This is a genomic window from Saccharopolyspora shandongensis (genome assembly GCF_900106995.1).
Lineage (GTDB): Bacteria > Actinomycetota > Actinomycetes > Mycobacteriales > Pseudonocardiaceae > Saccharopolyspora > Saccharopolyspora shandongensis.
This window is the reverse complement of sequence record NZ_FNOK01000021.1, coordinates 1-57,332: the sequence shown is the minus strand read 5'-3', so window position 1 is coordinate 57,332 and position 57,332 is coordinate 1. Positions and strand designations below refer to the sequence as shown.

General features: G+C 67.9%; 53 protein-coding genes and 1 pseudogene (1 of these 54 running past the window's edge). 23 read left to right on the top strand and 31 right to left on the bottom strand.

Annotated elements, in window-relative coordinates:
* Together BLW84_RS22460 and BLW84_RS22455 are read left to right on the top strand one after the other, a co-directional pair.
* On the top strand, positions 1-21 hold the 3' portion of the coding sequence (locus BLW84_RS22460) for an MFS transporter (protein ID WP_218157421.1). It extends 1,263 nt beyond the left edge of the window; only the last 21 of its 1,284 coding nucleotides appear in the window; the start codon falls outside the window, past its left edge; its stop codon occupies positions 19-21.
* 37 nt (positions 22-58) lie between these two features.
* Entirely contained in the window at positions 59-895 is an 837-nt protein-coding gene (locus BLW84_RS22455; protein ID WP_177226635.1) for an MBL fold metallo-hydrolase, read from the top strand.
* Positions 896-971: 76 nt separating this feature from the next.
* On the opposite strand, the gene BLW84_RS49935 is transcribed toward BLW84_RS22455, so the two are convergent.
* Genes BLW84_RS49935 through BLW84_RS22430 form a run of 6 tightly spaced genes read right to left on the bottom strand, consistent with a single transcriptional unit; the run spans position 972 to position 6,017 of the window.
* Positions 972-1,100 (bottom strand): hypothetical protein, encoded by a 129-nt coding sequence (locus BLW84_RS49935; protein ID WP_281247433.1) that lies wholly within the window; start codon positions 1,098-1,100, stop codon positions 972-974.
* Between the two features lie 39 nt (positions 1,101-1,139).
* Positions 1,140-2,348, bottom strand: coding sequence for a cytochrome P450 (locus BLW84_RS22450; RefSeq protein ID WP_093268305.1), 1,209 nt, complete (start codon positions 2,346-2,348; stop codon positions 1,140-1,142).
* Positions 2,349-2,363: 15 nt separating this feature from the next.
* On the bottom strand, positions 2,364-3,338 hold the full coding sequence (locus BLW84_RS22445) for a PDR/VanB family oxidoreductase (protein ID WP_093268303.1): 975 nt from the start codon (positions 3,336-3,338) through the stop codon (positions 2,364-2,366).
* Positions 3,335-3,589 carry a hypothetical protein gene (locus BLW84_RS22440; RefSeq protein WP_093268300.1) on the bottom strand — a complete coding sequence of 85 codons (255 nt, stop codon included), beginning with the start codon at positions 3,587-3,589 and terminating at the stop codon, positions 3,335-3,337. Before BLW84_RS22440 ends, BLW84_RS22445 begins: the two co-directional genes overlap by 4 nt.
* Positions 3,586-4,641 carry an aromatic ring-hydroxylating oxygenase subunit alpha gene (locus BLW84_RS22435; RefSeq protein WP_093268298.1) on the bottom strand — a complete coding sequence of 352 codons (1,056 nt, stop codon included), beginning with the start codon at positions 4,639-4,641 and terminating at the stop codon, positions 3,586-3,588. Before BLW84_RS22435 ends, BLW84_RS22440 begins: the two co-directional genes overlap by 4 nt.
* A 26-nt stretch (positions 4,642-4,667) precedes the next feature.
* Positions 4,668-6,017, bottom strand: a complete 1,350-nt coding sequence (locus tag BLW84_RS22430; RefSeq protein ID WP_093268295.1) for an MFS transporter — start codon at positions 6,015-6,017, stop codon at positions 4,668-4,670.
* 472 nt (positions 6,018-6,489) lie between these two features.
* Here BLW84_RS22430 and BLW84_RS22425 point away from each other — a divergent pair, with 472 nt between their 5' ends.
* Complete coding sequence (locus BLW84_RS22425; protein WP_093268292.1) at positions 6,490-7,257, top strand: IclR family transcriptional regulator; 768 nt, start codon at positions 6,490-6,492, stop codon at positions 7,255-7,257.
* A 176-nt stretch (positions 7,258-7,433) separates the two neighbouring features.
* Here BLW84_RS22425 and BLW84_RS22420 read toward each other — a convergent pair whose 3' ends face one another.
* From BLW84_RS22420 to BLW84_RS22410, 3 genes are all read right to left on the bottom strand, one after another.
* A complete protein-coding gene (locus BLW84_RS22420; protein WP_218157420.1) occupies positions 7,434-7,931 on the bottom strand; it encodes a GerMN domain-containing protein in 498 nt (165 codons plus the stop codon).
* Positions 7,928-9,367, bottom strand: a complete 1,440-nt coding sequence (locus tag BLW84_RS22415) for an ATP-binding protein (protein WP_342743169.1) — start codon at positions 9,365-9,367, stop codon at positions 7,928-7,930. The genes BLW84_RS22420 and BLW84_RS22415 overlap by 4 nt, the downstream gene beginning before the upstream one ends.
* Before the next feature lie 65 nt (positions 9,368-9,432).
* Entirely contained in the window at positions 9,433-10,119 is a 687-nt protein-coding gene (locus BLW84_RS22410) for a response regulator transcription factor (RefSeq protein ID WP_093268503.1), read from the bottom strand.
* Between the two features lie 103 nt (positions 10,120-10,222).
* On the opposite strand from BLW84_RS22410, the gene BLW84_RS22405 reads away from it, so the two are divergent.
* From BLW84_RS22405 to BLW84_RS22385, 5 genes are all read left to right on the top strand, one after another.
* The gene (locus BLW84_RS22405; protein WP_218157419.1) at positions 10,223-10,873 is read left to right on the top strand and encodes a hypothetical protein; all 651 of its coding nucleotides are present in this window, start codon (positions 10,223-10,225) and stop codon (positions 10,871-10,873) included.
* Between the two features lie 35 nt (positions 10,874-10,908).
* Positions 10,909-11,955, top strand: a complete 1,047-nt coding sequence (locus BLW84_RS22400; RefSeq protein WP_093268287.1) for a peptidoglycan-binding protein — start codon at positions 10,909-10,911, stop codon at positions 11,953-11,955.
* Positions 11,952-12,674: an ABC transporter ATP-binding protein gene (locus tag BLW84_RS22395; protein ID WP_093268285.1), complete on the top strand. Its 723-nt coding sequence runs from the start codon at positions 11,952-11,954 to the stop codon at positions 12,672-12,674. Before BLW84_RS22400 ends, BLW84_RS22395 begins: the two co-directional genes overlap by 4 nt.
* Entirely contained in the window at positions 12,671-13,864 is a 1,194-nt protein-coding gene (locus BLW84_RS22390) for an ABC transporter permease (RefSeq protein ID WP_093268282.1), read from the top strand. The genes BLW84_RS22395 and BLW84_RS22390 overlap by 4 nt, the downstream gene beginning before the upstream one ends.
* A 360-nt stretch (positions 13,865-14,224) precedes the next feature.
* Positions 14,225-15,043: an SAM-dependent methyltransferase gene (locus tag BLW84_RS22385; protein WP_093268278.1), complete on the top strand. Its 819-nt coding sequence runs from the start codon at positions 14,225-14,227 to the stop codon at positions 15,041-15,043.
* Between the two features lie 287 nt (positions 15,044-15,330).
* On the opposite strand, the gene BLW84_RS22380 is transcribed toward BLW84_RS22385, so the two are convergent.
* Both BLW84_RS22380 and BLW84_RS22375 read right to left on the bottom strand, forming a co-directional pair.
* Positions 15,331-16,569 carry a lipopolysaccharide biosynthesis protein gene (locus tag BLW84_RS22380; protein ID WP_093268275.1) on the bottom strand — a complete coding sequence of 413 codons (1,239 nt, stop codon included), beginning with the start codon at positions 16,567-16,569 and terminating at the stop codon, positions 15,331-15,333.
* Entirely contained in the window at positions 16,566-18,068 is a 1,503-nt protein-coding gene (locus tag BLW84_RS22375; RefSeq protein ID WP_093268273.1) for a polysaccharide biosynthesis tyrosine autokinase, read from the bottom strand. The genes BLW84_RS22380 and BLW84_RS22375 overlap by 4 nt, the downstream gene beginning before the upstream one ends.
* A 312-nt stretch (positions 18,069-18,380) precedes the next feature.
* Between BLW84_RS22375 and BLW84_RS22370 the strand changes: the two genes are divergently transcribed.
* The 3 genes from BLW84_RS22370 to BLW84_RS22360 are packed head-to-tail and all read left to right on the top strand — an operon-like array spanning position 18,381 to position 21,354.
* Complete coding sequence (locus tag BLW84_RS22370; protein WP_093268270.1) at positions 18,381-19,145, top strand: CDP-alcohol phosphatidyltransferase family protein; 765 nt, start codon at positions 18,381-18,383, stop codon at positions 19,143-19,145.
* A gap of 5 nt (positions 19,146-19,150) precedes the next feature.
* The gene (locus BLW84_RS22365) at positions 19,151-19,603 is read left to right on the top strand and encodes an FAD synthase family protein (protein ID WP_093268501.1); all 453 of its coding nucleotides are present in this window, start codon (positions 19,151-19,153) and stop codon (positions 19,601-19,603) included.
* Positions 19,600-21,354 carry a right-handed parallel beta-helix repeat-containing protein gene (locus tag BLW84_RS22360; RefSeq protein WP_093268268.1) on the top strand — a complete coding sequence of 585 codons (1,755 nt, stop codon included), beginning with the start codon at positions 19,600-19,602 and terminating at the stop codon, positions 21,352-21,354. Before BLW84_RS22365 ends, BLW84_RS22360 begins: the two co-directional genes overlap by 4 nt.
* Positions 21,355-21,395: 41 nt before the next feature.
* On the opposite strand, the gene BLW84_RS22355 is transcribed toward BLW84_RS22360, so the two are convergent.
* Entirely contained in the window at positions 21,396-23,054 is a 1,659-nt protein-coding gene (locus BLW84_RS22355) for a PQQ-binding-like beta-propeller repeat protein (RefSeq protein ID WP_093268265.1), read from the bottom strand.
* Positions 23,051-24,229: a DUF1972 domain-containing protein gene (locus BLW84_RS22350; RefSeq protein ID WP_245761309.1), complete on the bottom strand. Its 1,179-nt coding sequence runs from the start codon at positions 24,227-24,229 to the stop codon at positions 23,051-23,053. Before BLW84_RS22350 ends, BLW84_RS22355 begins: the two co-directional genes overlap by 4 nt.
* Before the next feature lie 210 nt (positions 24,230-24,439).
* On the opposite strand from BLW84_RS22350, the gene BLW84_RS22345 reads away from it, so the two are divergent.
* Together BLW84_RS22345 and BLW84_RS22340 are read left to right on the top strand one after the other, a co-directional pair.
* Positions 24,440-25,765 (top strand): O-antigen ligase family protein, encoded by a 1,326-nt coding sequence (locus tag BLW84_RS22345; protein ID WP_245761308.1) that lies wholly within the window; start codon positions 24,440-24,442, stop codon positions 25,763-25,765.
* Complete coding sequence (locus tag BLW84_RS22340; protein WP_245761307.1) at positions 25,744-26,886, top strand: glycosyltransferase; 1,143 nt, start codon at positions 25,744-25,746, stop codon at positions 26,884-26,886. Before BLW84_RS22345 ends, BLW84_RS22340 begins: the two co-directional genes overlap by 22 nt.
* Positions 26,887-26,901: 15 nt before the next feature.
* On the opposite strand, the gene BLW84_RS22335 is transcribed toward BLW84_RS22340, so the two are convergent.
* A complete protein-coding gene (locus tag BLW84_RS22335; protein ID WP_093268257.1) occupies positions 26,902-28,416 on the bottom strand; it encodes a sugar transferase in 1,515 nt (504 codons plus the stop codon).
* A gap of 548 nt (positions 28,417-28,964) precedes the next feature.
* Here BLW84_RS22335 and BLW84_RS47615 point away from each other — a divergent pair.
* Positions 28,965-29,138 carry a hypothetical protein gene (locus BLW84_RS47615; protein ID WP_177226633.1) on the top strand — a complete coding sequence of 58 codons (174 nt, stop codon included), beginning with the start codon at positions 28,965-28,967 and terminating at the stop codon, positions 29,136-29,138.
* Positions 29,139-29,538: 400 nt separating this feature from the next.
* Here BLW84_RS47615 and BLW84_RS22330 read toward each other — a convergent pair whose 3' ends face one another.
* The 13 genes from BLW84_RS22330 to BLW84_RS22270 form a co-directional block, all read right to left on the bottom strand.
* The gene (locus tag BLW84_RS22330; protein WP_245761306.1) at positions 29,539-30,744 is read right to left on the bottom strand and encodes a cytochrome P450; all 1,206 of its coding nucleotides are present in this window, start codon (positions 30,742-30,744) and stop codon (positions 29,539-29,541) included.
* Positions 30,745-30,754: 10 nt separating this feature from the next.
* Positions 30,755-31,693, bottom strand: coding sequence for a PDR/VanB family oxidoreductase (locus tag BLW84_RS22325; RefSeq protein WP_093268497.1), 939 nt, complete (start codon positions 31,691-31,693; stop codon positions 30,755-30,757).
* A gap of 210 nt (positions 31,694-31,903) precedes the next feature.
* Positions 31,904-33,133, bottom strand: a complete 1,230-nt coding sequence (locus BLW84_RS22320) for an acyl-CoA dehydrogenase family protein (protein WP_093268251.1) — start codon at positions 33,131-33,133, stop codon at positions 31,904-31,906.
* On the bottom strand, positions 33,134-34,204 hold the full coding sequence (locus tag BLW84_RS22315; protein WP_093268494.1) for a phosphotransferase family protein: 1,071 nt from the start codon (positions 34,202-34,204) through the stop codon (positions 33,134-33,136). It abuts the gene before it with no gap.
* Between the two features lie 10 nt (positions 34,205-34,214).
* On the bottom strand, positions 34,215-35,309 hold the full coding sequence (locus tag BLW84_RS22310; protein WP_093268248.1) for an ABC transporter substrate-binding protein: 1,095 nt from the start codon (positions 35,307-35,309) through the stop codon (positions 34,215-34,217).
* A gap of 660 nt (positions 35,310-35,969) precedes the next feature.
* The gene (locus tag BLW84_RS22305) at positions 35,970-36,191 is read right to left on the bottom strand and encodes a biotin/lipoyl-binding carrier protein (RefSeq protein ID WP_093268244.1); all 222 of its coding nucleotides are present in this window, start codon (positions 36,189-36,191) and stop codon (positions 35,970-35,972) included.
* Between the two features lies 1 nt (position 36,192).
* Positions 36,193-37,569 (bottom strand): acetyl-CoA carboxylase biotin carboxylase subunit, encoded by a 1,377-nt coding sequence (locus tag BLW84_RS22300; RefSeq protein WP_093268242.1) that lies wholly within the window; start codon positions 37,567-37,569, stop codon positions 36,193-36,195.
* Between the two features lie 10 nt (positions 37,570-37,579).
* Positions 37,580-39,142: an acyl-CoA carboxylase subunit beta gene (locus tag BLW84_RS22295; protein ID WP_093268239.1), complete on the bottom strand. Its 1,563-nt coding sequence runs from the start codon at positions 39,140-39,142 to the stop codon at positions 37,580-37,582.
* 2 nt (positions 39,143-39,144) lie between these two features.
* The gene (locus BLW84_RS22290) at positions 39,145-41,355 is read right to left on the bottom strand and encodes an acetate--CoA ligase family protein (RefSeq protein ID WP_143061056.1); all 2,211 of its coding nucleotides are present in this window, start codon (positions 41,353-41,355) and stop codon (positions 39,145-39,147) included.
* A 120-nt stretch (positions 41,356-41,475) separates the two neighbouring features.
* Positions 41,476-42,432, bottom strand: a complete 957-nt coding sequence (locus BLW84_RS22285; RefSeq protein WP_093268234.1) for a LysR family transcriptional regulator — start codon at positions 42,430-42,432, stop codon at positions 41,476-41,478.
* 81 nt (positions 42,433-42,513) lie between these two features.
* Positions 42,514-42,702, bottom strand: coding sequence for a hypothetical protein (locus BLW84_RS22280; RefSeq protein WP_093268231.1), 189 nt, complete (start codon positions 42,700-42,702; stop codon positions 42,514-42,516).
* A gap of 256 nt (positions 42,703-42,958) precedes the next feature.
* A complete protein-coding gene (locus BLW84_RS22275) occupies positions 42,959-43,873 on the bottom strand; it encodes an ABC transporter permease (protein WP_093268227.1) in 915 nt (304 codons plus the stop codon).
* A complete protein-coding gene (locus BLW84_RS22270) occupies positions 43,870-44,697 on the bottom strand; it encodes an SDR family NAD(P)-dependent oxidoreductase (RefSeq protein WP_093268224.1) in 828 nt (275 codons plus the stop codon). Before BLW84_RS22270 ends, BLW84_RS22275 begins: the two co-directional genes overlap by 4 nt.
* A gap of 938 nt (positions 44,698-45,635) precedes the next feature.
* Here BLW84_RS22270 and BLW84_RS22255 point away from each other — a divergent pair.
* From BLW84_RS22255 to BLW84_RS22235, 5 genes are read left to right on the top strand one after another with little or no spacing between them, the layout of a single operon-like run.
* Positions 45,636-46,487 carry an ABC transporter ATP-binding protein gene (locus tag BLW84_RS22255; protein ID WP_177226634.1) on the top strand — a complete coding sequence of 284 codons (852 nt, stop codon included), beginning with the start codon at positions 45,636-45,638 and terminating at the stop codon, positions 46,485-46,487.
* Positions 46,480-46,770: an alpha/beta fold hydrolase gene (locus BLW84_RS22250; protein ID WP_143061055.1), complete on the top strand. Its 291-nt coding sequence runs from the start codon at positions 46,480-46,482 to the stop codon at positions 46,768-46,770. Before BLW84_RS22255 ends, BLW84_RS22250 begins: the two co-directional genes overlap by 8 nt.
* A 4-nt stretch (positions 46,771-46,774) precedes the next feature.
* Complete coding sequence (locus tag BLW84_RS22245) at positions 46,775-48,679, top strand: flavin-containing monooxygenase (protein WP_093268214.1); 1,905 nt, start codon at positions 46,775-46,777, stop codon at positions 48,677-48,679.
* Positions 48,680-48,729: 50 nt separating this feature from the next.
* Entirely contained in the window at positions 48,730-49,572 is an 843-nt protein-coding gene (locus BLW84_RS22240; protein WP_093268212.1) for an alpha/beta fold hydrolase, read from the top strand.
* A complete protein-coding gene (locus BLW84_RS22235; protein ID WP_093268209.1) occupies positions 49,572-50,312 on the top strand; it encodes an SDR family NAD(P)-dependent oxidoreductase in 741 nt (246 codons plus the stop codon). Before BLW84_RS22240 ends, BLW84_RS22235 begins: the two co-directional genes overlap by 1 nt.
* 146 nt (positions 50,313-50,458) lie before the next feature.
* On the opposite strand, the pseudogene tnpA reads toward BLW84_RS22235, so the two are convergent.
* A pseudogene (tnpA, locus tag BLW84_RS49230) lies at positions 50,459-50,745 on the bottom strand (IS200/IS605 family transposase).
* A gap of 78 nt (positions 50,746-50,823) precedes the next feature.
* Here tnpA and BLW84_RS22225 point away from each other — a divergent pair.
* Entirely contained in the window at positions 50,824-51,426 is a 603-nt protein-coding gene (locus tag BLW84_RS22225) for an RNA-guided endonuclease TnpB family protein (protein WP_245761305.1), read from the top strand.
* Positions 51,427-51,431: 5 nt separating this feature from the next.
* Here BLW84_RS22225 and BLW84_RS22220 read toward each other — a convergent pair whose 3' ends face one another.
* The 3 genes from BLW84_RS22220 to BLW84_RS22210 all read right to left on the bottom strand — a co-directional run bounded on the left by BLW84_RS22220 (position 51,432) and on the right by BLW84_RS22210 (position 52,933).
* A complete protein-coding gene (locus BLW84_RS22220; RefSeq protein WP_143061054.1) occupies positions 51,432-52,139 on the bottom strand; it encodes an NIPSNAP family protein in 708 nt (235 codons plus the stop codon).
* On the bottom strand, positions 52,120-52,518 hold the full coding sequence (locus BLW84_RS22215) for a GlcG/HbpS family heme-binding protein (RefSeq protein ID WP_093268204.1): 399 nt from the start codon (positions 52,516-52,518) through the stop codon (positions 52,120-52,122). Before BLW84_RS22215 ends, BLW84_RS22220 begins: the two co-directional genes overlap by 20 nt.
* Positions 52,519-52,612: 94 nt before the next feature.
* The gene (locus BLW84_RS22210) at positions 52,613-52,933 is read right to left on the bottom strand and encodes a DUF4286 family protein (RefSeq protein WP_143061053.1); all 321 of its coding nucleotides are present in this window, start codon (positions 52,931-52,933) and stop codon (positions 52,613-52,615) included.
* Positions 52,934-53,063: 130 nt separating this feature from the next.
* Here BLW84_RS22210 and BLW84_RS22205 point away from each other — a divergent pair, with 130 nt between their 5' ends.
* From BLW84_RS22205 to BLW84_RS22195, 3 genes are all read left to right on the top strand, one after another.
* Positions 53,064-55,178: an amidase gene (locus BLW84_RS22205; protein WP_093268199.1), complete on the top strand. Its 2,115-nt coding sequence runs from the start codon at positions 53,064-53,066 to the stop codon at positions 55,176-55,178.
* Positions 55,179-55,258: 80 nt separating this feature from the next.
* Complete coding sequence (locus BLW84_RS22200) at positions 55,259-56,512, top strand: MFS transporter (protein WP_245761304.1); 1,254 nt, start codon at positions 55,259-55,261, stop codon at positions 56,510-56,512.
* Between the two features lie 244 nt (positions 56,513-56,756).
* On the top strand, positions 56,757-57,332 hold a 576-nt coding region (locus tag BLW84_RS22195; RefSeq protein ID WP_143061052.1), incomplete at its 3' end, for an alcohol dehydrogenase catalytic domain-containing protein.

The window sequence follows — 57,332 nt, the reverse complement described above, 5'->3', positions numbered from 1 at the left end:
GCTCCGACCGAGGTGCACTGAACCACGTCGTCGAACAACCGTTTTGGAAAGAGAGAAGATGGAACTCGTCATCCTGGGCAGCTCCGGCGGACCGCAGCCGAACCGCGAACGATCCGCTCCCGCGACGGCGATCGTGCGCGGCGACGACATCCACGTGATCGACTGCGGAAACGGCGTCGCGCGGCAGCTGGTGGCGGCGGGCCTCCGCCTGCGGAACCTTCGATCCGTGCTCGTGACGCACCACCACGTCGATCACAACGCCGATCTCGGGGCCCTGCTCCACCTGGCGTGGACCGCGGGCCTGGTCAGCCCCGTGGACGTGTGCGGACCGCCGCCGCTGGCGCGAATGATCGAACTGATCCTGGAGGCCGGCAGGCCCGACATCGAGCATCGCGAGCTACTCGGCAGGCCGAAGCTCGCCGGGCTGTTGCGCCTCCGCGAAGTGGCGGAACCCGGGGTCGTCATCACCACGCCGGCGATGACCATCACCGCCGGCACGGCGCTGCATCCGCCGATGCCCGCCTTCGCCTACCGGGTCGACGCCGACGACTCCTCGGTGGTCGTGTCCGGCGACACCGCTGCCTCCGAGCAGGTCGCCGAACTCGCCAGGGGCGCCGACGTCCTCGTGCACGAGGTGTACTCGCCGAACCACCTCGACCGGCTGCTCGCGGGCACGAACGCCGGGGTCGCCGAGTTGCAGCGGCACTTCGCCCGCGCGCACACCGACGCCGAAAGCGCCGGGAAGATCGCGAAGCAGGCGGGCGTGCGCACCCTCGTCCTCTGGCACCTCATCCCGTACGACCTCGACGAGGACGAATGGATCAGGCAGGCGAGCCGCCACTTCGACGGCGAGATCATCGTCGCCCGGGACCTGATGCGGATTCCCGTCCAGTAGGGCGCCACAGCCGACGCTGGTGCGGGCTCCTGCCAACCTTCGGGGATTTGGCAGGAGTCCGTGGCGGGTCCGGGTTTCACTGCTGCGGCGCCGCCCGGACCAGCACCGTGCCGTGCGCTGGAACGTCAGCCGAGATCTCTCCGTTCCTCGTGGAGTCCGCGTGCTTCCACAACTGGGCCACCACTGCGCGGACTTCCCGCGCCACTCTTTCCTCTTTCGACTGCGATAGGCAGGGCGATGTTGATCAGGCGGCGCGGACCCGGACGGGCACACTGCTCCAGCCCTTGAGCGTGTTGTTCAGCTTGGGAATCGGGGCGCCGGCCGGTTCGAGTCCTTCGATGCGCTGGGCGAGCGCGGTGAGCACGAGTTCGACTTCCAGCCGGGCGATGGGCTGGCCGACGCATTGGTGGATGCCCATGCCGAAGGCGACATGTCCGGCCGCTTTGCGGGTGACGTCCATCCGGTCGGCGCTCGGCCCCCACTTGCGCGGGTCGCGGTTCGCCGCACCCAGGAACAACAGGACCTTTTCCCCTTCGGGTATGCGGATGCCCGACACCTCGACCTCGCGGGTCGTGGTGCGGAAGAAGGTTTGAACCGGGGACTCGTAACGCAGTGCCTCGTCGAAGGCGAAGCGCGCCAGCGCCGGCTTCTCGCGCAACCGAGCCCATTGACCGGGGTTGGCCGCAAGCGCCTGCACGGTGTTGCCGATGCCGTAGACGGTGGTGTCGACACCGGCGGACAACAGGGATCGCACGAGCATGGGTGCCTGCTCGGCGGAAATCTCGCCGCGGTCGGCGGCATCCCACAGACGCGCTCCAAGGCCACCTGGAGCAAGCGCATCTCGCTGGCAGCTGGCCCAGATCCATTCCTGAACGGGTGCAGCCTTGGCCAGAGCCTGTTCGAGGAGATCGTTGCGGGGGCCGAAGGCGTTGAACGCCAGCCCGCCGTAGGGCAACAGGTGCTCCCGGCCCTCGGCCGGCAGCCCGACCGCGTCCGGGAAGACCTTGAGCGGATAGCGCTCAGCGAGATCCGTGACAGCGTCGAAGTGCCCCCGGGCGACCAATTCGTCGGCGAGCGCCTCGGCTTCGGCTCGGAACGTGTCGCGGAAACCGCGCACGGTGCTCGCAGAAATCACTTTGCCCATGGTCTGGCGTGCGACGGTGTGATCGGGCGGGTCGGCTTCGAGCAGCAGGCTGGGCACCCGCCAGGGCTTCTCCGCGTGGAAATCGCTGAGCCCGGCACCGCGGCTGGAGCAGAAGGTCTCGTGGTCGGTCAGTGCGGAATAGACCTCGTGATGGCGGGCCATCGCCCACACCCGGTAGCGGTCGAGATAAACCACGGGGCCGGCGTCACGCAGGCGCTCGTGCATCGGGTACGGATCGCCGAGATTGCGCGCTGAGAAAGGATCGACGTCGAGGACGGCGACGGCGCTGTTCGGGACGGTGGTGGACATCGGTGTCTCCGTCGGTCAGAGGTCGAGGACTAGACGCGGGGAGCACGACCGGGACACGCAGATCATCATGGTGTCCGCTGCCGCCTTCTCCTCGTCGGTGAGCACGGAATCGCGGTGGTCCGGTATCCCGTCGAGCACGGTGGTCTCGCAGGTGCCGCAGGTGCCCTCCTGACAGGACGAGAGCACGGTGACGCCGGACTCCTCGACGACCTCAAGAATGGATCGGTCGGCAGGAACGTTCAGGACTGCGCCGGTCTGGGTGAGCTCGACTTCGAAGGCTTCCCGCGGACCGTCGGTCGCGCCGGCTTTCGGGGTGAATCGCTCGACGCGCAAGGCACCGGCGGGCCAGCTGGTGCAATGCTGCTCGACGGCCGCCAACAAGGCCTCCGGCCCACAGCAGTAGATCGCGGTGCCGGCGGCGTCCTGTCCCGGATCGGCGAGCAGACTCGGTAGGTCGAGCAGTCCGCGTTCATCTTGCGGGTGGACCTCGACGTGGCCGGGATACCGGGTTTCGAGGTCGTTTCGGAATGCCATCGAATTCCGCGTCCGTCCACCGTAGACCAGGCGCCAGTCCCGCCCCGCCGCCGCGACCTCGGCGATCATCGGCAGGATCGGTGTGATGCCGATGCCGCCGGCGATGAACAAGTAGCGCTTGGCGTCCACGAGAGGGAAGTTGTTGCGGGGCCCGCGGACGTGGACCAGTCGCCCCTCGGACAGCTCGTCGTGGACGTGCTGCGAGCCTCCCCGTCCGGCTTCCTCCCGGAGGACGGCGACCTGCAGGGTGGACAGATCCCGCGGGTCCCCGCACAGCGAGTACTGGCGGATCAGGTCCTCGGTGAGCACGAGGTCCACATGCGCGCCCGGTTCCCAGGAGGGCAACGACTTCCCGTCGGGATGGCACAGGGTGAGCCGGACGACGCCGTCGGCGATGGTTTCCCTTCGTTCGAGCACGAGGTCCAGTTCGTGCTCGTCATGTGGGGTGGTCTTCATCGGATGTTCTCTTCCTGATCTCCCGCTGGAACCAGGACCGGTTCACCTGCGGGAAGTTCTGGTCCGGGTTCGGCAGGGTGGTGCCCGGCGGGGTGTGCCAGCAGCCATTCCCAGAGCTGCACCGGGTCCTCGAACTCGCGCTCGGCGGCGCAGTGGCAGACGGCACGCAACCGATCAGTGCCCAGCACCCAGTGGATGCGGTATACGCGGTCGCCGGAGAGCATGGTTCGGTTGGCGGGGATCTGGCTCATGAGATCGCGGCAGACGTGGGCTGCTGCGCGAGCTGGCGCTGGAGCAAACGACGCGCCGCAAGCCCACCGGTGTCGATGTTGATCGACAACTCCTGGTAGCCCGCGGGTTCCGCCGAGACGACCCCCTCCAGCACGTTGAGGGCCTCCACATCCTGCAGCACGACGGTGCGGTTGTTCTCGGCGAGGAACTTCGAGACCTCCTCATCGCCGAGTGCGAAGTCCCGGGCCACCGACCAGAAATCGTGCGTGGAGTGCTCGGTCTCCGGCGTGATCGCGTAGACCACCTCGACGTGGAAAGCATCGGGGTCGCTCCCGTCGGGATTCGGAACGGACCCCACCGGCGCGATCCGGCTGTGCAGCTTGTACAGGCACGGTGGGGTGTACTCGATGTCCTGCCAGCGCGAGATGCGGCCCTGCAAACCAGTGGACTTGGCGTAGAAGGGCGGGCATTCGGCGTCGTCCATGTGCCGGGAGACGTAGACGATGCCGGCGTCGTCGTCGACCTCAGTGGTGATCGGCGTCTCGGCGACCTCCGGCGTGCCGATGTATCCGCCGTGCAGGTAGGTCTCGTGGGAGAGGTCGAGCAGGTTGTCCACCAAGAGGGAGAACCGAGCCTGCAGCGGTTCCATCCCGGCCACGGTGGTGTATGCCGGCGAGGCCAAATACGGCGCCCGCGGAATGCTCGACACATCGGCCTTCGCCGCATCCCCGATGAACACCCACACGAACGAGTCCTGTTCGACGAGCGGGTACGGCAGCAGCCGAGCGGTCCGCGGAATCCGGCTCTGCCCGGGCACGAAGACGCATTTGCCGTCGGCTCCGTAGGTGAATCCGTGATAGCCGCAGACCACCTGGTCGTCCACGAGCCGGGACGGTGCCTGCGACAAGGGGAATCGACGATGCACGCACCGATCGGGCACAGCGGTCACCTGTCCACTCCTGGTGCGCCAGAACAGGATCGGTTCGCCGCAAATGGTGCGGGAGAACAAATCCTGACCGATCTCAGAGCTGTAGGCGGCTACGTACCACTGATTCCGCGGAATGCTCGACATGATCAGCTCCTCTTCGAAGGGGAATCTCAGTTCGTGCTCTGCGCACTGGTCGCGGGCGCGGGCTTGGGTTCGGCCGCAACAGCCGGGCGGAGCAGCAGGAGGAGAACGGCGGTGGCGGCGAAAACCACACCGACGGTCAGGTACAGGCTCTGCGGCGTCCAACCGACGTCGAGCAACGCTCCGGCGACCGCAGGCGCGGCGATGGCACCGATACGACCGATCCCGATCGCGGTGCCCACTCCGGTAGCACGGATGCCGGAGTCGTAGATGATGGGCGTGAGGGCGTAAAGACCGGCGACGCAGCCGTTGACCGCCACACCGATAGCGGCACCGAGGACCAACGCGGCGGCAAGAGACGACGTGGCCGCGATGAACACATCCAGCATGACCGCTGTCGACAGCACGTAGGCGATCAACACCGAGCGCAATGCGAAGCGCGCGGCCAGCAACCCGAGCAACGTGGCACCGAAGATTCCGCCGAGGTTGAGCAGGGTGCCTCCCGTGACGCCCTGCGCGGTGGACAGCCCGGCCTTGGTCAGCAACGTCGGCGTCCAGCTGGTGACGAAGTAGAACCCTGCCATGACCAGGAAGAACGCCGCCCACAACAGAAAGCTGGCGCGTCGCAGATCGGGCGACAGCAGCTTCCGGAACCCGGCACCGACACCGGCCTGAACAACGGGCGCCGCCGGCAGGTGGTCGAGCGTCGGCAGGCCGAGCTTGCGGGTCAACCGGTTGACCTTGTCAAGTGCACGTGCGGGACGGCGGGCGAGCAGGAAGTCCAGCGACTCCGGCAACAAGGCGAACACCACCGGAATCCCGGCAGCCGTGGCCACTCCCCCGAACAGGAACACCGCTCGCCAGCCGAATTCGGCCAGCAGCACGACCGAAACGAGACCTCCCAACGTCGCGCCGAGCGCATAGCCCGTCGAGTTCAGGCTGACCACCAGTCCGCGCCAGCGACGGGACGCGTATTCGCTGGCGATGACGTTGCTGCTGGCCAGGATTCCACCGATCCCGACGCCGGTTGCGATCCGCAGCGCACCGAGCTGGGTCGCCGACTGGCTCACCGAGGACAGCAGCAAGCCGGCGCTCGCAATCGCCAGGCACAGCAGGATCATCGGGCGTCGGCCAATGCGGTCGGCCCAGGGCGCGAGCAACATCGATCCGGCGGCCATGCCGACCAGTCCTGCCGACAGCAGCAAACCCAACTGGGCGCCGCTGAGATCCCACTCGGCCATGACGGACTTGCCCGTGAAGGACATGACGAGCACATCGAACCCGTCGAGCATGTTGAGCAGCACGCAGACCGAAACGGCCGCCCACTGGAAGCGGTTCATCGGGCCTTCGTCGAGGCTTTTCCGCAGGGAGCCGGTCATCGGATCGGACTCCGGAAGCCGTGCAGAGGCAAAAGTCGCATGGCAGCACTCCGTTGTTGACTGCGTCGTGGTCGTCGACTCCCGCCGCACCGGTCGGGCGCGGAGACCTGGTAGTCGCTCATGGACTTGCGATCCGGTACCGGAAAGCATCTTCGGGAGCAGCGCCCGAACCAACGCTCTTTCCATAAGATGAAAAACCGAATGTGAGCTGGACCGCGTCCCTGCGACAACGGCAGAAGGCTTGCTTGCCCGAGCGTGGTCGACTCCTACGCGGCTGCTCCAGGACCGATCAAACCTGGTGATCGGGTATGCACTGCCTGGTCACGGGGTGCCCGGCGGCGCTCTACCCCTGGTACCGTCCACTGGAACCTGCGCTAGCGGATTTTCACCGGGCTACCTCGCTGGCTTGTCCTTGCAGCTCAACCCGGTCGCGGCCGAAGGTGTTCGTGTCATCTGATGGAGGACGAGTGACATGGCACGTCGAGGTCGCCCCACCGGCTCCACCGGCCCGGTCGTGGGCCGTGCCCTGCGGCTGCTGGATGCGTTCAGCGCGCAGCGTCCTGAGCTGTCCCTCAGCGAGATCGCTCGGCGGGCGGAGGTGCCGGTGGCCACCGCGCACCGGCTCATGCACGAGCTCTGCGGGTGGGGTGCCGTCGAACGCGGCGAGGACGGGCTGTACCGCATCGGGCTGCGGCTGTGGGAGCTCGGCTCGCTCGCCCCGCGTGGTCAGGGCCTGCGCGAACTCGCACTGCCCTTTCTTGAAGATCTTTCACAAATCTCGCGGGAGAACGTACAGCTGGCCATCAGGGAGGGCAGCGAGGTCATCTTCATCGAGCGGATCGCGGGCTCCGGCGCGGTGCCCGTGCTGACCCGGGTGGGCGGACGGTTCGCACTCACCGCGACCGGTGTCGGCTTGGTCCTGCTCGCGCACGCCCCCGCAGACGTGCAGGACGAGGTCATCAACGGGTCGATCGAGCGCTACACCAGCCACACGGTCACCGACCCCGCCGAGTTGCGCCGGATGCTCGCCGACGTTCGGACGAATGGATTCTCCATCAGTGACGGGCAAATTTCACTCGACACATTGTCGGTCGGTGCCCCCATCTACGGCGGACACGAGCAGGTGGTCGCCGCGGTGTCCCTGGTCGTCCGCAACGGCGGCACGTCACCGCACGCCCTGGTCCCGCTAGTGCGTACGAGTGCTCGCGCGATCTCCCGGGCGCTGAGCAGCCCGGCCTGAAACCGGCAGTGCAACGACGCATTCCAACACGACCACCGGAGAGCTCGTCCAAAATGGCCGCTGATCGGCAGATCAGCCGCCGAACTCCTCCGGCATGACTCCGTCCGCGCCCTGGTGCTGCGCTTGGCCGGACTGCGCATCCTGCCGAAGGGTGTCCCGTCGGGAGGCATGTGGGTTCAACCGGTGAGGAACTGGGGGCATCGGTACGGCCCCACCGTGCGGTTGGGGCCGACGAGGGTGACCTGGACTTCGTCGGGACGGGTCCCGTGCAGGAGGGATTCGGCACGGGCCAGGGTGCAGACCACTTGCCCGGTGAAAATTCCCGGGGAGGTTTCGACTGGCGTGTCGGGCAGTTCGACGGTGACCTGGCCTCGGTCGGAGGTCGCGTGGAGTTTCTGGTCGTCCCGCAAGAGGGTCGACAGCCCACTGTGCAGCTCGGTCTCGTTGGGGCCGCCAAGGAGCAGTTTGATGGCCACCTGGAGATCGTTGATCTCCACACCTGGGCGCGCTACGCCGCGCAGCCCGGAGTCGGAGGCGAAGTACACGCGCATGCCCTGGGGAAGGCCGGTGGCCGGTTCGCCGGCACCGAGTACGTCGGTGGGCTGGACGCCACAGCCGGCGAGTGCTGCGACGAGGGAGGCGACGGCAACCAGGACTGCGCGACTGCGGATCACGGTGTTCCTTCCACGTGGCGGGGCAGGCGCAGGGTGAACACGGCGCCGCCTTCGAGACGGTTGTCAGCGTGGATCGTTCCGCCGTGGAGGCGGGCGTTCTCCTGGGCGATGGCCATGCCCAGGCCGCTGCCTTCGGATCGGGTGCGTGCGGTGTCGGCTTTGTAGAAGCGGTCGAACACGTGCCGGATGACCTCCGGGTCGAGCCCCGGTCCGTGGTCGGTGACCTCGATGGTGATCTCCGCGTCGGATGCGCGCAGCGTGACGGTGACGGGGGGCGCACCGTGGCGCAGGGCGTTGCCGACCAGGTTGGCCACGATCACGTCCAGGCGACGGCGGTCGAGCAGGGCGCGGACGCTCTCGTCGGGTAGGTCGGTGTGGACGTCGTCATGCCAGCCGCGGACGGTGAGGGTGGCACGGATGGTGTCGCCGACGTCGATCTCATTGCGGTTGGGGTGGATGGCTTTGGCGTCGAACCGGGAGATTTCGATGAGGTCGTCGACGAGTCGTGCCAGCTTGGCGGTTTCCGCGCTGACGGTGCGCATCGCCGTCGCGCTGTCCGGCGGGAGCTGGTCGGCTTCTTCGTCGAGCACGGTGGACACGATGGTCATCGCGGTGAGTGGCGTGCGCAGCTCGTGGGAGACGTCCGCGGCGAACCTGCGTGCCATGGCCTCCTGCTCGCGTAGGTCGGTGACGCTGGTCTGCAGGGCTTGGGCGGTGGCGTTGAAGGTGTGCGCCAGGTCGGCCAGTTCGTCGCGGCCGGTCGGCTGGGCTCGGGCACCGAGTTCTCCGGCGGCGAGCCTGCGGGTGGCGTCGCCCAGGTTCCGCACCGGGCGCAGGACGGTGCGTGCGGCAAGCAGAGCCAGGACGGCGGCGAGGATGATGATGGGGATCGTGCCGTTGCGGACCGTGCGCAGCAGGTCGCTGACGTCGCGTTCCTCGTCCTCGAGGGACACGATGGCGTAGGCCTCGAGTCCGGACGGGCGGTGGGATTCCTCGAAGGTGACCGGAGTGCCGAGCACCAGCCAGGGTCGCCCGTCCTTCGTGATGCGTTGGACGTTGAGTCGGTCCCCCGTCCGGACAGCGGCTCGCATGGTGGGCGTGATGCGCGATTCGTCCGCCCCGGGACGCGACGATGCGGTGAGGCCCTGGTAGCCGACGATGACGTCGGCATCGCGGAGACCGGCCTGGGACACGTCATCGGCGAAGCGCTTGAGCGTCTGCCGGCTGGGGGGAACGTCGAATTCCCGCGCGAGGCCGCTGACGCGCTGCCGGAATTCCTGTTCGAGCGCGGTTTGGGTGCGGGTCACGATGAAGTTCCGCGACTCGTGGTAGGCCAGGGCGGTGGCCGTGACCGCGCTCAGCGCTGCGACCAGTACGAAAGCGGCTATCAGCCGGGTGCGCAGGCTTCCGAGCAGCGGCATTGCCCGGTTTGCCACCTGGACTGCCTGCCTGGAGCGGATGCGTGCACGTGGGCGGAGTCCTCGACCGGAATCGAACCGGCTCATGGCCGTCCGAAGCGGTAGCCGAACCCGCGCAGGGTCTGGATGTAGCGGGGTTGTGCGGGGATGTCCTCGATCTTGGTGCGCAGCCGTCTGACGCAGGCGTCGACCAGCCGGGAGTCGCCCAGGAAGCCGTGCTGCCACACCAACTCGAGGAGCTGTTCGCGACTGAGGACCCGGCCGGATGCACCGGAGAGCTCCAGCAACAGCCGCAGTTCGGTGGGCGGCAGCACGATCGGCGTGCCGTGCTTGGTGACGGTCAGCGCGGCCCGGTCGATCACCAGGCCGTCGAGCTCGGTGGTGTCGGTGCGGGCCGGTTCGACGCGACGGAGCACGGCGCGGATGCGAGCCTCCAGCACGCGGGCGGTGATCGGTTTCACGACGTAGTCGTCGGCGCCCGCCTCGAGGCCGCTGACGATGTCGAGGTCGTCGCCGCGGGCGGTGAGCATGATGATCGGTGTCGCACCCAGGGCCCGGGTGCGGCGGCACACCTCGAAGCCGTCCATACCCGGCAGCATCAGGTCGAGCACCACGATCTCGATCTGGTTTCCGACGGGCCGTGAGCTCAGCAGGGCCAGTCCTTCCTCACCGGTGCCGACCGCGTGCACGTGGTGGTTGTGCCGGCGCAGGACTAGCTCGATGCCGTTTCGCACGGAGTGGTCGTCTTCGATGAGCAGGACGTGCGGCATGACGCCCATTATGGGCACGACGACCTGCGTCCTCCGATCTTTGTTACGTGCTCATCACACTGCCATGGGGGTGCCATCACATCGGGGCGCGAGGGTGAATCCCATGACCCGACTCGACCGCGCGAGCCGCAAGCCCCCCGGCCTGCGTGCCGCGACCCTGATCACCGCTGCCCTTGCCGTGCTTCTGACCGCATGCGGCGGGCAGGACCAGCCCGGCGACGGAATCGCCTCGGCCGGCGACCCGCCGCCCGCTTCCCCGGCAGCGGGGCAGCCGGCCCCGGCTGGCCAGCAGGGCGGCAAGAGCGCCTTCTTCGACGCGCAGCTCAAGTACGTGCAGTGCATGCGAAGGAGCGGTATCGAGGACTGGCCGGATCCCAAGCTGAGCGGCTATTCCGACTGGTCGAAGATCCAGATCATCCAGGCAAGGCTGCAGTCCGGGCCGAACGCCCGGCAGGGCCAGGAGAAGCTCACTGAAGCCATGAGGACCTGCATGCCGGAGATGCAGGCGGCGGATGCGCTTGAACCCCAGCGGGACGCCCAGCAGGAGTACGAGTCGATGTTGGAGCACGCCAAGTGCATGCGCAACAACGGCGTGTCCGCCTTCACCAATCCCACGATGCAGGGCGGCCAGGTCATACCCGGTGGCGACGCGAATCCCACCGGCATGTCGATCGATCAGGACTCGCCCGCCTACAAGCAGGCTCGCGAGGCGTGCAAGGACAAGCTGCTCGACGGTCTGGACGGCATGCAGTGAATCGACGCACGGCAATCAGGAGCGCCGCCGTTGCGATGGCAGCAGCGGCGGTGGGGGGCAGCACGCTGGTGCTGGCCGGTTGCGGGAACCAGGGGGCCAATGTGGACAGAGCATCTGCGCTGCCCCCTTCCACCACCGAGATCACCCGGACCGACCTGGTCGAGAGCAAGACCGTGGACGGTCACTGGGACTTCGCCTCGCGCCGCGCGGTGAAGGCGGCGGTGGACGGCACCGTGACCACGGCCGCCACCGCGGGCAAGACGGTGGAGCGCGGTCAGGCGCTCTACAGCTTGAACGCCAGGCCGGTCGTGCTGCTCTACGGCACGACGCCGGTCTTCCGCGACATGAAGCTCGGCGACAAAGGGCCGGATGTCCGGCAGCTCCACCAGAACCTGCGGGCTCTGGGCTACGGCCGCGGGCTCAAGGCCACCCAGGAGTTCGACGGCGCCACCGAGGCCGCGGTGAAGTCCTGGCAGAAGGACCTCGGCATCATCGATCCCAACGGCGTGGTCGGCCAGGGCGATGTCGTCTTCCAGCCGGAGGCGGTCCGGGTGGTGTCCGCGGACGCACCGCTCGCCGAGCGGGTCGGCCCGGACAAGCCGGTGCTCACGGTGGCATCGCCGCAACCGATCATCCTGGCCGGCCTCGATCAGTCCGATCAGGACCTGGCCAGAACGGGGACCAAGGTCGAGGTCACCCTGCCGGAAGGCACGACCGTCCACGGCGAGGTCTCCAAAACCATCCAGCCCGACGCCACCTCTGATCCCGGCAGCGGCGGGACAAGCGGCAGTTCCACGCAGTCGGGCCTCAAGGTGGAGATCACCCTGGCCGAGTCGGTGCAGAACGCAGGCGCCCAGGGCACGGCGAGCGTGCGGTTCATCCAGGAAAGCCGCCAAGGCGTGCTGACGGTCCCGGTGGAGGCGATCGTGGCGCTGTGGGAAGGCGGGTACGGACTTCAGGTCGTGACCGGCGACCAGGTTCGGGTCGTCCGGGTCGAGCCCGGCATGACCGCCGACGGGCGTATCGAGGTGACCGGTCCAGGCTTGGCCGAAGGTATGAAGGTCGGGGTGGCCACGACGTGAACAAACCGGCACCGGCCGTCATCGAGCTGCGGGAAGCCACCAAGACCTACCCCGGCGGCGTGCATGCGCTTCGCAGCGTGAACATGCGGGTGTGCCAAGGCGAACTGGTGGCGATAGTCGGTCCATCCGGATCCGGTAAGTCGACGCTGCTCAACCTGATCGGCACTCTGGACAGGGCGTCGAGTGGCCAGGTCGAGGTCGCGGGGTACGACGTGGGCGCGTTGTCCGACACCGAGCTCTCAGCGCTGCGCGCCCGGCACATCGGGTTCGTCTTCCAGCATTTCCACCTCGCCCCGGGACGCGATGCGGTGACCAACGTGGCCGACGGACTGCTCTACGCGGGCGTCCCACGCAGGCAGCGTCGCGACCGCGCCCGCACCGCTCTGGAACGGGTAGGGCTGGGACACCGGCTCGGCCACGAGCCGAACCAGCTCTCCGGCGGGGAGAAGCAACGGGTGGCGATCGCCCGCGCCCTGGTCGGCTCCCCGGACCTGCTGTTGGCCGACGAGCCCACCGGCGCACTGGACACCGCATCCGGTGAGGTGGTCATGGAGCTGCTGCGCGAGCTTCACCGGGCAGGCACGACCGTCGCCGTGATCACCCACGACAACGACATCGCCGATGCGATGCCACGACAGATCCGGTTCCGAGACGGTGAGATCGTCTCCGATGCGTGCACGGGCACCGGGGTTGTCGCGCGCCAGGAGGTAAGCCGATGAGCGGGAGGCTTACCGCCGCACGCATGTCGCCTGCCGACATCCTGCGGACCGGCGCGACCGGATTGCGAGCCCGGCGCACCCGGGTTGTGCTTTCCGCCCTGGGCATCGCGATCGGTATCGCGACGATGGTGGCCGTCATCGGCCTGTCCACGTCCAGCCGGGCGGATCTCATGTCGCAACTGGATCGGCTGGGCACCAACCTGCTCACCGCCGAGGCAGGCAAGGACTTGGACGGCAATCCGGTCAAACTGCCCAAGAACGTGGTCGCCATGGTGAATCGGGTCGGGCCTGTCGAGAAGGCCACCGCGACCGCCGAAGTCGATGCGCGGGTACGCCGCAGCGACGTGGTCCCCAAGGAGATGCCCGCGGGCGTGACCGTGCAAGCGGCTCGCTTGGACCTGCTGGATGCCTTGAACGCTCAGGTCGACAGTGGAACCTGGTTCACGCCGGCCAGTGAGAACCTGCCCGCAGCAGTACTCGGGCACATCGCCGCCGAACGCCTGGGGGTGACCGTTCCCGGCGAGAGAATCCTCCTCAACGACACCTGGTTCGTCGTCATCGGCGTACTCGCCCCGGTTGAACTCGTGCCGCAGCTGGACCGGGTAGCCATGACCGGGTTCCCCGCCGCCGAGCGATACCTCGGCTTCGACGGGCACCCCACCACCGTCTTCGAACGATCCTCGGACGAATCAGTGGAAGCCGTCCGCGGTGTCCTCGCCCGCACCGTCAACCCCGGCGCCCCGGAATCGGTCAACGTCAGCCGGCCCTCCGACGCACTCGCCGCTCGCGCAGCCACCGACAAGGGACTGACCACGCTCATGCTGGGACTGGGCGCCGTGGCACTGCTCGTCGGCGGTGTCGGCATCGCCAACACGATGATCATCTCCGTCCTGGAACGCCGCCAGGAGATCGGCCTGCGCCGCGCCCTCGGCGCGACCAAAGGCCACATCCGGATGCAGTTCCTCACCGAATCCCTGCTGCTGTCCGTGCTCGGCGGCGCGACCGGTGCGGCATTGGGAGCGATCGCAACCGCCATCTTCGCCGCCGCACAGGGATGGACCGCGGTCGTCCCGGCATGGGCACTGGGCGGCGGCATCGGGGCAACACTGGCCATCGGCGTCATCGCCGGTCTCTACCCCGCCATCCGCGCCTCACGACTGCATCCCACGGTCGCCCTCAACACCACATGAACCGAAGTAGAGGAGTCCACGATGTTGCTCCGGGAGAAGCGACTTCGCCGAGCTGCCCGGCCGAGGTCGGCCTCGTTCACCGTGGACCTCCTGCGGTGTCGGGGAAGTTCCGAGGTTGTACCGGACCGCGGCGCAGTCGAACGCCGAGAGTCCCGTGTCCAGCTAGTGTTCTGAGCCGTTGATTCGTAGGCACTCCGCGGAAGAGGAGGAGCGTCCTTCGCATTGCCTGATCGCAGGCTGCGACGAGTGCAAGTCGCGCCGGTACAGTTGCTACTCGGGCAAGCACACCGCTCTATCGGATCCGTGGACGAAAATGTTGATCGCTGAAAGCATAGAGGTGCTGCGATCGGGAGGAACACAATGAGCGATGGGATTCGGCACGCCAGCGTCGACCTGCGGACCGACCGGGCGCACGGCGCGCGGATCTACGACTACATCCTAGGTGGCAAGGACAACTACGCCGTCGACCGGGCTGCCGCGGAGGCCACCAAGCAGGTCTGGCCCGCGCTTCCAGTGCACATGCGCGCCAACCGCGAATTCATGCACCGCGCCGGCCGCTACCTGGCCGCCGAGTGCGGCATCGACCAGTTCCTGGACATCGGTACCGGCATTCCCACCTCACCGAACTTGCATGAGGTCGTGCAGGAGGTGCGGCCGGAGGCCCGCGTCGTCTACACCGACAACGACCCCATCGTGCTCGTGCACGCCCGCGCGCTGATGTCCAGCACCAAGCAGGGCTGCACTGCTTACGTGGACGCCGACCTACGCGACCCGGACACGATCCTGGCCTCCCCGGAGTTCCGCGAGACCTTGGACCCCAGCCGGCCGATCGGGCTGATGCTCATCGCGGTCGTGCACTTCATCGAAGACGACGACGAGGCACTGGACGTCGTGCGGCGGATCATCGACGTGCTGCCCTCCGGCAGCTACGTGGCCGCCACGATCGCCACCGACGACTTCGCCCCGGAGATGCTGGCGGAGGTCCGCCGGACCTACCACGAGCACGGCGAGACCCTGCGCTGGCGCTCCCAGGCCCAGGCCGCCCGATTCTTCGACGGCCTCGAACTGGTCGAGCCCGGGATCGTCCAGATGCACAAGTGGCGCCCGGACTCCGACGTCGACCTCGCCGTCCCGGAGGCCGACATCGCCATGTACGGCGCCATCGCCCGCAAGCCCTGAGCCAAGCCCGCTGTGCCTGGATTGATCGATCGACACTCGTCCACGTGCTGGAACGATCAGCGGTTGGCGCGGCTCGCGCCACCGGCACACGGGCCCTTTTAGCGCAACCAGGTTCCGGCGGCAGCTGCCACCGGAACTTGTACGGGTGGACAGACGCAGGCGTTCGTGGCCTCCACCTCTTACTACGACGCCTCGAACGCGCCGCGGAACAACTTGCCAACGGCTACGCCCGACTCGTCGGCGGTGGACCGGTCGGCGTGCGGTCCAGCACCACCGCCGAAGTTCGGTCAGGCGGTTCGTGCTTCGCGTCGTGAGCGGATCGCCAGGCGTCGCACGTGCCATGCCGAGTAGATTCCTCCGCATGCCATGAGCCACGGGACGGCGATCACCGAGCCCGACAGGACTGTTACGACCGCGACCAGCACGATGCCCAGCGCCGAATCCGCAAGCCGGACAAAGAAGATGTGGCGCGACATGCGCCGGGCGACCACCTCGGTGACGTGGGGCAGTCCCGCTGCCCAGACCATCAAGTACGCGACCCACCCGAGCACCAGCAGGGGGTCCACGGCTTGACCGGTCAGCAAGGTGCCCAGGGGGTTGGCGAGCAACGTCAGCGCGACGCCGCCGACTCCGGTGCCGGTGATCAGCAGCCACGTCGCGCGGTGGACGAGCCGCTGCGCGGCGACGGCGTCCTGCCTCGTCTTGGCGACGAAGTTCGACAGCAGGAAACTGCCCGCGCCGTTGATCACGACCTGCAGCGGTGCGACGACGAGGCGACCGGCTTCGAGCATTCCCACCGCGGCCGTGGACACCAGCAGCGCGACCAGGGCGCGTGAACCGAGGAGTGCGGCCGGACGCAACGCGGCCTGCAAGGACCTCCAGGCGGCGAACGACATCACCGCGGGCAGACCGGCGGTTCCGGCCCGCAGCCGCCGCAATTCCGCTGCGGGCAGCTGCACAACGCCCACGCACACCGCTGCGGCCGCTCCGACGGCCATCGACAGGAACAGCGCCGGCAGCGAGACCCCGGCCACCGCTGCTGGTGCGATCGCGAGCACCGTCCCGGTGACGTGCACGATGTCGTTGCCCACGAGGCGCCAGAACTGCAATCTGGCCATGAGCAACCGCCGCACCGTTTCCGCGGCCAGTCGCAGCACTACCATCATCCCGAAGGCCAGCGCGGTAGCTGGTTCGCCGTCGCGCAGCAGCAGCGCCGTGCCGATTGCCGCGGCGAAGCACAGCATCCAGCCCGCGAGGGCGCTGGTGACGATGCTGGCCCGGGTGCGGGGTTCGTGGCGGTCGAGGACCGCTAGCGAGTCACCCACCCAGCCCGTGTACAACGCGATCGCCGTCACCAGCAACGCCTGCAGCAGCACGAAGGATCCGAACTCGGCGAGCCCCAGCGTGCGGGCGGCCAGCACCTGCAGCACCAGGCTCGTGCCCGCGGTGATGCCCTGCGACAAAACCGGGGCGGCCGCCTTCGCGACGAGGCCCCGTTTCGGCGCACGCGCGCCGGTCGCGGTCATCGGGATGGTTGCGGGGCCGCAGATTCCGCAGCGCGCCCGGCCGGGGCCGTCCCGGCGAACGTCAGCACGTACCCGGTGATCGTTCCGCCGAACAGCTGCAGCTGCTCGCGCAACCTGCGCAGCGAACCGAGATCGCCGTCTCGCCGCACCGTCACCACCACCCCGTCCGACGCGCTGATCAGCGACGTGGTCTCCGGCTGGGAGATCAGCGGGGGCAGGTCCACCAGCACCAGGTCGTAGCGCGACCGCATCTCCGCGATCACCTGCTGCAGCAGTCCGGAACGCAGCTGCTCCCGGGAGTAGGGCTGTCCGTGCCCCGCGGGCACCACGCTGAACCCGACCCCGTTGCCCAGGTGCACCGGGTGCGCCGACTGGGCCAGCGACGCGGTCCCGGTGGCGATCGAGGTCAGCCCCGGCCAGTCGGCCAGCCCCAGGATCTGCGACAAGTCGCGGGAGCGGAACGCGGCGTCGACCACCAGCACCTGCAGGCCGTCCCGGGCGGCGGCGCCGGCGATCTGCAGCGTGGTCGTCGTCGCTCCCTCGCCGCCGGACGGGCCCGTGACGAGTACGACTCCCCTGCCCACCGTCGACCGCAGACCGGAGGCCACCAGCTGGTAGGAACGCAACGGCGGGACGCCCGGCCTGCGCAGCGCCAGGACGGCTTGTGCGGGCAGCGTCTCGATCTCGCCGAGCACCGGTTCGTCGACGACGCGGGTGAGGTCGTCGGCATCGCGCACCCGGTGATCTCGATCGGCGCGGAACCAGGCCAGCGCGGCCGCGAGCATCAGGCCGACGGCCGTGCCGATGGCGAAATCGCGCAGGACCCCGCGCCAAGGGCTCGTGCCGTCCGGCGACGCGACATCCACGAACGACACCCCGTCGGCGAACTGGGCCGCCACCACCCGGATCCGGGTGATCTGCTTGTCCAGATCGCTGAGCGTCGAGCCGGCGGCCGAGCCGATGGGGCTGCCTGGCGAGACCGCGCCCGCATCGGCCACGATCGCCGCGCGTTGCGCGTTCAGTGTCTCCAACGCCTTGTCCGTGGTGGCGACCACCTCTGCCCTGGACCGGTCCTGGTAGGCGGCGATGACGGCGTTGGCGATCAGCACGGAACGCTCGAAGCCCGTCCCGTCGACGTTGATCTCGATGGACTCACCGCTCGAGGAGGCGTCCGCGGTGATGGCGGCGCGCAGCTGCAGCACGGTCTCGTCGCCGCCGAGCCGGGCACGCGCGTCGTCGAGCACTTCGTCGGAGGTGACGAACAAGGCCCGCTGCTTCACGTATCGGAGGAAGCTCGACTCGCTGGCCATCTCGATCCCGAGCACGCCGGACTGATCGGGTGCCTTGAGCACGATGCGCGCGTGGGCGCTGCGGCCGTCGCCCGCCACCAGCGGGACCAACAGGCTCATCAGCACCGCTGCTGCCACAATTCCCAACGAGATCCAGCGATACCGCCACAGCGCACCGAAGATCGTCGGTGCCGGGTGGGCGTCGTCCATCGACCGTCATTCCGCTCTGTGTGCCAAATGGGGGATTCCTCTGGGCAGGCCGGCCCACCGGTAACGCACCGGGCCCCTGCGGCGAATACCGCGTGGGCGAAGTGCGCGGAAACCGCTGGGAAATTCGCCCGATGAGGCAAATCGACCGCCCGATGAGGCAAATCGACCGGTCGGGCCACCACAGAGGAGAACTACCGATATTTTTCAGTATTCAGACGATGGTGATCGCCTGTCAAGTTCCACCGCTCGGCGGCACCGCCGTTGGCCCAACCAGTGATTTCCGCACGTGTTGTGCAGGAGCGAAAGGCTTCGATGACCACCACCGACATGCCGAAATCCGGCTTCGCGGCGGCGTTGCGCCGATTGCCGTCCGCGCAGAAGTCGGCCAAGGGAGCACCGGCCTACTCGCGGTTCGTCAACCGCAAGGCGGGTGGTTATCTCGCAGCGGCCGCCTTCCTGCTCAAGGCGACCCCGAACCAGGTAACCGCCGTCAGCGCGCTGTTCACCTTCGCCGGCATCACCGCCGTTGCCACCGCCGCACCGTCGTGGCCGCTGGGCATCGCGGTGGGCCTGGCGCTGGTCGTCGGGTACGCGCTGGACTCGGCCGATGGGCAGCTCGCCCGGTTGCGGGGCACCAGCAGCATCGCGGGCGAGTGGCTGGACCACGTGATCGACAGTGCGAAGATCGCCACCCTGCACCTGGCCGTGCTCGTCTGCGCGTTCCGGTTCTTCGACCTCCCAAGCGGTTTCCTGCTGGTCCCGCTCGGTTATGCCGCCGTCGAGACCGTCATGTTCTTCGCGATGATCCTCAACGACCAGCTGCGCCGCGGCCGGCACTCCGGTTCCGGCGCACCGGCCCCCGCCGGCGGACGACCTCCGGTCCTGCGGTCGTTGCTGGTCCTGCCGACCGACTACGGGGTGTTGTGCCTGGCTTTTCTGCTGCTGGGATCCCCGATGGCGTTCTCCGCGGTCTACGGCGCGCTCTTCCTGCTCAACACCGCCTTCCTCGCCGCGGCGCTGCCGAAGTGGTTCGGCGACATGGCGCGCCTCGACCGCACGGCTGCGGAACAGGTGTAGTGACGATGCCCACCATCGGGTACGCGCCCGGCGCCTTCGACATGTTCCACATCGGACACCTCAACATCCTGCAGCGGGCCAGCGAGGAATGCGACCACCTGGTGGCGGGTGTGGTGACCGATGACGTCCTGCTGAAGGTGAAGGGCCGCAAGCCGGTCATCCCCTTCGAAGAGCGGTTGGAGATCGTGCGCAACATCCGGTGCGTCGCCGAGGCCATCACCGACCAGTACGAGGACAAGTTCCGCATGTGGGAACGCCTCCGGTTCGACGTGCTGTTCAAGGGCAGCGATTGGCGCGGAACGGCACGCGCCGACGCGTTGGAGCGCAAGCTGTCCGCCGTCGGGGCGCGGATCCGCTACTTCAGCTACACCACCCACACGTCCAGCACCTTGCTGCGGCGACGAATCTCGCTGCCCTCCCCCAGCGTGCTCGGCGAACTGGAGCCCGGACCGACATGAACCGCCCGCGTCGCCGCGACCGGCTCGTGCCCGCAATCGCCGTCGTGACCGCGCTGCTGGCGTCCTGCACCGCGACCGGCAACGACACAACCGCAGCGCATCCCGTCGATGCGACGATCACCACGACGGACTACCCGGTGCCCGCCGGCGCGCTCTTCGTCGCCACCAACGGGAAGGACTCCGCGCAGGGCGACCAGGCGCGACCGCTGCGCAGTCTCGGCGAGGCAGTGCGCCGCGCACAGCCCGGCGCCACGATCGTCCTGCGAGAAGGGACTTACCGGGAGACGGTCGGCATCATCGGCAAGAAGTTGTCCATCCAGCCGTATCCACGCGAGCGCGTCTGGCTCAAGGGCAGCCAGGTGGTCGCGCAGTGGTCCCGCGACGGCGATGTGTGGCGGCACGCGGGCTGGAACGCGCCGCTGTGCCGGAGCTGCTTCCTGCCCGAGATCATCGACCCGGCGCATCCGCTGGCCGGGCTTCCGGACATGGTTTTCGTCGACGGCAGGCCACTGCGGCAGGTGGGCGAGCGGAGCTCGGTCACCGACGGCACGTTCTACGTCGACGTCGCGCGCGAGGAGCTGGTGATCGGCGAGGACCCGGCCGGTCGGTTCGTCGAGGCGACCGAGTTCGACTGGCTGCTGCAGTTCGACGGCGCGGCGGCCGCGGGCAGTTCGATTCGCGGAATCGGGATCGCGCACTACGGCTCGAACCAGAAGTACGGTCAGCGCGGCGCGATGGTCGTGGTGAACGCGCCGTCGGTGGTGCTGGAGAACAACACCTTCGCCGCCTCCGCCTCCAGCGGCGCCGCGGTCTTCCAACCCGGTGCGAACGTGATCGGCAACCAGTTCCACGACAACGGTCTGGTCGGCTTGATGGCCAACCGGGCCGACGGGCTCCGACTGGTCTCGAACACCTTCGCCCGCAACAACAACGAGCGCTTCGCCTTGACCGGCGAGGCCATCGGAGCGGCGGGTGCGAAGGTGACGCGCACGAAGCGGGCGTGGGTGTCCGATAACACGTTCGCGGACAACATCGGCACCGGGTGGTGGTGCGACCTGGGGTGCACCGATGCCGTAGTGGTCCGCAACATCGCGCGGGGCAATGCCGTGAACGGCCTGTACTACGAGGTTTCAGCGAGAGCGCTGATCGCGTCGAACGTCGTGGTTTCCAACGGCGGGCGCGGCATCAAGGTCTCCAGTTCCGACCACGTCCGGCTCGTGCACAACACGCTCGTCGACAACCGGATCGAGATCGGGCTGTACAACGACAAGCGGTCTGCGAGTTCGGACCCCTACAGCGCGGAACTGGGCCTGGCCTGGATCACGTCCAACACCGAGCTGGTGAACAACCTCCTGATCAGGCAGCACGACACCGAGCCGTTCATCGAGTCCGCCGACTACAAACCGCACCCGAAACCAGCGTCACCGTTCATCTCCACCAGCGACGGCAACGCCTTCCTGCGGGCAGCGGGCGCGGCCCCACTGGGCACTTGGTCGCTCGGTTCGGGTGAGGTAGTCACGATCCACTCGCTGCCGCGGTTGCGGGAACGGACGGGACTCGACCTGCACAGCCTGGCGGTAGCACCGCCGCCAGCCCCGTTCCGCGATCCGGACCGGGGCGATTACTCGCTTCGCCCCTCCACGCCAGGTGTCCGCGCCGGTCAGGCCCTGCCGCCGGATGTCGCCCAGATCCTCGGCATCCCACCGCTGGACCACCCCGACATCGGCGTGCTCACCGGCCCCCGCGGGTGAGCGCGGGGACGCCTGCTCCGACGTCCCCGCGTCTTCTCGGATCAGCCGATGCTGCTGTGCGGGGTGCTCAGCACCGCGCCGTCGGCGTCGACCGCCCTGATCCAGTATTCGACCCTGCCCTGGGGCGCTTGGTCGTCGGTGAAGCTCATCGTCGTCACCGACCACGGCCAAGCGCTGCTGGTGGTGGTGTAGATCGGGTTCGCGGTGCCGGCGCGCATCACCTCGTAGCGGATCTCCCGGTTCTGCGCGTCCCAAGTTCCCGTCCACCTGATGGAGATTCCGGCGAACAGGTGCCGGTTGAGCTCCGGGGCCGGGAAGGGCACCTGCGGCCCGTTGTTGACGGCGCCGGGCACGCCCCGGGCGGCGAACCGGGTCAGCGACTGCTGTGCGCTGCCGTTGACCATCGTGAACTCACCGCCGACCACCACGTAGCGACCGTCGGCGTCCACCGCCCACGGTCCGTTCAACCACGGGCTGCTGGCGGGGCCGCCGTTGGTGTTCGGCAGCCACGGCAGCAACTCCGGAATCGGATCGCCGAAGCGCACGTGGTTGACGTTGCGCTGGGCCGTTGCGGTGGCGGTCGTCGTTTCGGCGAGCAGCCGGTGGTAGTCGATCGGCCCGTTCTCGGGGACGGCGTTGATGGCCGCGCAGTTGTGGGTGTGCGAGGCGCTGTAGAGCACGCCCCCTGCTACCGCGACGCTTTGGGTGTCGCCGTAGCAGCCGTCCAACCAGCGCGGCTTGCCGGTGGCGATGTCGATGGCGCCTCTGCCCTCGAGCCGGGGATTGCCACCGCGCCAGTTGTAGGAGCCGAGGTAGACCGTCCCCGTGCCGTCGGTGGCCAGGTCCGTGATCGTGTCATCGAGCGAGGGCGTGACCCATTCCCACGGCGCGAGGGCGCCGCTGGCCGCGTCGACCGCGGTGAGTCCGTGCCGGTAGGTGCCGTTGACGTTGTCGAAGGCTCCCCCGATCACCGTGCGCCCCTGGGCCGGGGCGGCCAGGACCGCGAAGACCTCCCGGTCCGCGGTAGGAGCCCAGGGCAGCAGCGCGCCACTGCCGGTGGACACCGCGGCGAGCCGGGTGCGCGGCACGCCGTCGACGGCGTTGAAGCCGCCGCCGAGGTAGACGGTGTCGGCGGTGATCGACAGGCCGCGGACCCGGCCGGCCACGCGGGGCTTGAAGTTCGGGTCCAGCGCGCCGGTCGCGGCGTCGAAGGCCGCCACGCGCGAGCGCCACTGGCCGTCGACCTTGTCGAAGTCGCCGCCGACGTAGACCTTCTTGCCGTCCGGGGAGACCTCGATCCGGAACACGGTGTCGCAGATCCAACGCCCTGCGTCGGCGGGCTTGCAGAACGGCCCCGGGTCCGCGCCGGCGAACGCGGTGCCGCTGACCACCGGTGCCCACGGCAGGAGTTCGCCGGTGGTCACGTCGAAGGCCAGCAGGTTGTTGCGGGTGACCTCGCCTGGTCCCCCCGGCGCCACGCCGGCCGGGCGCGCCTTGCTGAACCTCCCACCGGCGATGGCGGTGTTGCCCGCGATGGCTACCGCGAAGACCACACCGTCGGTCTGCGGTGTCGGCAGCGCCCCGGCGGTGACCGGCTGCGGCAACTCCGCGGCGATCGCTGCCGGCCCCGGCACCACTGCCGCCGACAACGCGGCGACGGCCACTGCGGCGACGCACGACAGCTTCCGCGCGCGATTCATCGGACCTCCTTGGTTTCCGGCATGGACACGGCCGCTGCGACGGCAGCCCGCGCGCCGGGCAGCCCGCGCGGCGTGGGTGTGCGCCTGTCCACGAGCAGGACTCGGGCGGCCAGTTCTTCGTACTTCTGCGCTACCCCGTCCCACGTGTAGCGGTCGAGCGAGGCCACCTGCTCTTGTCCGCGCAGCAAGGTGCCCGCTGGGTCGGCTTCCGCCGCGTCGCACAACGCCGCGAGATCGCCAGGATCGCGGAAGTAGCGGCCGAACGAGCCGAGGACTTCGCGGTTGAAACGCACGTCGAAGGCGGAAGTCGGGGCTGCTGCGCCCATCGCGCGCAGCAGCGAGGGGTTGGTGCCGCCGACGGAATGACCGTGGATGTAGGTCAAGGCGTTGCCGTAGAGCTGGTCCAGCAGTCGCTGGTCCCACACCGCGCCGAGCAGCCGCACGCGGGGATCGCCCTTCACCGCTCGCGCGATTCTCGCGGTGTACTCGTCGGCGTAGGGCGCCGATCCCACCACGACCAGCGGGTGGCGGGCGTTGCTGCGGAGGTAGCCCTCGACCGCCACGTGCACGTGGTTCTCCGGCTCGAACCTGGCCACGACCAGGTGGTAGCGGCGGGGGCTCAGCCCGAGTTCGGTGATGCCGTCGGTCCCGACCTCGGTGAGAACCGGTGCCCCGTAAGGGATGTAGTCGGTCTCGGTGTTGAAGCGGTCGCGGTAGTAGTCCTGGATTCCCCGGGCGTCGGCGATCAGCGCGTCGGACCACCGGACGGCGAGCGCTTCGGCGCGACGGTAGTAGGCCGAACCCGCTGGTCCCCACTTGGCCCGCTTCCACTCCAGGCCGTCGACGTGGGTGATCGTGGGAATCCCGCGGAACCTCAGCAGGGGCAGCAGTGGCGCGTTGGCGGCGTTGAACACCACCGCGACCTCCGGCGGCCGCACCACTGCGTGCAACGCCGAAAGGGCCGTGTGGCTCAGCGTTTCCAGTGTCTTGCGGCGCAGCGCGGGAAGATGCACGAGGCGCATGCCGAGGTGGTGCTCGGGGCGGTGGCCGCGCCCGCCGAGATTGCGGCAGTACACCGTGACCTCGTGTCCGCGCCGGGCGAGTCGTCTCCCCACCTCCTCGACGCACGTCTCGAAGCCGCCGTAACGCGCGGGCACGCCGCGGGTTCCGATCATCGAAATCCGCATCTTTCGCTCTACCGTTTCGTCGGGGGGGCAGCCACCGGGTCACGACGGGCAGCCCAGGAGCCGCACAGCTGTTCTCGCGCGGCTCACTCTATTGGGTGTCCAGCTTGTAATATGTCGATGGCGGGAAGTCGTTACACCGATTCCGCAACCCGCCTTCGGCGCATTCACGCCCGAACCCACCTGATCCGAGGACCGGCCGTGAGCTGGAATGCCCTTCGACGCCGCTATGGCGTCGCGCGTCGCCGGACCTACGACGCCGAGCGCTGGCCCGTCGGGTGCGTGCTCGCACTGATCGTGGCCAGCGAATACAAGTTCCGCGTTCGCGCCGACGACCAGTCGGTGTCCGGCTCGCCGGACCTGTTCGTGCTGGCCGAAATCGCCGCTTACGCGGCCGTGGCGGGTTTCCTGTTCCTGCGCTTCCGCCCCACGTCCCAGCTGCGGCGCGCCGACTGGATCACCTGTTCGGCCTATGCCTACGCGGCGGTCCTGGTGCTTTCCGCGTTGTACTCGCCGTACCGCGAACTGGCCATCGTGCGGGCCTGCCAGGTCGTGGTCGTGCTGGCGCTGAGCCGTTCGATCGCCCGCCATTGCGCCCGAGACGCGTTGCACCGCATCGCCCACGCCTTCGCAGTCCTGGTCAGCGCCTCGGTCGTCTTCGGCGTGGTAGTGCCGTTCCCCCGGCTTCCGACGCAGCCCGACAGGTTCACTTGGCTGTACCTGCATCCGGTGGACGCGGGCCAGTTCCTCGCGCTCGCGGTGGTGATCCTGGTGGCGTACGCCTTCGGCCACCGGTTGGCCCGGCCTGGCCCGCACTGGCCGCTGCCCGCCTACCTCGTGCTGCTGGCGATCTGCGCCGCCGGGTTGATCGGGAGCAACACGCGGGGGGCCGCGTTCGGGGCGATCGTGGGTTGCCTGGCGATCGCGGGATTGCGGTGGCGCGGCCGCCGGCGGCTGGAGATCGCGGTGGCGCTGGCGCTGGTCCTGATCACCGCGTGGCTCGCCGCGGGGCCGCTGATCGAAGCTTTCTTCGTCCGCGGCGAGTCCGCCGAACGGCTCGCGTCTTTGAATTCGCGGACGGATCTGTGGGCTTACGCGTTGGAAGCGTTCCTCCAACGCCCGCTCTACGGCCACGGTCTCACCGCCTCGCAGGGCTTGTTCCTCGACGAGATCGGGTTGGGCGGCGGGCACAACGGGTTGGTGAACGTGCTCGTCGACGCCGGACTGCTCGGCGCGGTGGTGTGGCTCGTGCTGCTCGGCTGCATCGTCACCGCCGCGGTCGCGCTGCGGAACCTCCGGCCCGAACCACGGCTGGATCGCATCCTGGTCCTCGCGGTGTTGTCGGGCTTGCTCGCCAACTCGATGTTCACCGAAGGGCTCGGTGCTCCGGCCAACGTCGCATGCGTCTGGCTATTCCTGCTGGCCGCGTGGACGAGCATGGCGAGTACGCGGAACTCGCCCCCGATGCTGCCATCCCACATCCCGATCGAAGAGGTGGAGCGACGTTGGTCCGACGAACCGCGCTGATGGTCCATCCCGGTGCCGAGCTGTACGGATCCGACCGCATATTCCTGGAATCGGTCATCGCGTTGACCGAGGCGGGCTGGCGGGTGGTGGTCGCGCTGCCGGAGCGCGGGCCGCTCGCCGACCGCCTGCGCGACCAGGGCGCGGACGTGGTCCTGTGCCCGACCCCGGTGCTGCGGAAGGCGGCGTTGCGCCCCGCCGGGTTCCTGCGGCTGCTGCTGGAAGGCCTGCGAGCGGTGGCACCGACTTTGCGCTTGCTGCGGAGGACCCGCCCCGACGTCGTGTACGTCAACACCGTGACCGTGCCGTTGTGGCTCCTGCTCGCCCGCTCGACCCGGCGATCGGTGATCGCCCACGTGCACGAGGCTGAAGACAGCGCACCACGCCTGATCAGGACCGCGCTCGCCGCTCCCCTGCTGTGCGCTGCCTCGGTCGTCGTGAACAGCGAGGCCACCGCTCGCGTGATCACGCGACCGCTGCCCTGGCTGCGTCGCCGGATCCGCTTGGTCTACAACGGTGTTGCCGGTCCGGTGCATGCCGCCGTCCGTCGCGGTGAGCGACCCGATCCGGTCCGGATCGTGCTGGTCGGTCGACTTTCCCCGCGCAAGGGCACCGACGTCGCGGTGCGCTCGATCGCCCGCTTGCGCGCCGATGGCCACGACGTCGTCCTCGAATTGCTGGGGTCCGCGTTCACCGGCTACGAGTGGTACGAGCGGCAGCTGGAGGACTTCGTACGGCGTCACGGCCTGGCCGGGGTGGTCGCCATCCGCGGTTTCCGCGCGGACGTGTGGGATGCCTACCGGGACGCCGACATCGCGCTGGTCCCGTCGCGGTTCGAGCCTTTCGGCAACACCGCTGTGGAGGCGCAGCTGGCCGGCACCCCGGTGATCGTGACCGATGTGCAGGGCTTGCCCGAGACCGTCGCGCAGGGGCGCTACGGTCGCGTCGTGCCCGCCGACGACCCCGGCGCGCTCGCCGAAGCGATCAGCGATGCGCTTGCTGATTGGCGAAGAACTCTCGACACCGCAGCGCAGGCTCGCGAGCACGCCCAGGAGGTGTTCTCACCGCAGCGCTACCGCGACGACATCGTCGCGATCGCAACCGACGTCGCCCGCTGCCGCTGACGGAGCCAACGGCCGTCAGTACGCGCCCTGCTTGGTCAGCACCGCGCGCACGGTCTTCCAGAGGATCACGGCGTCCATCGCCAGCGACCAGTTCTCCACGTACCGCAGGTCGAGCCGGACGCTTTCGGCCCACGACAGGTCGCTGCGACCACTGACCTGCCAGAGCCCGGTGAGCCCCGGCTTGACCAGCAAGCGGCGCCCCACCTCGTAGTCGTAGGTCTCGGTCTCCTCCGGCAGTGGCGGCCTCGGGCCGACCAACGACATGTGCCCGGTGAGCACGTTGAACAGCTGCGGCAGCTCGTCGAGCGAGTACCGGCGCAGCAGTCCACCGACCTTGGTCACCCTCGGGTCGCGGCGCAGTTTGAACAACGGCCCTTCCGCATCGTTGGCCGGGCGCAACGCGATTCGCATCGCGTCCGCGCTCACCACCATGGTGCGGAACTTCAGCATCGTGAACGTGGTGCCGCCGCGTCCGGTTCGGCGCTGCCGGTAGATCACCGGTCCACCATCGGACACCTTGATGGCGAGGGCGATCACCAGCAGCACAGGCCAGATCATGCACAGCAGGAGAAGCGCGCTGACCCAGTCGGCGAGCGCCTTCACGACGCGGCGACCACCGGTGAAGGCGGGTTCGCTGACCTTCAGCATCGGCATCCCCAGCACCGACGACACGTGCAGCCGGGGACCGGCCACCTCCATCAGCACCGGGGCAACGACCATCTCGGCGGAGGTGTCCTCGATCTTCCACGCCAGTTCCTGCAGGCGGCGTGGAGTCCAGTAGGAATCGGCGGTGATGGCGACCACCCGGTACCCACCGCGTCGGACGTGCTCCGCTAGGTCATCGACGTCACCGATCACCGGAACGCCGTCCACCTCGCATACCAGTCCCTCGCTCGCCTCGGGACGAAGGCACAGCGCTTGGATCTGCCATCCGACGTGCGGCTGCTGGCGGGTGCGGGCGATGAGGTCGCGCAGCGTGCGCGTGCTGCCCGCGGCGATCACCGGTAGCAGGCACCTGCCGTCGCTGCGGGCGCTGTGCAGGTAGCGGCGCAGCAGGTACCGCTGCGCAAGCACCAGAAGCGCAAGCGCGGGTAAGACACCGAAAACCCATGGCCGCACTTCTAACGGCGGTACCGCGAGCCCCGCGACCGCCAGGACGACGCCAGCGGAGAAGATCCCCCGCCCCAGGCGCCGGTACTCCTCGTGTCCTTGCCCCAGGATCCTGACGTTCCAGGAGCCGGCCAGGGCCCACAACACGGCCACCGCGGTGAGCAGCGCCAACACCGCCGGAGGCAGCACCGCGATGTCCAGCACTGCCACCCAGACCGCCCCCGCTGCCGAGGTCATCGCCGTTGCGATGGCGTCGCTTGCGATCACCGCGAATCGGTACCGCCGTTCCCACACCGTCGCGGGCGGTGCGGGGAGCGGGTGGGTTGAGGGCGCCGTCGCGTTCAACCGCGGGGCTTGGACAAATCCGGCCGACCCCACCCTGTCCGGCAATGACATCGGTGCGCGCATCGGCTCCTGCATCGGACCCCTCTCCAATTGGCAGAAACGTCCGCGCGGCGGAGCCGATCGGACGTCAGAGCTATCGGGGCTATCACGAATCCGTTACACGTTCCCATATGAGAGGTGAACGGCCGTGCGGACCGGAAAAACTTCGTGCCGCGGCTACGTTCAGCCGGGCTCGGACTCGTCGGGCTCATCGACGGCCCGCTCCGCGCTGGCGTGCCCGTCTTCGCAGCCGCTCTGCTGGCCAGTTCGCACACGGCGCTGTTGGCGGGGCAGCATCAGCATGGGCTCGTCGCATGACGGCAGCCGGACCTGTCGTGATTCGGCGATCACCCGCAAGGCGGCATCGGCGTGGTGCTCCTCGACGGGTGGAGAAGTACCCGCGCCACCTACCAGAACCCGGCCTCGCCGGACATCACCGTGACAGTCGATGTCGAGCCCTGCCGAGAAACTCCCGAAGTCCTAAAAGGACAAGACGAGTTCCGGACACGAACCTTGGCCCACGGTTCTTCATCCGCGGTAGCAAGCTGCGGTTCGATCGAACGCGCCGTTAGGCTATTCGTGCGGTGGCTGGGATCATCGGCGCACTGCTGGGATTCTCGGGCGCTTTGCTCGGGGTTTGGATCAAGAGTCAGGGTGAGCAGCGCAAATGGCTGCGTGACCAGAAGCCGGCCGAAGCCGCCGAGATGGTCAGCGCAGGCACCAACATCTACGAGTTCCGCAGCGGCAGCAAGGACTGAGGTTTTTCCAACCTCGATTTGCGTGGCGGTGCGGGTGGCGGAACCTCAGAGGCTCCCTGGTCTGTGGGTGCCCCTCCTGATGTATGTCCGATACACGGCGGAGGGGCCGTCCTCGCCGAGGGAACCCTGAAGGGGTGGGCGCCGTGAACCCGCGGCGGTGCAGGTGTCGTGGGTGGGTTATGCGCCTGCGGCGCATGCGGCACCGCATCGACGTGCAGCTTTGCGACCCGCGACTGCGGGTTGACCAGGATGAAAAAGAGTGCTCACCTGCCGGTCGGCTACCAACCAGGAGTTTGCCGGATGGCTCACTCCCAGAACTGATTAGGCTCACTGGAACGAGTCGTTCGAACCAAGCGAGCTGCGCGAATGGCATTCCCCCACAAGGTGATCACCAGTACACCTAGGCCAGGCGCAGCCGGAGTGGCATGGCTCCCCAGCCACGCAGCACGTTGTTGTGGTGCCGGGCCACTGGGGCTGCGAGCTCGATGCTCTCCACCCTCGGGGCCAGCGACTCCAGCAGCGTCGCGGCCTGCAACCGCGCCGCGTGCTGGCCGACGCACTGGTGGATACCCATGCCGAAGGCCAGGTGACCCGAGGGGTCGCGGGAGAGGTCGAAGACCGAGGGGTTCTCCCAGCGACGGGGATCGCGATTGGCCGCCGCGAAGCACACCAGGACCCGCGTGTCGGCCGGGATGACGCTCTCGGACAGGCTCACCTCGCCGGCAGTCTTGCGGAAGATCATCTGGACCGGGGACTCCCAGCGCAGCGCCTCGTCGAAGGCCAGGCGCGCCAAGCCGGGGTTCTGGCGCAGCACAGCCCACTGCTCGGGATGGGTGGCGAAGGCGTAGAGCATCGCCGAGATCCCGTAGACCGTGGTGTCGACACCGGCGGAGAGCAGGGAGCGCGTCAGCAGCGGTGCTGCCTCGTGCAGGATCTCGCCTCGATCGGCAGCGGCCCAGATGTCGGCCCCGAACCCCTCCGGCTTCAGCGCGTGCCGCTGACACTTGGCTGTGGCCCACTCCGCGAGTGCTTCCGCCCGCGGCTCGCCCTCCATGGCGATCTCGTTCATCGGACCCAGGCGGTTGAAGATGTGGTCCGCGTAGGGGACCAGGTTCTCGCGCTGGTCTTCGTCGATGCCCGCCGCACCGGGGAAGAAGTTCACCGGGAACACCGACCCGATGTCCTTGTACCCGTCCAGCTCCACCTCGGCTCCCCGGGCGGCCTGCCCGAGCAAGTCGTCGAGGATGGACTCCGCGAGCTCCCTGCACGAGTCCTGCATCGAGCGCAGCACCCGCGCCGACATGATCGACGCCAGCACCTCGCGGGGCGCGTCGTGCTCCGGCGGGTCCATCTGCAGGAGGCCCCTCGCCCGCCAAGGCTCGTTGAGCCCCACTCCAGAACCCGACGTCATCTGCTGCCAGTTGGCCAGGGTGTTGTAGACCTCGTCGTAGCGCGCGACGGCGTAGACGCCGTACTTGCGCAGGAACACCACCGGCCCGGCCTCGCGCAGCCGTTCCTGCAGCGGCAGCGGATTCTCCAGGTTCTCCGACGTGAACGGGTCGTCCTCGAGCACCGGGACGGTGGCACCGTGGGTGGCTGTCGACACCGTGTACCTCCTAAAGGTCCAGCACGATTCGGGCAGTGACCGAACGGGAAACACAGACGAACATCCGATCACCCTTGGCTCGCTCCGCATCGTTGAGGAGCGAGTCGCGGTGGTCGGGCACACCGCCCAGGACGGAGACCTCGCAGGTGCCGCACACGCCTTCGTTGCACGAGGAGAGCACGGAGACCCCCGCTGCGCTCAACGCCTCGAGGACGGTCTCCTCGTTGCCCACGGTGATGCACGTGCGCGACTGGGCCAGCTCGACGGTGAAGGGTTCGGAGCGCACCGGCTGAGGTTGCACCGCCGGCACGAACCGTTCGAACCGCACCGCGGAATCGGGCCAGTTCGTGGTGGCGGCCGCGACGGCATCCAGGAGCGGCTCGGGTCCGCAGCAGTAGACCTTGCCTCCTGCGACCGGCTCCTGGAGGAAATCCAGGTTCAGCAGGCCGAGCTCGTCCTGGGGGCAGATCGTGACCCGGTCGCCGTACCGGCTGAGCTCATCGAGGAAGGCCATGGACTCTCGCGACCGGCCTCCGTAGAGGAGGTGCCAGTCGATCTCCAGCTTCTCGGCGGCGGCGATCATCGTCATGATCGGGGTGATCCCGATACCGCCGGCGATGAACTGGTAGCGCGTCGCGGACCAGAGGCCGAAGTTGTTGCGCGGCGTGCCGACCTTCAGCGAGTCGCCGACCTTGAGGTGGTCGTGGATGAACCGCGATCCGCCTCGCGAGCTCGGCTCGCGCAGGACGGCGATCTCGTAGGCGTCCGGGTCCCACCGGTCTCCGCAGAGCGAGTAGTGCCGGACCAGCGCCTCGCCTTCCGAGGCCGGCAGCACCACGTCGATGTGGGCACCTGGCGCCCAGTCGGGGAGGCGACCGCCCGCGGGTCGCTCCAGACGCAGGCGCACCACTCCGTCGGCCAGGATGTCCTTGCGGGCAACCCTGAGCATCTGGACTCCTTGGTGTCGCGAGACCGGCCCGGCACGTTCTGACTCGGTCTCGCGGGGGGCAGTTCGGATGGACACATGGCGATCATGCTGTCGCTCGACGGCGCTAGCAATGACTGACCGCCTATACATGTGATAGCCGTCGCACGCCGATCATCCGGTGCGGCGCCGGATCCGGACACGCCGGTGGTGGCCGGCACTCAGGCCGCATGCTCAGGCACTGCGACGCACGGCCTGGCGTCGGAGTTCCTTGCCGGCCAAGGCGTTCTTGTGCACCTCGTCGGGCCCGTCGGCAAAGCGCAGCGTGCGTGCGTGCACGTATGCGGAGGACAGGTAGAAGTCCTGCGAGAGTCCACCCGCACCGTGCACCTGGATGGCCTTGTCCAGGATCCACTCCACGGTCGTCGGGGTGGCGATCTTGATCGCCTGGATCTCGGTGTGCGCTCCCTTGTTGCCGACGGTGTCCATCAGCCAGGCCGTCTTGAGCACCAGCAGCCGTAGCTGCTCGACTCGGACACGGGACTCGGCGATCCAGTCGCGGACCACGCCCTGCTCGCTGATCGGCTTGCCGAAGGCGACCCGCTCGTCGGCCCGCGCGCACATCATGTCGATGGCCCGCTCGGCGACCCCGATGGAGCGCATGCAGTGGTGGATTCGGCCCGGCCCCAGGCGCGCCTGGGCGATCGCGAAGCCGTCGCCCTCGTTGCCGATGAGGTTGGCAGCCGGGACCCGGACGTTGGTGAACTCGATCTCTGCATGGCCACCGTTGTGCCGGTCGTCGTAACCGAGCACCATCATGCCGCGCTTCACCGTCACGCCAGGCGTGTCGCGGGGCACCAGGATCATGCTCTGCTGGCGGTGCCGGTCTGCTGTGGGGTCGGTCTTGCCCATTACGACGAAGATCTTGGCGGCCGGGTTCATCGCTCCGGTGATGAACCACTTGCGGCCGTTGATGACGTACTCGTCGCCGTCCCGCTCGATGTTGGTGGCGATGTTGGTGGCGTCCGAGGACGCGACGTCCGGCTCGGTCATCGCGAAGGATGAGCGGATGCGCCCGTCCAGCAGGGGCTGGAGCCACTCCCGCTTCTGCTGCTCGGTGCCGAACATCGACAGCAGCTCCATGTTGCCGGTGTCGGGCGCCGCACAGTTCAGCGCGGCCGGCGCCAGGTGCCGGCTGCGACCGGTGATCTCGGCCAGTGGGGCGTACTGCTGGTTGGTCAGGCCGGCGCCGTCCTCGCCCGGGAGGAAGAGGTTCCACAGTCCGCGACTGCGAGCCTCGTCCCTGAGCTTCTGGAGGATGGGGGTCTCCGTCCAGGCGAACGGGTCCTCGAGCTGCTGGAGCTCGTCGTGGAACACCGCCTCTGCTGGGTAGACATGGGTGTCCATGAAGTCGAGGAGCTCCTCACGAAGGTCCTCGCTCCGAGCATCCAACGAGAAATCCATCTAGCTGTACTCCTTCAGCGATGCGAGCCCGAGCTCGAGCAGGAGCGGCACCGTGCTGCCGCTCTCCTCGAAGCCCGCGCCCACCGTTTGTCCGCGCTGGTGCCGGTATCGGATGCCCTCGGAGATTCCGGCGAGCTTGAAGCACGCCAGTCCCAGGTGGAAGCCGATTCCCTGGAGGTCGCCGCCACTCTCGGCTGCGTAGAGCTCGAGGATCTCGCGCTCACTCAGGTAGCCCGGCGCAACCGTGGCGTCGTGGGTCGCCGGATCGGTCGAGTCCCGCTCGGCGAGGATCCGGGCCCGACGTTGGTAGACGAGCATCAGCGCCAGGTCGAGCCGTGGATCGCCCAGCGTGGCCATCTCCCAGTCGATGACGGCGGCCGGCCTGTCGTCGGCGTCGACGAGCACGTTGTCGAGACGGAAGTCTCCGTGGACGATGCCGGACGGAGACCGAACAGGCACCGACGACACCAAGGCTTCGTGGAGCTCGTGCGCGAGCGGCAGGTCTCGCGTGCGCGAGGAGTCCAGCTGCTTCTTCCAGCGGTTGACCTGCCGCGCGAGAAAGCCCTCGGGCCGACCGAAGTCACCGAGCCCGACCGACTCCGGCTCCACCTGGTGCAGCCGGGCCAGTGTCTTGACCAGCTCGGTCGAGATCGCCCGGGTGCGTGCCTCGCCGAGCGCACGGAGCTGGTCGGCATAGCGATAGGGAACTCCCTCGATCCGTTCCATCACGTAGAAGTCGGTGCCGAGGACCGCCGCGTCGTCGCAGTAGGCGATCATCGCTGGGACGGGGACGTCGGTGCCGCGAAGCGCGTCTGCCACCTTGTACTCGCGCGACATGTCGTGAGCGGTCGCCAGGACATGGCCCAACGGAGCCCGGCGCACGATCCACCGTTGCGCACCGTCGGACAGGTCGTAGGTCAGGTTCGACTTGCCGCCCTCGATCAGGCCGGCCGACAGCGGCCCTGCGAGCAGGCCGGGCCGCTCGCGGGTCAGCCAGTCGGCCAGACGGTCAAGATCCAGGCCCGGCGGTGATGCAGAGGACGACGGATTCTCGCTTTCGCGTGTGTGCACCGCGAGCTCCTCACGCACGTGCAAAGTCCGGGACGATCTTCTCGAAGCTGATGTCGCCCTCCTTGATGTTCCCGAAGCGGAGGGCGAGCTCTGCCATCTGCTCGATGGTCTGCTCGGGAACCTTGAACATCGGCTTGATCGATGGGGCCACGTCGGCGACGTAGTGATCGATGTAGTTCGTCGCGATGTGGGGCGCCTTGCCACCGAGTCCGGTCCTGTTCAGGAGATCGGCTGCCGCCTCCTTGTTGGCGAGCATCCACTCGTGCGCGTCCCACTGTGCCGCGAGCCAGTTCTGGACGACCTCCGGCTGCTTCTCGACCATGTCCTCGCGGACGGCGACGATGCACACGGCCTGGTTCCGCAACGTCTCCGGGACTGTCGGGTCGCTGAAGTCGAGCAGGACCGGCCTGTTCGCCGACTCGGCGACAAAACGCGTCGACGTCCACTGCACGGTCACGTAGGCGTCGATGCGTCCGCCGGTCAGGTTCGGGGCGGCTGAGGCCGACGGTCCGGTAGCGAGGTGGGTGACGTCGTCGTACGCCATGCCGGCCAGTTCCAGGGCCAGCCTCAGTTTCAGGTCTCCGCCGGCCCCAACCGCGGTCACGCCGACCCGCTTGCCCTTCAGCGACTGCATCTTCTCCTCGAAGCTGGCATCGGGGCTGGGCCAGTCCCCCTTGCCGGCCACGATCCCGTACGTGGTCGAGGGAGTCCTGATGCCCACGATGACGGGGCGCTTGCCCTTGGTGCCGTTGGCGAAAGTCGCCATCTGGAGGAGCGTGTCACTGGCGTAGCCGCTCACCGCGCCAGCGACCACCAGCTGCATGGCCTGGACACCGCTCTGCGGGGCGACCAGCTTGGGGACGTCCAGGTCGTGCTTGGCGAAGTCCTTGTTCTCCACGTTCACTGCGTCGAGGAGGTAGTTGTCACCGGGGAAGGAGGCGACGGTGAACTTGCTAGCACCACCCGCGCCGCCCCCGTCACCACAGGCGCCCAGCAAAGGGGCCGCACCCAACGCCGCCGTCCCGACACCGAAGTACTTCAGCAGGGACCTTCTGGAAAGCTCCAGACCTGTCATCGGGGTGGTGCTCGCTCGAGGCGTGATCATGCTCTGCTCCTAGGAGGTTGAAAGTTCCTGACGGGCCTGACCTTGTGCTGCGGTACTGCCCACGTGGCTACCGGCCGAGTCCGGAAGGTTCCGCCACCACGCGCCCCACCGTCTTGTCGTCGCCCAGCTGCTAGAGGGCGGCGGCTGCCCGTCCATCGAGGCAGTGATCGACTTGCCGAGCTGGATCCAGTACTGCCCACGCCACCGGCCGCCGCGTGGACCACCAACGTCTCCCCCGGCTGGATCCTGGCCAACTGGTGCAGGCCGAACCATCCGGTCTGGTAGCCGATGAACAGGCAGGACGCCTGGGCGGCGTCGAGAGAGGCCGGCGCCTGATGGGTCTTGTCCTGGTCCATCAGCGCGTACTCGGCGAAAACCTCCCCAGGGGAGTGCGATCGGGCCCAGCACCCGGTCCCCACCACGGCCCGGGTGCGACCGCGACGACCTCACCGCAGGCTTCGCGGCCGCACCTGGTACTCACCACGGCACATGAGCACATCGGAGAAGTTGGCGGCACTGGCAAGAACTCACCACGAGCTGTCCGTCACCTGGCTCGAAGACGGCGCGTTCGACGAGGTGGACGACGTCGATCGGCTCGCCGAGCTGCGACACCGACCACGCCGTCATGGCGTCAGGGATCGAGGCGCTTAAGGGCGGAGCTCACTCGGTTTCGAAGTCGACGAGGGCCTGGCCGGGCGCGACGCTGTCGCCCTCGGCGACGCGCAGCGCCACCACGGTGCCGGACTCCTCGGCCAGGATGGGGATCTCCATCTTCATCGCCTCGAGGATCATCAGAGGCTCCTCATTCTCGACCCGGTCGCCCTGCTTCACGAGGATCTTCCAGACGTTGGCGCCCATGTCTGCCTGAATCGTCTCCGCCATCTCACGCGCTCCTTCTCGCCGTGCTCTTGCGTCGCTGTTGAATTCTTCCGACCACGCCGGTGTCGTAGTTTCCGCTGATGAAGTCATCGGATTCCAACACCTCGATGAGGAACTCCCGGTTGGTGACGAGCCCGCCGATCACGAAGTCCTGGCACGCAGCCAACGCACGCGTGCGCGCTTCCTCGCGCGTCGCGCCGTGGGCGCAGACCTTGGCCACCAGCGAGTCGAAGTGGGGAGTGACCTCACCGCCGACCGCGTAACCGGAGTCGACCCGGATCCCGTCTCCGGTTGGCTCCTGCCACTCGGTGATCTGGCCCGGGCGGGGGAAGAACCTGACCGGGTCCTCCGCGCAGATGCGCAGCTCGATCGCATGGCCCCGGGACTCGGGCGTCAGGTCGTGGGTGGTGCGGCCCGACTCGGCGATGCTCAGCTGCTGCTCGACCAGGTCGACATCGTGGGTGAGCTCCGTGATGGGGTGCTCGACCTGGATGCGGGTGTTCATCTCGAGGAATACGAAGTCCCCCGTAGCGGTGTCGAGCAAAAACTCCACGGTGCCGGCATTGCGGTACCCCACCGCCTGGGCTGCTGCCACGGCACTGTCGTGCAGTCGCTGGCGCAGCTTTGGGTCGAGGTGCGGCGCCGGGCTCTCCTCAATGAGCTTCTGGTGGCGTCGTTGCGTGGAGCAGTCCCGCTCGCCCAGGGTCACGATGGTGCCGTCGTCCAACCCGAGGATCTGGACCTCGACATGACGCGCAGATGAGACGTACCGCTCGACGAAGACTCGATCCGATCCGAAGCTGCGCAGCGCCATCGACCGGGTCTTCTCGAACGCCTTGCGCAGGCTCTCGTCGTCATGGGCCACGGCCATGCCGATGCCACCCCCACCGGCGGAGGCCTTCATCATCACCGGATAGCCCAGGCGACGAGACTCCTGGATCGCCTCCTCACCCGTGGCGAGCGCAGCCCCGACGTCGCCGCTGATCGGCACACCCGCTGCCGCGACCACGCGGCGCGACTCCACCTTGTCGCCCATCACGTCGATGACCTCTGCAGCCGGTCCGACCCAGGTCAGGCCCGCCTGGGTCACTGCCCTGGCGAATTCGGCGTTCTCCGCCAGGAACCCGTAACCCGGATGCACGGCCGTCGCTCCGACCTCCTTGGCGATGCGCACGATCTGCTCGCCGTCGAGGTAGGCGTTGACCGGCGGATCTCCGTCGAGCTGGACCGCCTGGCCGGCCTCGGAGACGTAGGGCAGGTCGGCATCCACCTTGTGGTACACGGCGATTGTGCGAACCCCCAGCTTGTTGGCGGTCCGGATCACCCGGCGGGCGATCTCGCCCCGGTTCGCGACCAGGAGGCTCTCTGGAAAGGTAGTCATCGCAATCTCCTCAGAAGCTCGTCGGCCAGGAGCTCAGCAGGTGCTCGCCGATGCCACCCGTCCTGGCGCAGTAGTGCTCCTCCAGTGCGCCGAGGATGAAGTCACGAGTCTCGGAGGGGTCGAGCACGTGCTCGAAACCGAAGACACGGGCCACGTCGTACACCGTGGTTCCCTTCGCCATCTCCGCGAAGCGCTGCTCGAACAGCTCGGGATCGGACTCCCGGTCGATGCCGTGCACCACCGACACCGCCGAGGAGGGGTCCATGAAGCTGACCTCTGTCGACCACCAGCCGGCCGTGGTGTCGGCGGTCAGGCCGCCACCCATGTTCACGTAGGCCTGCCCGTAGTTCTTGCGCAGCGTGATGGCGATCTTCGGCACTGTCACCAGGGACAAGGCGTTCATCCAGTTGATGACCTTGCCGGCGATCTTGTTCCGTTCGGCCTCCAGCCCGATCAGGAACCCGGGCTGGTCAACGAGGAAGACGACGGGGATGTTGTAGGAGTCGCAGAGCACCAGGAAGCTGGTCGCCTTGTCACACGCCGGCCCGTCGAGCGCGCCGCCCTTGAACATGGGGTTGTTGGCGATGATCCCCACCGACTGTCCGCCGATGCGGACCAGTGAGGTGACCAGGCTCTTGCCGTAGCGAGCCTTGATCGGGAACACGGACCCCGCATCGGCGATGATCTCGATCACCTTGCGCACGTCGTACGTCTTGGTGCGTACGGCGGGCACGATGTCCTTGAGCTCGGCCGAGCGTTCTCCTGAGCCAGCCGGGACCTCGGCCAGCGGTGGCCGCTCCCCGTTGTGCGACGGCAGGTAGGACAGGAAGCGTCGGATGAGCTCGATCGCCTCTTCGTCGGTGTCCGCAACGGCGTCGGCGTATCCGGTGACCTCCGCGTGGAGCTTCCAGCCGCCGAGCTCTTGTGCGTCGACCTGCTGCCCCGTGGCGCGGCTGACCAGGCCTGGGCTCGACACCGCCAGCACGCTGCCCTTGCGGAAGACCGCGAAGTCGGCCGAGACGGTGTGCCAGGCAGCGGATCCAAAGCAGTACCCGAAGGCAGCCGACGCCCAGGGGCTCTGCCGCTGCCGCAGGAACCGGCGCTTGCTGTTGGCAGCGCCCATGCCGGTGCCACCCATGGCGTCCGGCATCCGCACGCCGGTGGACTCCGAGAGGTAGACCAGCGGCATCCCGACCTTGGCGGTGAGCTCCTTGAAGTGCGACATCTTCTTGTTGCTCACCGGGCTGCTGGAGGAGCCCTTGACGGTGAAGTCGTAGGCGATCACGCTCGCGCGGCGACCGTCGATCTGACCGCTTCCGATGATCTTGCCGTCAGCCGGTGTCTTCGCCTGGTCCGCCTCGACGGCCGAGGTCGCGAAGAGGCCGCTCTCGCGGAACGTGCCCTTGTCCAGCAGCAGCTCGATCCGCTCTCGCGCATTGAGCCGCCCCTCAGCACGTCGCTGCTCGAGCTTCTTCGGGCCGCCCATCGCCAACGCAGCTGTCCGACGCGCCTGGAACTCCTGCTCGAGACTCAGCTCGGGTTCGACCATTCCGGTGTCCTGGTCCTGGCTCATCTCTACCGCCTTCCGTCGTCTTCGCAGCCCTGATGGGTCTGCTCGAGCACCGCCCGTGCGGCCAGCGCCGCGTCCTCGAAGGCCGCGAAGACAGGGATTCCGCTGGACCGGGCGCGGTGTGCGTAGCCCGTGATCAGTTCCTCTGTCTTCTGGCTGCCGTCGGTCTTGAGCACGAGCAAGTGGTGCGTGTTGGAGTTCGCCTCGTCCCGCACATGCACGATGGAGTCGATGATGGTCCCGGTCACGTCACCGTGGGACTCACCGAGGTTTCTCTGGATGATGCCGACATTGAGGTGCGAGATCAGGATGTCGGGCTCGCTGCCGGCGAGCACCAGCTTCAACATGTCCTCGGCGACCTGGCCGTTGCGCACCGCCAAGGTCCCGGCAGGCACGTCGATCGGGTTCCGCAGTCCGTTACCCGGGGGCAGACCGAGGCCGTCGAGCTGCCGGATGACGGAGTCGGCCAGTGGTGACGTCGAGAGTCCCTGGCGGTCGAGCGCGTCGGCACCCAAGACACTGGCGCCACCGCCGTTGCCGAACAGGATCGCCTGACGGCCGGTCGATCGAATGTCGAGGTCGATCGTGGACAGCGCGTGCAGCGCCGAGGCGAAGTCCTCCAGGGAGTCGACCAGCGTCATACCGGCCTGGCGCGCGATCGCCTGCCAGAGTCGGTGGTTGCCGGCCAAGGCGCCCGTGTGGCTGGTGGCTGCCCTGGAACCCTCACTGGTGCGACCACCGGCGAGCAGCACCACCGGCTTCCGGACCTCGCCGGTTGTGAGCACATCCAGCACTTCTCGGGCGGCTGCCAGCGATTCGAGGTACAAGCCGATGACTCGTACGTCGTCGTCCGCGAGGTGCGAGGCGACCAGCTCGGCGGCGTTGACATCGGCACCGTTGCCGATGCTGACCACGCTGTGGAAGTCGATGCCGCGCATCGCGCCCACGCGCAGGATGTCGACGCTCAGCCCACCGCTCTGCGAGACGACGGCGGTGACGCCCGGCGTCAGCGGCGCATCAGGGATGAAGGAGAGCCGTCCGGCCGACGCGTGCGTGCCCAGGCAGTTCGGTCCGATCAACCGGATACCGGCACGGCGTACCGTCTCGACCAGGGTCTTCTCGAGGGGCTTTCCCTCCTCGGTCTCACCGAAGCCGCTGGCGATCACCTGGGCGAAACGCACCCGGCCCGCGGCCGCGAGCAGCGCCTCGCTGACCCTGGCCGCCGGCAGGGCGACGAAGGCGTAGTCGATCGGTTCGTCCGTGTCCGCCAGGGACGTGACCGCGGGCAGACCCTCGATGTCGTCCGCCTCGGGGTGGATGGGCACGATGGTCCCTTCGAACCCCCCGGCACGCAGGTTGCGGATGTAGCGGTTGGCGAGGTTGGGGCGCTTGCCGCTCGCTCCGAGGACCGCGACCCGGGCGGGGCGGAAGAGCGCCGAGAAGTCGGGTGCCGGGCGCTCCGGGCGTGCTTCCGCCTCCGCGTCGGCTGCCTCCTCGGCGCTGACGACGAAGCGCGCGTCCACGGCCACGGCTCGATCAGCCGACACGATGACCGGATTCAGGTCGAGCTCCACCACATCCTCCGGCAGCGACTCCAGCAGCCCGCCCGGACCAGCGAGCCTGGAGATCAACCGCACCAGGGGCGAGAGGTCCGCCCGCACACCGCCACGCGCACCTTCGAGGACCTTGATCCCTCGCAGTTCCCGCAGCATGCGAAGGGTCTGATCCTCCGAGAGCGGCGCAAGCCCGAAGGCGACGTCTTCCAGGACCTCGACCAGCACCCCGCCCAGTCCGACCATGACGCTCCAGCCCAGGTCCGGGGTCTTGGTCGCGCCCACGATCACCTCGTGACCGGCCGGCACCATCTCCTCGACGAGCAGGCCGCTGAGGCGGTGCCCACTCGCGGCGAGCCGCTTGCGCATCTGGTCCGTGACCTCGGCGACCTGTTCGCGGCTCACGCCCACCCGTACGCCGCCGGCGTCGGACTTGTGCACAAGGGTGGAGGAGATGGCCTTGACGACCAGTGACTCACCGAGGTGCTCCGGGATCAGCTCGCCGTCCGAGACCTGCACGCCCCGGGGGACGTCGATCCCGAAGATCGCGAGCAGGGACTTGGCCTGCGCCTCGGTGAACATCGCTGACTCGCGGGACCTGGCCTCCGAGACAAGAGCGGCGATGCCGTCCTGGATGCTCGGCCGAGACGTGTCGACTGACAACTTGAGTACCTCACTGAACTCGGTTCCGCCCGCCGATGATCGCGTTCGGCGTGCGTTCAGTGTGGTCAGGGCTATATGGCCTGGGAAGTGCGACGTCACTTGCGGGGTGATACCTGTGTGCTATCGGCGCGGACCCCGGACGCATTGCTCCTGAGGGGAATCGGCCCATGGGCTACGAAGGTTCTTCACCGAGTCGCGCAGCAGGCCGAGGAACGCCTGTACGGCGGAGGTACGAGCCTCGGCCTTGCGCACGATCGCCGAGATGCTGGCGTGTGCCCACGGGAAGGGCAGCGGGATGAGCGCGACCCCGTCGCCGCTGACCGTCGAGCTCAGCAGGGTGTTCGCCATGCAGATCCCGACGCCTGCCCGCACCATGTGCTGCGATGCCTGGGCGTTGTTCGTGGTGTACACGATCCTGGCCTCGATGCCCTCCAGCAGCTGTTCGAAGGCGGTGTGCAGGACGCTCGACTTCGCTGGGAAGATGAGCGCCTCCCCTTCGAGGTCATGCGCCTCGAACGTGTTCTTGGTCGCCAGCCGATGGTCTTCTGGAACCGCCAGCACGATCCTTCCGGCGAGCAGATCGATGTGGTGCAGCAGGTCGTGTTCGGCCGGCACCAGTTCGATGCCGTCCAGCCGTGTCACCAGGCCGGCGTCGAAGTGGCCGCCGAGGACGCTGCGGCCCACCATCCTGGACGGTCCTTCCTCAACCTCGAAGCGCAGGTTGGGGTAGTCGCTGAGCAGCCGCTTCACCACGCCGGGAAGGATCGTCTGGGACGCCGCCGGCACGGTGCCCAGCCGCACGCTGCCGAGCTTGAGGCCGCCGATGGCGCTGGCTTCCTCGCGGAGCAGACGCTCGGCCTGAACAGCTGCCACCAGGTGCGGCAGGATCCGCTCGGCGGCGTAGGTCGGCCGCACACCTCTCGCTCCCCGGATCACCAGACCGACGCCGAGCTCCTCCTCGAGGCGCTGGATCTGGTTGGTGATCGTCGGCTGGGCGATGTCCAGCTCCTTGGCGGCTTGACGGAACGAGCCGGTCCGCAGCGCTGCTTCCAAGTACCGCAACTGCGCGAATCTCATGCATCTACCTCATCCGCGGATGAAGAGTGTTCCTCCCGCCGGGCCCGTGCTCGGGTGCCGCACGGCCGCCGTGTGACCCCATCACGCTGGACACGTGGACGATCGATCCGTCACTGACCAGGGGCACAGGGCGTGTGCGGCCAGGAACGCATGGGCCAGGTCGACCGTGAAGTCGTGCTCCCAGTCGGTGAGCCCGTAGTCCTCCATCGGCCTGCGGTGCATGCGGCCGATGGCGTCGACGTAGCCGTCGAGCCGACCGAGGTCGGACATCGCCCTCGCCCTGACCGGGCTACTGCCTCGGCGCTACCCGGACTGATTTCGGCGCACAACACCCGCCCGCCGAGGGCGACGTGCCCCCGCCCGCGCCGAGAACGACGTAGGACTTGCCGTCAAGCCGGAAGAGGCCACGGTGGTCGACCTGCTCCGGCCCGACCGGCGTGCCGCGAGTGTCCCCCGTCCACGTGGTCTCGGGGTCGGAGCACCCGGGCTGCGACCGCTCGTCGTACGGACGACGGGTAGCCGCGCGCTACCTGTGCGACCTGATGACCAACCTCTGCAGCCCAGAGATCACGAGGTCCAGGAACATCGACAAGATGCCCATCGCCAGGAGGATCGCGAACGTGTCGGCAACCAGGAAGTTGTTGGTCATCACCACGAGCCGCTGCCCCAGGCCGGTGTAGGCGCCCACCATCTCCGAGACCACCGCACCGAGCACGGAGTACACCGCACCCAAGCGCAGACCACCGACGATGGAGGGCAGTGCCGCGGGGAACTCGATCTTGAAGAATCGCTGGCGCCGGGTCATGCCCAGCGACTTGGCCAGCTGACTGATGTCGTGGTCGAGACCCTTGATGGCGCTCATCGTGTTGGTCATCAGGACGAAGAACACGACGCTGATGGCGACCAGGGCCTTGGGCCCGAATCCCAGACCGAACCAGAGGATGAAGATCGGTGCGAGCGCCGGACGGGGCAGGCTGTTCATCAGGGTCAGGAAGGGTGAGGCAGCGGTGTGCAGGACCGGGACCCTGGCGAAGATCACCCCCGCCAGGATGCCAGCGGCGGATCCAATCACCAGGCCCACCATGGCGCCGCTGAAGGTGGAGCCGACATCGGTCCAAAAGGTGCTGTCCGATAGCTGGTTGATGAACGTCCGCGCGACGTCGCCGGGTGCGGAGATGAGTGCCGGGTCGAGGACCTGATTGCTGGAGACGTACCACCAGCCCCAGAGGAAGGCCCCGAGAGCGCCCAACCGGACCGCCCAGACGGTGACCTTCTCCTTGATCCGGGCGCGTCGGCGCTCGGCGAGCATCTGGTGGTCGAACTCGGCCGGAAGACTGGCGAACGTGGCGTCTTCGGCAGGCTCGAAGGTCGTGCCGGCTTCCGGGAGCGGCCCCATGCCCGGGTCCTTTCTCGTGGTCTGCTGCATGGCGGTGCGCGTCACTCGCGGGGTTCCCGGATCAGGCCCACGTCGGCGGCTGATGAGGTGTGCGGTCCTCCCGTCACCTGGAGCACCGTCCCGGTGATGAAGCTAGCGGCCTCCGAGGTCAAGTACAGGCAGGCGTCCGCCACCTCCTCCGGCCTTCCGACCCGGCCCAGGGCGAGGTAGTAGCCGAACTTCTTCTCGGTCTCGGGGGATGCGAACCGGGATGCCGGAGTCAGGGTGGCACCCGGCTCGACACAGTTGACGCGGATGCCCCGGTCTGCCCACTCCCAAGCCATCGTCTTGGTCAGGGAAGCAAGCCCCGCCTTGGCGGCTGCGTACGCCCCGCGCATCGGATGCGCGTGGTTGGCCGAACCCGATCCCACGTTGATGATGTTTCCACCACCCTGGCGCTCGAAGACGGGGAGACACGCTCGCGAACAGTGGAACGCCCCGCTCAGGTTCGTGCCGATGGTGGCGTTCCAGGCATTGACGGAGAGATCCTCCAGCCGCGACGCGAAGTTGCCGCCAGCGTTGTTGATCAGCACGTCGATCCGACCGAACCGGTCGAGCGCGGTGCCCACGAGGGCCTCGGCAGTCTCCGGCTCCCGGATGTTTCCGGTGACTAGGACAGCCTTCTGGCCGAGCTCCTCGACGCGCTCCACGTTGGCCTGCAGCGCCTCCACGTTGCGGCCGTGCACGACCACGTCGGCTCCGGCCTCGGCGTACTTCGCAGCGAGGGCCGATCCGATTCCGCCAGAGGCGCCCGTCACGATGACGACCTGCCCGGTGAAGTCGAACGTCGTCCGACCCACTTTCCTCGCCATGGTGCTGTCTGTCGCCACCTGGATCCTCCTAGTGAACGCGCCCGATGTGCATCCGGCTCCTGCCTCGGGCGGCCTGTGGCACCGCCCGATCGGCCAGCTCGCCGTTGGTCTTGACCTTGGTCGACACAACCCATCTCGAAACCAGATGCGTGTGGGACAGCGTCATGCCAATCGCGGCCGCGGACAATGAGCTGTTCTCTATCGATGCGATAGCCGCCGAGTGGCGCCGCTTTTCTTGACACTCCTCATAACGTGCTCAACGATTCCGGTGCGGATCTAGGCGCTGTGTCAAGCAATGTTGGGCAGGTAATCGGGTCTGCGGATTTTGGAGGTGGCGTGGCGGTTGGCCCAGCGGATGTAGCCGGCGATGGCGGCTTCTTGGGCGGTGTGGGAGGGATAGTCGCTGCCGTCGAGGGTGAAGTAGCGCAGTGCGGTGGCCTCGGAACCTGCAGAACATCAGACCTGTGGCCAGGTCCAGCGCGGCGAACAACCAGCCATGACCAAGGCGAGGCTGCAGGTTCAGCGGGCCGAACTCATCGACGCAGATCACGCGCCCATCCGTGGGCGGGTTGTCGTAGCGGGCCGGGATCCGGGCCATCTCGGCGGCGAAGTCCCGGTCCTTGCCGGCCTTCCTCTCCCGGGCGGCCGGCCCGAACTTAGCCGGTCGGCCGCCGCTCCATTTCGGGTCCAGTGCCGCGGGATCGCCTCCCGCACACGCCCCACGGTCGCGGCGAACATCACCGCAATCTCCCCTGCGCTGCGGCCCTGTAGCGAGTCCAGCACGACCCCGGCCCGGCGCAGCCGGACACGATCTTTCTTGGAGCGCTTTATCTTGACCAGCCGCTGCGCCTCGTCCGGCTCCAGGGGCCGCACAAACGCCTCGGGCCGACGCAGAGCGCGATCGGAGCGGCGATGCGCACGCCGCCGTGCCGCCGAACAGTGAGAGGGAGATCAAGGTGAATCGACTAGCCGAAGCACCTACGCCGGCCACCACCGCTGCCAGGGGGGTGTCCGTCGAGTTCGAGCATGTGCACCAAAGCTTCCTCCACGGCGATCGACCGGTGCGGGTGCTCGACGATTTCAACCTGCACATCGAACCCTCCGAGTTCGTCGCCATCGTCGGGCCGTCCGGCTGCGGCAAGACCACCGCCCTCGGGATGGTCGGCAACCTCCTGCGGCCGCGAAGCGGCTCGGTCCGCATCGATGGCACCGAGGTGACGCCGGGCAGCAATGACGCTGCCTTCCTCTTCGCTCGCGACGCGCTCCTGCCGTGGCGGTCGGTGCGCAACAACGTCGAGCTGGGGATGGAGGTCCGCGGTGTGTCCAAAGTGGAGCGGCGCGAGCGGGCCGATGCGTGGCTTCGTCGCGTGCGGCTGCACGAGTTCGCCGACTCCGACGTGCTGCACCTCTCCCAGGGGATGCGGCAGCGCGTCGCCATCGCCCGAACCCTGGTCCAGAGCCCGCGAGTGCTGCTGATGGACGAGCCGTTCGCCGCCCTGGATGCGCAGACGCGCGCGATCCAGCAGGAGGAGTTCATCCGCCTGTGGGAGAGCGAGCGGCCGACGGTCATCTTCGTTACCCACGACCTCGAGGAGGCGATCCTGCTCGCCGACAGGGTGATCCTGATGGCCAGCCGCCCCGGGCGCATGGTCTGCGACATGAAGATCGAGCTCGAGCGGCCGCGCCAACAGGAGATGCGCCGGTCGTCGGACCTCTTCAAGTCCTACTACCAGGAGATGTCGGAACGGCTCAGGGCCGAGGTCGACCTCGCCGAGCAGAGCATGATGGACGAGTCCCAGGATGCCTGACGCTCCTCAGGTGGTGACCGGACCGGACGGCAACGCCATGGCGTACCGCCAGTTCGGCAACGGGCCGCGCCTGATCACCTGCCTGCGCTCGCTCGCACTCGACGGATCCTGGTACGAGCCGTTGGCCCGAACCCTCGGCGAGGACTATCGCCTGCTCGCACCGGACTTCCGCGGGCATGGTGCCGCCGCCACCATCCGTCCATTCCTCGACCGCCTCGAGTGCTGGGCGGGGGTAGCCCGCCCCCACCGCTCGCTGGTTCCGCACGCCCTCCGATGGAGATGAAGGCATGGTTTACCTACCGGACCGTCCGCTGTCCGACGACGCCCTGCTCGCCAACCTCGACTCGGCGCAGGCTCCCGCGCTGTTGATGCTGACCGCGCACGTCACGGGCGAGGTCAGTGTGCTGCGTCCCGAGTGGCGGCCCGACCTGGCCAAGTTGCCCGGGGGTGGCTACGCACCAGAGACCGCCACGAGTATCCGTGACCACTGCCGAGAGCGGCTCCTCCCGTTGCTCGACTCACAGGCGGAGTGGCCCGAACTGCCCGAGGACTCGGTGCGCCGCGCAATCTGTTCATGGCTGATGGGCGAGGACTCCGAGGACGCACAGGCGCTGGCTGAGGTGGCCTTCACCCCCGACCAGGCTGATCCGCGAGCAGCGGACTGGGATCTCGCACAGGTCGCCCCCGAGCGCACGCTGCGCGCGGTCGTCATCGGTGCCGGCTTCTCCGGACTCCTCGCGGCCTTGCGCCTGAAGCAGGCAGGAGTCCCGTTCACGATCCTGGAGAAGAGCTCGAACGTGGCCGGGACCTGGGCGCAGAACACCTACCCCAACTGCAGGACCGACGTTCCCAGCCATGTCTACACCTACACGTTCGTGCCGCACGACTGGGAGACCTACTTCGGCACCCAGCAGGCGATCTTCGATTACCTGAACGAGTTCGCCTTGAAGAACGGACTGCTGGAGCACGTCCGCTTCGACACCGAGGTCACTGCGACGCGCTGGGACGCGGCATCGGCTAGCTGGACCGTCGAGACCCGCACCGCCGACGGCGACGTCAGTTCCACCGAGGCCGAGGTGGTCGTCAGCGCCGTCGGCCAGCTGAGTCGACCGCTGATCCCCCGGATCGAGGGCCTCGACGCTTTCGAAGGCCCCGTGGTGCACTCCGCCGAGTGGGACCACGACCTCGACTTCACCGGCAAGCGCGTCGCCGTCATCGGCACCGGCGCCAGCGCCCTGCAGTTCGCACCTGCCGTGGCCCGCGACGCAGCGCAGGTCACCATCTTCCAACGCAGCGCGCCCTGGCTGCGTCCCACGCCCGAGCTCAGGAAACCGATCGACCCGGCCGAGCGCTGGCTCTTCGCCCACCTCAACCACTACCGGGCCTACTACCGCTTCTCGATATTCCTACCCCGGCTGATCGGCAACCTGCCGGCGGCAACGGTGGATCCTGACTATCCGCCCACCGAGGTCTCGGTCTCAGCAGCCAACGACCAGCTGCGCATGCAGCTGACCGACTACTTGATCGAGCAGGCCGGCGACCGCCGCGACCTGCTCGAGAAGATCATTCCGGACTACCCCCCTGCCGCGAAGCGGATCATCCGTGACGACGGCACCTGGGTCAGCACGCTGAAGCGGGACAACGTACGTCTGATCGGTCAAGCCGTGCAGCGCATCGACAAGGACGGTGTGTGGAGCGGGGACGAACACGTTCCGGCCGACATCATCCTGCTCGGCACGGGGTTCCGGGCCTCGGAGTTCCTGATGCCGATGAAGGTGACCGGAGTCGACGGTCAGGACCTGCACGAGACCTGGGGCATCGACGCCAGCGCCTACCTGGGCATCACGCTCCCGGGTTTCCCGAACTTCTTCTGCATGTACGGCCCGAACACCAACACGGTCATCCACGGGAACCTGGTGTTCTTCCTGGAGTGTCAGGCCGCGTACATGCTCAGCGCCGTACGTCTCCTGGCCAGTGGTAGCCACACTTCCATGGATCTGCGGCCGGACGTGTTCGCCGACTACGACGACGAGGTCACCGAGGAGAGCGCGAAGCGCGCTTGGGGCTGGTCGAAGACGCACAGCTGGTATCAGAACGCCGCCGGCCGATCCACCATCATGTGGCCCCTTCCGGCACGCACCTACTACGAGCGCACGCGCGAGGTGCGCACCGACGACTACCAGCTGAGCTGACCGGCACGCCCACCCGCCCGGCCGTCTTCCCCCACACATCGGAGGTTCCCTTGATCACTGAGCACATGACGACCGTCGCCAACCTCGAGACCCGCTACCTAGCGGGTGGTCCGCAGGACGCTCCCCCGGTCATCTTCCTGCACGACGGCGCCTGGGGTGGCAGCGCCGACGTCACCTGGGGACACGTGCTTCCCCTGGCTGCTGAGAAGTTCCGGGTCATCGCACCGGACTTTCTCGGGTACGGCGGTAGCGCGAAATCCATCCGGCTCGACGTCTCCCCCTTCTCCTTCCGCATTCGGCACGTCTTCGGCCTGCTCGACGAGCTCGGCGTCGACCGACCCGTGCACCTGGTCGGGAACTCGTTCGGCGGTTCGGTGGCGCTCCGGGCCCTGACCGAGAACGATTTCAGCTCCCGGATCGCGTCCGCCACGACCATCAACGGGACTGGGGGCCCCTGGCGTGCGCCGGCGATGGCCAAGCTGCGCGATTTCGACGGCACGGTCGCCGGGATCGAGGCGCTCGTGGACCTGTTGTGCGACGCGTCCTCCGAGCGGGACGAGCAGGTGCAGGCTCGCTACCGGTGGGCGACCGCGCCGGGTCACTTCGGCTGCATGAGCGCGCCTCACCTCCAGGCTCCCGAAGCGATGCGCCGGGACAGGCCGACGGACCCCTATCCGGCGCCCTTGGCCCAGGTCGACGTGCCGGTTTTCCTCATCGAAGGCACCGAGGACGTGCTGCTCGAACGTGGCTGGGGCAAGCACCTCGAGGCTGAGCTGAAGAACTCCAGAACCGAGACCCTGCCGTACCGGCACTGCCCCAACATCACCCACCCGGAGGAGACCTGGGCCATGATCGACGCCTTCCTGGCCGGCCAGACGGGCGAGGCCCACTGATGCCGGCATCTGCAGGGAACGCATCCGCAGAGGCTTCGCCGGCCACCCCCGCCCTGGTCCTGACCGGCGGGTCATCCGGAATCGGGGCCGGGCTGGCCGGTGACCTGGCCGGAGAGTGGGCCGTCACCGTCGTGGACCGGGACCTGCCGCGCGAAGCGGTTCCCGGTGTCAGCTACCTCCGCGGCGACATCACTCGCGACGACGCAGCCACCACGGTCCGGGAGTCCCTGGCCGAGAGAGGCAGGACTCAGGTCGAAGGCATCGTCCACTGCGCCGGCATCGGCGCCTTCGGGCCTTTCATGGAGATGCCCCGGGCCGAGTGGGAACGGCTCCTGATGGTGAACCTCCACGGAACCCTGAACTTCATCCAGGGCATGGCCGACCTGGTGGCCGACGGAGGAAGGATCGTGCTGTTCTCCTCCGGGACGGTCTTCAAGGCCCCGGCGAACGCGGCCGCCTACGCCGCGTCGAAAGCCGGCGTGATCGGCTTCGCTCGCAGTCTCGCCGCTGAGCTCGGGGCCCGGGAGATCACGGTCAACGTGGTCGCTCCCGGACTGGTGATGACGCCGTTGTCGACGTCGCTGGCAGCGGGCGAGGAGAACAACGTCAGCTCGCGCGCCATCAAGCGACGGGCCACCATCGAGGACTTCATCGGCCCGGTGCGGTTCTTCCTGTCCCCGGGCTCATCGTTCGTGACCGGGCAGACACTCGTCGTCGACGGCGGCTCGATCCGACGCTAGTGCGTCGCCGGGTATCCCCCGACCGGGCCCCGACCGGGCCGGTCGGGGAATACGACCCTGCGCTACCGGGAACGCGGTGCAGTGCGCCGCCCTTCAGGGTGGTGGTGAAGCACCGCATCGCGAAGACCGCCAAGGTCTGAGTGGTCCTATAACGGGCGGTCCTGCTGCTCGATGTACTGGTGCAGCACGCTGATCGGTGCTCCGCCGACGGAACCGGCGAAGTACGAACCGGACCACAACCTTTTGGCTCGCCAGTAGCGCTGTTCCAGCTCGGGAAACGGCCTGCGTATCAGTCGGGGCGAGATGCCTTGAGGCTGTTCACCAGCCGTGAGATCGCCACCTTGGGTGGGACGTTCACCAGTAGGTGGACGTGGTTGGCTTCGCCGTTGAACTCGGCCAGTTCAGTTTCGAAGTCCGCGCACACCTGTCGCATGACGATTCCACGCGTTCCAGATGACGCGAGTTGAACACGCTGTGTCGATACGTCGTCACGCCGTGAAACCGCCTGTATATGCTTCGAACGCGGCGTTCCGTGCACGCACGGCGTCGGAAGGGCAGCAAGAACCGGGACAAAGCCAGGCTCACTCTCGCCCGTGCTCACGCGGGGGTGGCCGATGCGCGACGCGAGTTCCACCACCAACTCTCCACCTGCCTGATTCGCGAGAACCAAGCAATCGCGGTAGAGAACTTGGCGGTGTCCGGGCTCACGCGTACTCGCCTGGCCAAGTCCGTCCACGACGCCGGATGGTCCGGTTTCGTGGCGATGTTGGAGTACAAGGCCGCACTGTACGGGCGCAGGGTGGTTCGGATCGGCCGGTTCGAACCCACTTCGCAGGTGTGCTCGAACTGTGGTGTGAAGGACGGTCCCAAGCCGTTGCACGTGCGTGTCTGGCAATGCCAGGTGTGCGGGGTGTGGCTGGACCGGGACATCAACGCGGCGGTCAACGTCGCGAAGGCGGCCGGACTGGTCGTGACAGCCTGTGGAGCGAACGTAAGACCGCCCACCCCGGTGGGGGCTGATCGCGGTGAAGCAGGAACCCACCGAGGCGACCTGACGAGCGCGACAGCCCGCGCCGCCAGGCACGGTAGGAATCACCGGGGTTCACCCCGGTGAGGATGTCAATGCAGTGGCGAGAACGCCGAGGGCGTCATCAGCTTGGACACCTGCTCGAGCGGCGCCGGGCCGTCAGCAGGCGGACATAACCCCCGCGCGGCAGCCTCGTCCAGGGCATGGGCGCGCTGGTCCAGGTCGTCGTACGCCCACACCTGCACGATGCCGTTGGTCTGCCCGAACTCGAGCCGACCGGCCAGGACCAGGGAGTGCCGCTTGCTCCGCTCTTCGATGGCACGGGACCAGGCTGTGGCGGCGGAGCCAAGATCGGCGACCTTGAAGTAGTCATAGGTGATCTCGAAGACCGCTCCGACGGTGCCCGGGGCCGGATCCTCGACGAAGTCGAAGGGCAGCAGCACTTCGGACTGCATCCGATTCACCAGCGGCCCCGTGGCCGGTGGCCACTGCGGATGCTGGGCTGCAGCAGCCCGCTTTTCGGCTCGGTCGGGCAAGTCCTGGTAGGGCCACACGTGGATCACTTCGCTGAGCGCCTCGTCGAGGGTGTGCCAGAAGCCGGACAGCGGGGAGTACTCGGCACGGTGCCGGTAGCCCTGCCCGAAAAGCTCCTCGAACTCGGGCACGGCTCCGGGATCGACTCGATAGGTGCGAATCTCGTAGATCATCGACACGCTCTCTTCGACGCAGCCCTGGCTGCGAACAATGTGGCCGGGTAGGTGGTCAGTGGGGCTCTCGGGCTCACCCGAGCGCGGCTGCACCCGCGCTGGCACACTCCTCGTCCTGCTCCCCGGTGCCGCCACCGACGCCGCAGGCCCCCACCAGCACACCGTCCACGAAGATCGGCACGGCTCCCTTGGAGTAGAACATGTGCCCGCCCTCCGCCGCGGCAATGCCCTGCATGATCGGAAGGCCGGACCGTTCCGCCAGCAGGCCGCTGGGCCGGGCGAATGCCGCTGCGGCGACAGCCTTGCCCTGGGCGCCGCACCCGGCTGCCCAGTGGCCGCCGTCCATCCTCTGGAAGGCCAGCAATCGCCCACCGGCGTCGCAGACGGCGACGCTGATCCGGATGTCCAGCTCGCTGGCCCTGCTCAGGGTGCACTGCACGACCGCATTGGCCTGTGCGAGGTTCAGTGTCACGCTTCGGTCCTCCCGTTGACGGGGACGTGGTAGTCCGCGGTGTACGTCGTACTGCTCTGGTCTGCCAAGTCCGCGTGGGCCGGCCCGGTGTGGCTCACGGCATCGCCCGGAACATCGACAGCCTGGCGTTGACCACGTGTGGCGAGATCTTCGTCTTCCACTGGCCCTTGGCCGAGGCGGCGATCCACGCCGGGGTCTGAGGCAGATCAGGCGAGGTCACCCGGTAGGTCGTCGCGTACTTCTGCATCCCGGCCACCGGCGTCTCCAGGACGTAGCGCTGGACCTCGATGACGCCCGGGACCTTCGCGATGGCAGGGGCGTGCTCGGTGTCGTAGATGTGGTTGAACTCGGCCTCGAGCTCTTCCGGGATGTCCAGCTGGACGAGCCAGAGGTAGTGGTCCGCAGCCTCCGCCATCACCGTCTCCTTCATCTGTGAACCCGCCTGCCGGCAGCGTGGCCGCAATCGTGGTGGGCGAGCAAGGCACATCCGGATTTCACTGTGATAGCTGTCCGCGCGAGGCCGCGAGGGGCCACATTGCGCCAGCATGGCGGCGTCACGAAACGCCAGAGACACGTGTTCACCCGGGCTACGAGAGAAGGCCTCCGACATGATCTCTTCCGATGGCGGTGCCGAGCCGCACCTGCTGACCATCGCCCAGGCTGCTGAGCTCATCGGGAAGCGTTCCTTGTCGTCCGTGGAGTACGTCGAAGCGTTGATCCACCGCATCGAGGCCGTCGACGGTCAACTGCACGCCTTCCTGACCCGCACCTTCGACCTCGCACTCCGGCGTGCCCGCCGAGCCGACGCGGAGATCGCCGCCGGCGGCCACGCGGGTCCCCTCCACGGCATCCCGTTCGCGCTCAAGGACGTCTTCGACACCGCTGGCATCCGTACCACCGGCCATTCGCGAGTGTGTGCCGACAACGTTCCGGTCCGGGACGCGACCGTGACCGCGCGCCTGTACGGCGCTGGTGCCGTGCCGCTCGGCAAGCTCGCGCTCCACGAGTTCGGCCACGGCGGTCCCTCCTTCGACCTTCCCTGGCCGCCTGCCCGCAACCCGTGGAACCTGACCCGGGTCACCGGAGGCTCGTCCAGTGGCTCGGCCGCAGCGGTCGCTGCCGGCCTGGCGCCTGCCAGCATCGGCACGGACACGGGCGGATCCATCCGGGTGCCGGCATCACGGTGCGGGATCACCGGCCTGATGCCGACCTTCGGGCTGGTGGGGCGCACCGGCGTCATCCCGCACGCCTTCAGCTTCGACCGCTGCGGCCCGATGGCGATGACCACAGAGGACTGCGCCATCCTGCTGCAGGCCATCGCGGGACCCGACCCTGCTGATGCGGGCAGCGTCCACGCCGACGTCCCGGATTACCGCGCCGCCCTCGGTGAGGACCTCCGCGGTCTCCGCATCGGTGTGCTGCGCCAGAACTGGGAGGGCGAGGTGGCGGTCTCCGACGACGTACGGCACGCGATGGAGGAGGCGCTTGCGATTCTGCGCGGCCTGGGGGCCACCCTGGAGGACTGCCGGATCCGCCCCATGCAGAGCTACTACGACATCAAGACGGTCATTGGGGAGACCGAGATCCTCAGCGTGCACCACGCGGACCTGGTCGCTCGGCCAGCGCAGTTCGGGGCGGACATGCTCAGCCGGATGTTGCCTGCCCTGCTGTTCACCGGCGACGACTATGTCCGGGCCAGTCGTGAGCAGCGCAGGGCGATCGCCGAGATGCAGCCGCTTTACCGAGAGTTCGACGCCTTCGTCACGATCGGCTCCGGGGAGGCCCCGCCCTTCGACGCCCACGACCCCGTGGCCTTCTGGAAGAACGCCAACCACTTCACCGCCGCCAACGTGACAGGACAGCCAGTTCTCGCCGTGTGCAACGGGTTCAGCTCGGACGGGCTTCCCCTGGGAATGCAGATCTTCGGTCGACCGTTCGGCGAGACGACGCTGCTGCGTATCGGGCACGCCTACCAAACGGCCACGAACTGGCACTGGCGCCACCCGACGCTGATCGACCATGCGCTGGCTCCACCCGTCGACGAACCGCCCCTGCTGGCCGGGACCGCTGACGAGTGCGACCCAGCGTTGCGCCGGTTGTGCGAGTCGGCATTGCTCTCGACGACCAGATGCTGGCTCAGTTGCTGGAGGGCGCGCCGTACGCGGTTGCCATGGCTTCCCGGCTCGCCCGCGACCACCAGCATGCGGAGCAACCCGCCCACGTCTTCGGCGTCAGTTGACGCACGACCCTTCGGTAGGGCATCCGTCCAAAGTGGCTCATCGGTAGGTGAACTCGTCCCAGCCGGTGTCGACGTCGGGTTGTGCGTCCCAGGCGGCTCCCGCAATCGGCACGTACAGCGTCCACACCCGCCGGAAACGCCCAATCGGAACCTCAAGCCTCATGGCGGTCGTCTAGTGCCCGGCATACCGGGGACGAGCTATCGCCCCGATAGCAGAGGGCCTATTGCCTTGGTCGCCGGTCGCAGTGACGCTGTTCACAGTTCGCCTGGGAGATGCTCAGATGATCAGCGGCACCTACGCCTGGGCCGTCGCGGGGTCCTGCGGTTGTGGACGGAAAACGACGGGACACCGAACCACGCACCTGCACACGTGTGCGCGCCCGCTCTGGGCGCTCTGATACGAGGAGACAAATACACGTGAGAACTTCGGCCACACCAGCGTCCACTGCGGACAACGAGACGGGGCCGCCGCCAGCTCGGAGCAGCCGGCGCGCTTGGGTCGTGACCGGCCTGCTGCTGGTCTTCATGCTGATCAACTTCGCCGACAAGGCCGTGCTCGGGCTCGCCGCCAAGCCGATCATTCAAGAATTCGGCCTCTCGCCGAGTGAATACGGCCTGCTGCAAAGCGGGTTCTATGCCCTGTACGGGATCTCGGCCATCGCTGTCGGATTCCTCTCGAACCGGGTCTCCACAAAATGGATCTTGCTGGTGATGGCACTCGTATGGGCATTCACCATGCTGCCCGTGATCTGGCCGGTCGGATTCGCGGTCCTGCTGGTGAGCCGAATCGTCCTCGGCGCAGCAGAGGGACCGGCGAACCCGATGGCGATGCACGCGGCGCACAAGTGGTTTCCCAACGAGAAACGCAGTCTGCCCAGTGCCCTTCTCAACGTCGGCGGCGGCATTGGCGCGGCGGTGGCCGCTCCAGTGCTCACCACGGTGATTATCGCATTCGGATGGCGCTGGGCGTTCTTCGCGCTGTTCGCGATTGGAATCGTGTGGGTGTTGCTCTGGCTGGTGCTCGGCGAGGAGGGCACCATCGCAGGTGCCGCCCGCGATCGGCAGACCTCGGGTGGAGGTATCGACGAACCTCACGTCCCCTACCGTCGAATTCTGCTCAGCGGCACCGGGTTCGGCGCGTTCTTCAACGCCTTCGTGAGCTACTGGGGTCTGGCACTTCTGATTTCCTGGGTTCCCCCGTACTTCCAAATCGTACTCGGCTACAGCGCCAGCGAAACCGGTACCCTTCTGGTGCTCCCCTGGGTGGCCAACGCTCTGTTCGTACTCGGGCAGGGCTTGCTCAGCGAGTGGCTGATGCGCCGTGGCGTGTCCAGCAGGCTCGCCCGCGGCGTGCTCGGCGGCGTCGCAGTCATGATCGCTGGTATTGCCATGGTCCTGTTCCCGCTCACCGCAGGCGGACTTCAACTCGTGCTGATGACCGTCGCCTTCAGCCTCGGCGCGATCGTTTTCGCCATCGGCAGTACCGTCAACAGCGAAATCAGCCCCGCCCGCCAGCGCGGAGCGGTGCTGTCGATCTACACCGCGGCCGCCACGACGGCCGGACTGATCGCGCCGTACGTCACCGGCCGCATCATCGAAGCCGCAGCGACCCCGGCCACTGGGTACACCATCGGATTCACCGTCGCGGGTGTGCTCCTGCTGCTCGGTGGACTGCTTGCCGCGCTGATCGTGCGTCCCGAGCGCGATGCGCGCCGCCTCGGGGTCGATGGTGCATGCGAAGTCGTCGCCAGGTGATGAAGCCGCAGCCGATCTTCGGCGTCCGCGCCGCCCCGATCCAACTCAGACCTCCGCGACCTTCGTGATCCAGGAAGACGGCTGTGCGTGATCACGACTGTCTGTGTCGGTGATCAAGCAGCGTGTGGTGGTTCGGCGGGACCGGGCCGCGATGGCGTCGGTGCGCCCGTATCGCATTGAACTTGAATAGTGATAGCCAAAGGATGCTGGCGTTGCCGGCCCGGCCATCCATATTGTCGGCTCCATGAGAGCGGTACACATTTCCACGCTCGGTGGTCCAGACGCGGTCGAGATCGTTGACGTCGAGGCGCCAGAACCCAATGCCGGCCAGGTGCTCATCGAGGTGCATGCCGCCGGTGTCTCGTTCCCCGAGGTGCTGCAGACACGCGGCCGGTACCAGGTGAAGCCGGACCTCCCGTTCATTCCCGGCGCCGAGGTCGGTGGTGTCGTCGTCCAAGCACCCCCGAACACCGGCCTCAAACCCGGTGACCGGGTAGCCGCCCTGTCCTTCCTCGGCGGATTCGCGGAATACACGGTCGCGGATCCCGAAACCACCTTCAAGATCCCGGACAACATGTCCTTCGAGCAAGCCGCGGCCGTACCGTTCAACTACCTCACCGCACACTTCGCCCTGCTGCCACGCGGCCGACTGACCGAAGGCGAATCCGTGCTCGTCCACGGCGCCGCCGGCGGAATCGGAACGGCCTCCATCCAGACGGCCAAGGCATTCGGAGCCGGCCAGGTCATCGCGGTCACCTCGACCGACGAAAAAGGCCGCACCGCAATCGATGCCGGCGCCGACGAATACGTACTGGCAGAC

Coding starts and splice junctions, on each gene's coding strand:
- BLW84_RS22430 (WP_093268295.1), bottom strand. CDS start 6,017: ATGACCGGCTCCCTGCGGAAAAGCCTCGACGAAGGCCCGATGAACCGC.
- BLW84_RS22300 (WP_093268242.1), bottom strand. CDS start 37,569: ATGACTACCTTTCCAGAGAGCCTCCTGGTCGCGAACCGGGGCGAGATC.
- BLW84_RS22350 (WP_245761309.1), bottom strand. CDS start 24,229: ATGATCGGAACCCGCGGCGTGCCCGCGCGTTACGGCGGCTTCGAGACG.
- BLW84_RS22435 (WP_093268298.1), bottom strand. CDS start 4,641: ATGTCGAGCATTCCGCGGAATCAGTGGTACGTAGCCGCCTACAGCTCT.
- BLW84_RS22445 (WP_093268303.1), bottom strand. CDS start 3,338: ATGAAGACCACCCCACATGACGAGCACGAACTGGACCTCGTGCTCGAA.
- BLW84_RS22225 (WP_245761305.1), top strand. CDS start 50,824: ATGCTTCGAACGCGGCGTTCCGTGCACGCACGGCGTCGGAAGGGCAGC.
- BLW84_RS22310 (WP_093268248.1), bottom strand. CDS start 35,309: ATGATCACGCCTCGAGCGAGCACCACCCCGATGACAGGTCTGGAGCTT.
- BLW84_RS22250 (WP_143061055.1), top strand. CDS start 46,480: ATGCCTGACGCTCCTCAGGTGGTGACCGGACCGGACGGCAACGCCATG.
- BLW84_RS22390 (WP_093268282.1), top strand. CDS start 12,671: ATGAGCGGGAGGCTTACCGCCGCACGCATGTCGCCTGCCGACATCCTG.
- BLW84_RS22455 (WP_177226635.1), top strand. CDS start 59: ATGGAACTCGTCATCCTGGGCAGCTCCGGCGGACCGCAGCCGAACCGC.
- BLW84_RS22380 (WP_093268275.1), bottom strand. CDS start 16,569: ATGACCGCGACCGGCGCGCGTGCGCCGAAACGGGGCCTCGTCGCGAAG.
- BLW84_RS22360 (WP_093268268.1), top strand. CDS start 19,600: ATGAACCGCCCGCGTCGCCGCGACCGGCTCGTGCCCGCAATCGCCGTC.
- BLW84_RS22285 (WP_093268234.1), bottom strand. CDS start 42,432: ATGAGATTCGCGCAGTTGCGGTACTTGGAAGCAGCGCTGCGGACCGGC.
- BLW84_RS22295 (WP_093268239.1), bottom strand. CDS start 39,142: ATGAGCCAGGACCAGGACACCGGAATGGTCGAACCCGAGCTGAGTCTC.
- BLW84_RS22365 (WP_093268501.1), top strand. CDS start 19,151: ATGCCCACCATCGGGTACGCGCCCGGCGCCTTCGACATGTTCCACATC.
- BLW84_RS22410 (WP_093268503.1), bottom strand. CDS start 10,119: ATGCCGCACGTCCTGCTCATCGAAGACGACCACTCCGTGCGAAACGGC.
- BLW84_RS22440 (WP_093268300.1), bottom strand. CDS start 3,589: ATGAGCCAGATCCCCGCCAACCGAACCATGCTCTCCGGCGACCGCGTA.
- BLW84_RS22205 (WP_093268199.1), top strand. CDS start 53,064: ATGGCGGCGTCACGAAACGCCAGAGACACGTGTTCACCCGGGCTACGA.
- BLW84_RS22450 (WP_093268305.1), bottom strand. CDS start 2,348: ATGTCCACCACCGTCCCGAACAGCGCCGTCGCCGTCCTCGACGTCGAT.
- BLW84_RS22280 (WP_093268231.1), bottom strand. CDS start 42,702: ATGTCCGACCTCGGTCGGCTCGACGGCTACGTCGACGCCATCGGCCGC.
- BLW84_RS22305 (WP_093268244.1), bottom strand. CDS start 36,191: ATGGCGGAGACGATTCAGGCAGACATGGGCGCCAACGTCTGGAAGATC.
- BLW84_RS22325 (WP_093268497.1), bottom strand. CDS start 31,693: ATGCTCAGGGTTGCCCGCAAGGACATCCTGGCCGACGGAGTGGTGCGC.
- BLW84_RS22210 (WP_143061053.1), bottom strand. CDS start 52,933: ATGGCGGAGGCTGCGGACCACTACCTCTGGCTCGTCCAGCTGGACATC.
- BLW84_RS22370 (WP_093268270.1), top strand. CDS start 18,381: ATGACCACCACCGACATGCCGAAATCCGGCTTCGCGGCGGCGTTGCGC.
- BLW84_RS22320 (WP_093268251.1), bottom strand. CDS start 33,133: ATGGATTTCTCGTTGGATGCTCGGAGCGAGGACCTTCGTGAGGAGCTC.
- BLW84_RS22375 (WP_093268273.1), bottom strand. CDS start 18,068: ATGGACGACGCCCACCCGGCACCGACGATCTTCGGTGCGCTGTGGCGG.
- BLW84_RS22335 (WP_093268257.1), bottom strand. CDS start 28,416: ATGCAGGAGCCGATGCGCGCACCGATGTCATTGCCGGACAGGGTGGGG.
- BLW84_RS22425 (WP_093268292.1), top strand. CDS start 6,490: ATGGCACGTCGAGGTCGCCCCACCGGCTCCACCGGCCCGGTCGTGGGC.
- BLW84_RS22245 (WP_093268214.1), top strand. CDS start 46,775: ATGGTTTACCTACCGGACCGTCCGCTGTCCGACGACGCCCTGCTCGCC.
- BLW84_RS22405 (WP_218157419.1), top strand. CDS start 10,223: ATGACCCGACTCGACCGCGCGAGCCGCAAGCCCCCCGGCCTGCGTGCC.
- BLW84_RS22355 (WP_093268265.1), bottom strand. CDS start 23,054: ATGAATCGCGCGCGGAAGCTGTCGTGCGTCGCCGCAGTGGCCGTCGCC.
- BLW84_RS22400 (WP_093268287.1), top strand. CDS start 10,909: ATGGCAGCAGCGGCGGTGGGGGGCAGCACGCTGGTGCTGGCCGGTTGC.
- BLW84_RS22235 (WP_093268209.1), top strand. CDS start 49,572: ATGCCGGCATCTGCAGGGAACGCATCCGCAGAGGCTTCGCCGGCCACC.
- BLW84_RS22385 (WP_093268278.1), top strand. CDS start 14,225: ATGAGCGATGGGATTCGGCACGCCAGCGTCGACCTGCGGACCGACCGG.